Source organism: Adhaeribacter sp. (genome assembly GCF_057359045.1).
Genome location: NZ_JBMQUD010000157.1, coordinates 1 through 42,093, shown reverse-complemented (window position 1 = coordinate 42,093; position 42,093 = coordinate 1). Strand labels below are relative to the sequence as shown.

Here is a 42,093-nt window from a genome sequence, read left to right as displayed (position 1 = left end):
TCAGGATGAAGACCGTTTCATAATTTTTTAATTCCATTAGGTTGTCGAATAATTATTTTTTAAATGAGGGGGCAAATATAAGAATAATTATTTGTAACACAAAAAGATAAAAATATAAGCCGTTGCATCTTAACCAGATAAGCACTTAACAGCCTTAATAATTAATTAAACCCGAAGTATGTGCAAAATTTAAACCAGAAAAACTGATAAATATCATGCAGATATAAATAACGCTATACATATATAATATAAAAGGCCTGCGTTTGCCTAAAGATTTTTACCATTTTCTAGGTTTACCTATATAACTATTAATTTAAAAACATTCTAAATAAAGCTTTTTTAGCACCTTTCTCTATGAAAATCAGTAGGTTAAAAGCAAATCCCTTGCTAATGCCTTTAGTACTCCAAAATTATGAGATATTATGTTTGAATAATAAGAATCGCATAGTAGATTTGTGCCCGAAATGTAGTTTCACCTTACTAAAAAAAGCGATCTAAACAATGATTAGCTGTAAATCCAACAAAATAAACCCAATAATTCTAGCGCTACTTCTATCTATTTTAACCATTTTTTCTTCTTATGCCCAAGGCGAACAGGCTTCTGTTAGTAAAGACGGTGTAACGGCAGGAGGTGAGGCAGGTGGAGATGATGCTCAAGTACAAGCCGGGGCTGCATTATTTAAGAATAATTGTGCCTCTTGTCATGCTATCAACGAAAAGGTAGTTGGCCCGGCGTTAAAAGATACCCACAAAAAGCATAAAATGCCCTGGCTCATTAACTGGATTAGAAATTCCAGTAAAATGGTGCAGAGCGGCGATGAATATGCTGTAAAGATCTTTAACGAGTACGACAAGCAGCAAATGCCTAGCTTTGCTTTATCGGACGAAGAAATTACTTCTATTGTTAAATATATAGAGGTAGAAAGCGCTAATGCAACTTCGGCGCCAACCGGAGGCCCGGCCAATAACCAGGCAGCTGCCGCTGCAACCGATGGCCCGGGTGGGGCAAGCATTGGAGCAGATGCTGGTAAATACCTGAATATTGTGCTGATTGCCTTAATCGTGGTGCTGATTGTAATGGTTATTACGCTCCTGATTATTGCTAACCTGATGAAAGATTACCTGAAAGGTAAAAAAGATTTGGATGGCAACGATTTGGAAATAGTAGATCAGCGGTTCGATTTTTCTAAAGTATATAAATCAAGAGCGGTTCAGGTAATTGTAGGATTAATATTTGCCGTAGTAATACTCGATACTGTAATTGAAGAAACCTTTGCGGTAGGTTTACAGCAAGGTTACCAGCCTCGCCAGCCTATTGCCTTCTCGCATAAACTGCACGCCGGTGAGCACCAGATTAATTGTAATTACTGCCACACCAGTGTTTACAAAAGCAAAAATGCCAATATTCCTTCGGCTAATATTTGTATGAACTGCCACAGTCAGATACAAAAAGAATCGCCGGAAATCAAAAAGATTTATACTGCCATTGAGAAAAACCGGCCAATAGAATGGGTGCGGGTACACAACCTGCCGGACCTGGCTTACTTTAACCACTCGCAGCACACCAAAGTAGGTGGTATTGAGTGCCAGACCTGCCACGGACCAATTGAAAGCATGGATGTGGTTTACCAATTCTCGCCGCTTACGATGGGCTGGTGTATAAACTGCCACCGCGAGCAACCTTTAAATACCCAGGACAACGCTTATTACGATAAGCTGGTTCAGCTACACGATAAAGCTAATAAGGGAGCAGCCTTTACCGTATCTTCTAATGGTGGAACTGAGTGCTCTAAGTGCCACTACTAATCTTATATTAAAAAGCATCTGAGTTTTCTATCTATAATATGCAAGAAAAAATAAAATACTGGAAAGGGCTGGAAGAGCTCGAAAACACTCCGGAATTTATTAAAAATTCACAAAATGAATTTGCGGAGTTTCTGCCGGTAAAAGATAAAAATGGTTCGGGTACAAATAATTCAGAAGTAGCGCCCCGTCGCGATTTCTTGAAATTATTAGGCTTTGGTATGGCTGCCGCAACCTTGGCATCCTGCGAGGCCCCGGTTCGGAAAGCAATTCCGTACTTAAACAAACCAGAAGAAGTAGACCCAGGTATTCCAAACTGGTATGCTTCTACTTATTTCACGGATGGCGATTATAACAGCGTTTTGGTTAAAACCCGCGAAGGTCGTCCGATTAAAGTAGAAGGTAACCCGCAATCGAGCATTACCCGGGGTGGTTTAAGCCCGCGCGGACAAGCCTCGGTGCTTAGCCTGTACGATACCGTTCGTTTGCAAGGACCGGTGGTTAAGAAAGGCAATACCCACGAAAAAGCCACCTGGGAACAAGTAGATCAGGAAATTGCCAGCCGTTTAGGTCAGGTAACCGGTAAAGTAGTCGTATTATCTACTACAATAATCAGCCCGTCTACCAAACAAGTTATCCGGGAGTTTGGCGCCCGTTTCCCATCGTTCGAACACGTAGTTTACGATCCGTATTCGGCTTCGGCTTTAATTAAAGCCAATGGTGGTGCTATACCGGGTTACGATTTTAGTAAAGCTAAAACCATTGTAAGTTTCGGTGCCGATTTTATTGGCCCATGGCTAAGCCAGGTTGAATTTGCGAAACAATATATTACCAACCGCAAAGTAACCAAAGATAACCCTAATATGTCGCGGCATTACCAATTTGAGTCAACCTTGAGCTTGAGTGGTGCAAACGCCGATGTACGGGTGCCTATTAAACCATCGGAAGAAGGAATTGCCGTAGCAGCGCTGTACAACCAGATAGCCCAGGGTGCCGGTGGCCAGGTAATTAATACTCCTGCATTTGCTCAAACAAAACAAATTGCTGCGGCTGCCCGCGATTTATTAGCTAACCGCGGTGCTGCTTTGGTGGTATCGGGTTCTAATGATTTAGCAGTTCAAACCCTGGTACGGGAAATTAACCGGCTTTTAGGTAGCGAAGGAACTACTATTAACCCCGCTGCCCCTATTTATACCAAACAAGGCGACGACACCCAGATGTTGCGCTTTATAAATGAAATGAATTCCGGCGCTGTTGGGGCGGTAATTCTGTATAATGCCAACCCGGCTTATAACCATCCGCAGGCCGACCAGGTAATTAGTGGTTTAAAGAAAGTAGGTTTAACCGTTTCGTTTGCCGATCGGATAGACGAGACTGCTTCTTATGCTAATTACATCACGCCAGACCATCATTATTTAGAGTCTTGGAATGATTTTGAACCACGTAAGGGTTTCCTGAGTTTATCGCAGCCAACCATTTCGCCTTTATTCAGTACCCGCCAGGCCCAGGATAGTTTACTGGTTTGGACCGGAAATAAAACAAATTACTATGATTATATCCGTCGGAACTGGCGTACAAATTATGCCCAGGGCAACGATTTTGATGCTTTCTGGGATAAAGCCGTTCATGATGGCGTTTTAGAAGGCGTTTCTTCGGCCGGTCAGGCTAATACTGCTGCCGCTGCGGCTCCCATGACCTTAGCTGCGGCTTCGGTAGGAATTAACCAAGTGGCACGCGGTAACCGTGGTCTGGAATTAGTTGTTTACCAGAAAGCGGCTATTGGTACCGGAGAAGCCGCAAATAACCCATGGTTACAAGAGTTATCAGACCCAATTTCAAGAGCTACCTGGGATAATTATTTAACTATGCCGCGCTCATTGGCCAAAGAAATGGGGGTAGAGCAGAATGATGTAATCCGGGTAACTACCGTCAACGGAAAAACTGTAGAATTACCAGCTTTGATTCAGCCAGGTCAGGCACAAAATACCGTAGGTATTGCTATCGGATACGGTCGTACGCAAGCTGGTTTGGTAGCCAACCAGGTGGGGGTAAATGCTTACCCGCTGGCTACGGTAAATGCTAATGGCATTGTTTACCTGAATAATGTTAAACTGGAAAAAACCGGTTCTGAAAAATTAATCGCGCAAACCCAGACCCACCACACCATTATGGATCGTTTGGTGGTACAGGAGGCGTCTTTAGCTGATTACCAGAAAAACCCGAAAGAAGTAACTGAGTATATAAAAATTGCTACACCCGATGGTCCGCAGACACCGTCTAAAGTGTCGTTGTGGTACGATTATGAATACCAAAATCACCATTGGGGAATGGTTATTGACCTGAACTCTTGTATAGGTTGTGGTTCTTGCGTAGTGGGTTGTGCTTCTGAAAATAATACTCCAATTGTAGGTAAACAAGAAGTATTAAACCGCCGCGAAATGTTCTGGATGCGGATAGACCGCTACTATAGCAGCGATACCCACAAAGATACTTCAGACCTGGGTACCATTGCCACTTACCAGGCCATGGAAGAGCCTTCTGATAATCCGCAGGTTATTTTCCAACCAATGCTTTGCCAGCACTGTAACCACGCACCTTGCGAAACAGTTTGTCCGGTTTTAGCAACAACCCACAGCAGCGAAGGTTTAAACCAAATGACTTACAACCGTTGCGTAGGTACCCGTTATTGCGCAAACAACTGTCCATATAAAGTTCGTCGGTTTAACTGGTTCGCTTACAACGATAACGAGAAATTTGCAGTACAAAACTTCCAGCAGAATACTGATTTAGGCCGGATGGTATTGAACCCAGATGTAACGGTAAGAGCACGGGGCGTTATTGAGAAATGCTCTTTCTGCGTACAACGGATTCAATTGGGTAAACTGGAAGCAAAAAAAGAAAAGCGTCGTCCGAAAGACGGTGAAATTGTAACAGCGTGTGCCCAGTCTTGCCCGACGAATGCCATTATTTTCGGGGATATGAAAGATCCAAACAGCCAGGTGTCTCAAATATTGCGTCGTGAAGATGGGGAAAGAGCATTCCACGTACTGGAAGAACTTAATACCCAACCCAATGTCACTTATCTGACCAAAATCAGAAACAATAACGTAACAACGACAAACGCTTAGCGGCTGAATTAAAAAATAAAAAATCGAGAATAACTTATGCAACATGTATCTCCGGTAAGGGAACCGTTAGTAACAGGAGGGAAGACCTACCATGACATCACAGAAGATGTGAGCAGACAGGTAGAAGCTAAACCCAATATTCGGTGGGCGATCGCTCTGGCGGTAGCTTTGTTCTTCCTGGGTATTTTTATATATTCTGTATACCGGACCTTGTGGTTTGGTATCGGCGAATGGGGATTAAATAAAACCGTAAACTGGGCCTGGGATATCACCAACTTTGTGTGGTGGGTAGGTATTGGTCACGCGGGTACCCTTATTTCGGCCATTCTTTTATTGTTCCGGCAAAAATGGAGAAGTTCTATTAACCGGGCAGCCGAAGCGATGACCATTTTTGCGGTAATATGTGCGGCTATGTTCCCGGTATTGCACATGGGCCGGCCCTGGATGGCTTACTGGGTATTACCTTTACCGAATACATTTGGTTCGCTGTGGGTAAACTTTAACTCCCCGCTGTTATGGGACGTATTCGCGATTAGTACTTATTTTTCAGTTTCACTTGTTTTCTGGTACTTAGGTCTGATACCAGATTTTGCTACTATCCGCGACCGGGCGACTGGCCCTATTGCCCGCCGGGCTTACGCTTTGTTAAGCTTTGGCTGGACAGGCTCGGCGAAACACTGGTCACGTTACGAAACCGTTTCGCTTATTCTGGCCGGCGTTTCTACACCGCTTGTACTTTCGGTACACACCATTGTATCCATGGACTTTGCTACATCGGTAATTCCGGGTTGGCATACCACTATATTCCCGCCTTACTTTGTGGCAGGTGCGATTTTCTCCGGATTTGCAATGGTATTAACCCTCATGATTATCACCCGTGATGTATTCTTCCTGAAGGATTATATTACTTTGGAGCACATTGAGTCGATGAACAAGGTAATTATTCTGACCGGTTCTATTGTGGGTGTGGCTTATATTACTGAGTTCTTTATTGCCTGGTACTCTGGGGTTGAATACGAACAATATGCATTTATTAACCGGGCTACGGGACCTTACTGGTGGGCTTACTGGTCTATGATGACCTGTAACGTAATTACCCCGCAGCTGTTCTGGTTCCGCAAAATCAGAAGAAGTATTGTGGCTACGTTCATTATTTCCATTTTCGTAAATATTGGTATGTGGTTCGAGCGCTTTGTGATTATTGTTACCTCGCTGCACCGCGACTTTTTACCATCTAGCTGGGCTATGTTCTCGCCTACCATTATTGACGTAGGTATTTATGTTGGTACATTAGGCTTGTTCTTTACCTTGTTCCTGTTGTTTGCCAAATATTTCCCTGTAGTGAATATGTTTGAAGTTAAAACCATTTTAAAATCATCTTCTGGGGTAGATCATTCGCACACTCCTAAAACAATGCACGCACATTCACCTAATAACCAAGCGCACCATGACAAATAAGAAATATATCCTAGGCGTTTATGATGATGAAGATATATTACTAAACGCCATTGAAAACATAAGAGCGGCTGGAACTAAAATTTATACCGTTTTTTCGCCGTATCCGGTACATGGTATTGATGATGCGCTGGGCATTGAACGCTCTAAGTTACCAATTGCTGCCTTTTTGTATGGTTTAACCGGTCTGTCTTTTGCCTTGTGGATGCAGATTTACATGCTAGGCTTCGATTGGCCTATGATTATCGGCGGTAAACCTCACATTGCTTTACCTGCTTTTATTCCAGTAAGCTTTGAGCTAACAGTATTGTTTACCGCCCACGGCATGGTAATTACCTTTTTAATTATTTCGGGTTTGTACCCCCGGTTAAAAGTACCGGTAATGGATGTGCGCTCTACGGATGATAAGTTTATTATGGCCATTGAGGTAAAAGAAGGAGTAACCGACATAAATAAATTAAACACCTTGCTTCGTGATAATGGCGCCATTGAGGTAAATGAAAAGGAGGTAGCTAAATAATGAACACGATAAAAAAAATAGGAACAGCTGCTTCAGTATTTACCTTTTCAGCAGCATTGTTTTTCTCTTGTACGCCAGGACCAAACGATACAGGTACGCAGTATGCGCCGCAGATGTACGATGATGTAGCCTACGAAGCGCTGAAACAGGTAGATAAAAATAAATTAAATCCGGGTGGTCTGAACATGCGTACGCCGGCTCAGAATACCATTGCCCGCGGCAAATTGGGTTATTACAATCATATACCCAAAGATAGTGTAGAAATTGCTGCCGCCAGGCTGAAAAATCCGATAGCAGGTACTGCAGCCAATATTGAAGACGGAAAAGTACTATATGCCCGTTTTTGTACGCCTTGCCACGGTGCTGAAGGACAAGGAGATGGGTTGGTAGGCCAGAAATTTAAAGGTGTAGCTAACTTAAACCAAGACAGGTTAAAGGCTGTGCCGCTGGGCCATATTTACCACGTAATTGCCAATGGTCGAGGCCGTATGATGCCGCATGGTACACAAATAAATCCGGAAGAACGCTGGAAAATAGCTATGTATGTTCGGGCTGAACTACAAGGTTTACAAGACCAGGTTTTAACCGAGACATTGAACGTAGATGCCCAAAACGCATCCACCGATAATAATACAAACGAAGTAACCGGTACAACTAATCCATCGGGAGGGGCTACGGAAAATGCCGGAGCAACAAAAGATATAAATAAGGCTCAAGAATAACTTTTACACATAATGATAGAAGAAAGACTAAGTATCTCAAAAAGAACAAGTAACCGGTTCTTGTTTTTGATAGGATTAGGCCTGGTATTATTGATAGTGGGAATATTTATTACCATGAACAGTAGCGGGGGCCATGGGGGCGGACATGGAGAAGAACACGAAGCGGCTGCTGCCGGCGGGCACCATGCCATAACCTGGGTTAACCGGTTGTTTTCTAATCTTTGGCTTAACAATGTATTTTTTTCCGGAATCGCGGTAATTGGGTTATTCTTTGCAGCCGTACAGTACGTGGCTTATGCCGGCTGGTCCGTGCCTATTAAACGTATCCTGGAGTCTTTAACGGTCTATATTCCGGTTGGTGGTATTATTATGCTCGTGATTTTTTTATTGGGTAAACACCAAATATTTCACTGGACCGACGAGACGCTGTATATAAAAGACAATGCTAATTACGACCCCATCATTGCCGGGAAAGAAGGCTTCCTGAACCAACCGTTTTACTTAATCAGAATGGTTATATTCTTTGCGGCCTGGACTTTCTTTGCCTGGTGGTTACGCAAGCAATCATTAGAAGAAGATTTAAACGGCGGCCTCGAATATTATCACAAGAGTATCCGTATTTCGGCCATGTTCCTGGTAGTATTTGGGGTTACTTCTTCCATCGCGGCCTGGGACTGGGTGATGACCATCGATTCGCACTGGTTTAGTACCTTATTTGCCTGGTATGTATTTGCCAGCTGGTTTGTATCTGGTTTAGCAGCTACTACCTTAACAGCTATTTTCCTGAAACAAGCAGGTTATCTGAAAATGTTAAATGCTAACCATTTGCACGATTTAGGTAAATTTATATTCGGGTTTAGCATATTCTGGACTTACCTGTGGTTCTCGCAGTTTATGCTTTACTGGTATGCCAACTTACCCGAAGAAGTTGTTTATTTCCAGGAGCGTTTACATGGTTACAATAATCATTATACCTGGATTGTTTTTGCAAACCTGTTATTAAATTTTGCTTTCCCGTTCTTGGTATTAATGACAAGAGATGCCAAGCGCCAGATGATCATGCTCAAAATTGTTTGTATAGTAGTTCTGTTCGGTCACTGGATGGATTTCTATATGATGATTATGCCTGGAACACTGCGCGGTGAGAGTGGATTTGGCTTAATAGAATTAGGAACGCTTCTGGTATTCTTAGGCCTTTTCTTAACTTTGTTCACCAGAAGATTAACCAGTACCCCTTTAGTGCCGGTAAATCATCCGTTCTTGGAAGAAGCAATTCATCATCATGTGTAACCTGAACATTTAATAAAATATAATGATTACTCTCGCAATACTTTTTGCATTAGCGCTTTTCGGTGTAATACTATACTTACTATTCCGGATTCAGACTTTAAGTTCTATTTTTCGGGGTACGCATAATAAAAGAGTGAGTACCAGCAACCGTGTTAATGCCATATTATTTCTGGTATTTTTAGTTGTAGGCGGTATCGCATTTTTCTGGTCTTTCCAGGATTCTATGAAAGACTTTATGATCCCTGTTGCGTCGGTGCACGCAGTTTGGATCGAGAAAATGTTCTGGACCACGATGGCTATTCTGGGAATAGTGTTTGTACTAACCCATATTTTATTATTCTATTATTCTTATCGTTACCAGTACCAAGACGATAAAAGAGCTTACTACTATCCGCATAACAACAAATTAGAAGTTATCTGGACCATTATACCGGCAGTGGTAATGGCTTTGCTGGTATTTTCGGGCTGGAAAGCCTGGACCAAAATTACCAATCCGGCGCCTGCTGATGCCGTAGTGGTTGAAATTGTAGGTAAACAATTTAACTGGTTGGTTCGGTACCCTGGTAAAGATAACGTTTTGGGGGTGGCCAAGCATACCTTAATTGATGCAACTAACGAATTGGGGATAGACTTATCGGATCCAAATGCCAAAGATGACATCTTTATGTCGAGTGGCGATATTCACATCCCGAAAGGTAAGCCGGTTTTATTCCGGATTCGTTCCCGCGATGTTACCCACGACGTATATCAGCCTAATTTCCGGATACAGATGCACGCCGTACCGGGTATGCCAACGCGGTTCTGGTTTGTTCCAACCAAAACTAACGCTGAAATGGCTGAAGAAACTGGTAAAGCCGATTTTAAATACGAAATTGTATGTAATCAGATTTGTGGCCGGGGTCACTTTGCCATGCGGGCAACTCTAGTAGTTGATGAACCCGAGGATTACGAAGCCTGGTTGGCTGAGCAAAAATCCTTTGCCGAACAAAACCCGGATTTATTAGCGAAATTCCAGGAGAATAAACCTCAGCCAATTGTAAAGGCTAAAGAAGAGGTTAAACCAGTTGAAGAAAAAGCAGCGTTATAATATTATTTAATAGAAGTGTATGGCAAGTACTGATTTAACTTTACATAAAGATGTACATCACGCGCATGATGCGCACGATGAGCATGATCACCACGATCAGCATTTTATTTTTAAATATATCTTCAGCCAGGACCATAAGGTAATTGCCAAGCAATTTCTGATTACCGGTATAATCTGGGCCTTTATCGGAGGCGCATTATCCAGTATTTTCCGGATTCAGTTAGGTTGGCCACAAGCTACTATGGAGTGGTTAGAACCCGTTTTAGGTAAATGGGTTGAAGGCGGTAAACTGAATCCCGAATTTTATTTAGGTTTGGTTACAATGCACGGAACCATCATGGTGTTCTTTGTGCTTACCGCCGGTTTGAGCGGTACCTTTAGTAACTTCCTGATTCCGCTCCAGATTGGGGCCAGAGATATGGCCTCCGGTTTTATGAACATGCTTTCTTACTGGTTCTTCTTTTTATCCAGTGTGGTTATGTTTATATCTCTGTTCCTCGAAACAGGACCAGCATCGGCCGGTTGGACCATTTATCCGCCGTTAAGTGCCTTGCCGCAGGCCATACCTGGTTCTGGTAGCGGTATGACCATGTGGTTAGTTTCCATGACCTTGTTTATTGTTTCGCAATTATTAGGTGGGGTAAACTACATTACCACGGTTATAAACCTGCGTACCCAAGGTATGTCTATGACAAAACTGCCCTTAACCATTTGGGCGTTTTTCCTGACGGCTATTCTGGGCGTATTGTCTTTCCCGGTATTATTATCGGCCGCTTTATTACTTGTGTTCGACCGTAGTTTTGGTACCAGTTTCTACCTTTCTGAAATTTATGTTGCCGGTGAAGCGCTGTCTAATGTAGGTGGTAGCCCAATTTTGTTCCAGCACTTATTCTGGTTCTTAGGTCACCCGGAAGTATACATTGTAATTTTACCTGGTTTTGGTATTGTATCTGAAGTTATAGCAACCAACGCCCGTAAGCCTATTTTCGGATACCGGGCCATGATTGGTTCTATGTTGGGTATTTCCTTGCTCTCCTTTATTGTATGGGCTCACCACATGTTCGTCTCGGGTATGAATCCGTTCCTAGGGTCGGTGTTTATGTTCCTGACCCTGATTATTGCGGTACCGTCGGCGGTGAAGGTATTTAACTGGATAGCTACTTTATGGCGCGGTAATATTGTGTTTACCGTTCCTATGCTGTTCTCCATTGGTTTTGTTTCGCTCTTTATATCAGGTGGATTAACCGGTATTATTCTGGGTAACTCGGCTTTGGATATCCAGGTACACAATACTTACTTTGTGGTAGCTCACTTCCACTTGGTAATGGGGTCATCAGCTTTCTTTGGTATGTTTGCCGGCGTTTACCATTGGTTCCCTAAAATGTTTGGCCGGATGATGGACGACAAACTGGGATACATTCACTTCTGGTTAACCTTTATTGGTGTGTATATGGTGTTTATGCCCATGCACTACGTAGGTATAGCCGGTTTCCCACGTCGTTATTATTCCTGGACTAGCTTCGATTTATTCCAAAGCTTTGCCAATATTAACATGTATATAAGTTTAGCCGCTATTATTGCTTGGTTAGCTCAGTTTATCTTTGCTTTCAACTTTATATACAGCATGTTCCGGGGGCGCAGAGCTACTGCCAACCCTTGGCGCTCTAATACTTTAGAGTGGACTACACCAGTATTACCGGGTCACGGAAACTGGCCAGGTGCTATTCCGGCGGTTTATCGCTGGCCGTATGATTACAGTAAGCCAGGCGCTGAAGAAGATTTTATTCCACAACATGTTCCTTTCTCGCAAACGCAATCGTCTAATCTGCCTTACGAGAAGGACCAGGCTTAACTTAAATGAATGACAAATAAATCTTTTAGTTCTAAAAGGTTTAGAAATATAGGAGTTCTTACCATTGCTTCTGTATATTTTTTAATCTTGGTAGGAGGAATCGTCCGTAGTACCGGGTCAGGAATGGGTTGTCCCGACTGGCCTAAATGCTTCGGTAGTTGGGTTCCTCCTACTGATGTTAATCAATTACCCGATAATTACCTGGAAGTTTACCGGGATAAAAGAATTCAAAAAAATCAAAGGTTGGCCGTGTACCTGAGCGGTATGGGATTTAACCAGGTTGCTGAACAATTACTGCAGCATCCAATGGCTTACCTGGAGACTGACTTTAATGTTCAGAAAACCTGGATTGAATATGTTAACAGGCTGGTAGGGGTAATCATTGGATTTTTGATTATTCTGACGTTGCTCTTTTCTTTTCCTTATTTTAAAAAGGACCGGGCAATTGTCTATTTATCTGTTCTTTCTTTTCTGTTGGTAATATTTCAGGGCTGGTTAGGCTCATTGGTGGTATCAACCAATTTATTGCCCGTAATGGTTACCATCCATATGGCGTTAGCCTTGGTAATGGTTGGGGTACTAATTTATGCTATTGCTCGTTCACAGTATACAGTTCTGCAAGAGCGCATATTTCCTAAAACCAGACTTATCTACTTTTTACTGGGGTTAGTGGTTGTTTTTACCTTTCTGCAAACGCTTTTAGGTACCCAGGTAAGAGAAATGATTGACCAGATTGCCTTTGACTTTAACTACCAGAACCGGCAAAACTGGATTAGCCAATTAGATGTGTCATTCTATATTCACCGCTCTTTTTCCAGCGTGGTCATGTTGGTTAATCTGTATTTAGTTTACCTGATGTTTAAATTAAAAGACGGATTGGTGAACCGCTTACTCATATTGCTGGTTGCATTAATGGTGTTGGAAATCGTTTTTGGAGTAGTAATGGCCGAATGGAGTATTCCGGCATTTTTACAACCTTTGCACCTAGTAACGGCCACCCTTATTTTTGGGGTTCAGTTCTTTTTATTTATAATTTACTATTACGCCACCCGCTATAAGCGGGTGGCAAAACTTGTTGCCTGATATGATTGCAGAAGAGATAAAAAGCGAATTGCCGTTGGCATTCGATTGGCGGGTAAGAGTAAAGCAATATCTTCAGTTGCTTAAATTTAGGTTATCTTTTACGGTAGCTGCCTCCAGTGCCTTTGGGTATATGTTGGGCAACCGCAATTTCGAATGGTTTGAGCCCTTAGTAGTAATGCTGGGTGGTTTAATGGTAACAGGTTCAGCTAATATTATAAATCAAATTCTGGAAAAGGATTTAGATAAATTAATGAAGCGAACTGCAAAACGCCCCTTAGCCCAAAGTAAAGTTTCTGTTTCGGCGGCAGCGGTTTATGCTGTAATATTGGGTTTAGCCGGTTTATTGTTGCTGGGTTTAAATTTTAATATGCTGGCAGCGGCGCTATCTTTGATCTCCTTGATCATTTACGGATTTATTTATACGCCGTTAAAGCGTATTTCGCCAATCTGTGTATTAGTTGGGGCTATACCCGGTGGTTTACCGCCAATGATTGGCTATATTGCCGCTACCGGAGCATTTGGTTGGGAGGCTGGTATTCTATTCGGGATACAATTTATCTGGCAATTTCCGCATTTCTGGGCTATTGCCTGGGTACTCGATGATGATTATAAAAAAGCGGGTTTCCGGATGCTACCTATGGAAGGCGGTAAGAATTTGAAAACCGCCGTCCAGATAATGATGTATACTTTATTGTTAATTCCATTAGGTATGATGCCTTTACAGTTTGGAATGGCTGGTCAAACATCGGCAATTATAGCTGTAATATGCGGCGTGCTGTTTTTAATGCAAACTTTTTACCTAATGCAGACTTGTTCCAAGAAAGCAGCCATGAATATTATGTTTGGTTCTTTCTTGTATTTACCTATTGTTCAAATTGCTTTTGTGTTAGATAAAGTTTAAAATATGGCGGGTGCAATTATTCAAAAGCAAACTTCATCGGGTGTTCATCCGGTTAAGTTTGCCCTCTGGCTCATTATTATAAGTATTATAATGATGTTTGCCGCTTTTACCAGTGCCTATATTGTCCGGAAAGAAGAAGGTAATTGGTTAGAGTTTGATTTACCACAAAATTTAATCATCAATACAGCCTTTCTGGTTATAAGTAGTGTATTTATGCAACTAGCTTATAATGCGGCCCGGAAAGATAATCTGGCCCAAGTAAAAATGTTTTTATTGGCTACATTGGGTTTTGGCATTGCTTTTTTAGTAGGGCAGTGGCAAGCCTGGGGAGAGTTGGTTAACAATAAAGTGTTTTTTGGTGGCTCAGATGCAAACCCTTCCGGTTCTTTTCTGTATGTATTAACGGGCGTACACGGTTTTCACTTGGTAACCGGTTTAATTTATTTGTTAATTGTTTTAATTTCGAGTCTGAAATTTAAAGTGCATTCGCGTAATTTGCTGCGCATTGAATTGTGCACCATTTATTGGCATTTTTTAGGCGGCCTTTGGGTTTATTTATTCATTTTCTTAACCTTGAACCATTAATTCTATTACCATAACAAACTATGTCAACTACAACTACCTTGGAGCAGCCAAGAACCGGAACCTGGGATGGTGGCAATGAGCCAATGAAGGCATCGTATGGAAAACTCATGATGTGGTTTTTCCTGCTGTCGGATACCTTTACTTTTGGAGCCTTTTTAACAACTTACGGCCTTATCCGTCATCGGCACCATGCCTATACCGGCGCCGCCGAAGATTTTACCTTTTCTACGGCTTACTGGCCAATACCAGAAAAGGTATTTAATGCCTTTCCGGGTTTCCACGGGGTAGATTTGCCGCTTGCATTTGTGGCTTTAATGACCATGATTCTGATCTTATCTTCAGTTACCATGGTGTTAGCCGTAGAAGCTGGTCACCGGATGGATAAGAATGATGTACAGAAATGGTTACTCTGGACAATTTTGTTTGGTAGTACCTTTGTTGGCTGTCAGGCTTGGGAATGGTCTCACTTTATTACCGGTACTGATACCGGCATGTTATTAGCCGATGGAAGCCGCTTCTTTGGTGCTAACTTAATCATGAATGAGTATGGCCCTGTTTTATTTGCCGACTTATTCTTCTTTATTACCGGTTTCCATGGTACGCACGTATTTAGTGGTATTGTGCTTTTAATTATTCTATTTATTAATACTGTAAATGGTACTTACCAAAAAAGAGGCCACTACGAAATGGTAGAAAAAGTAGGATTGTACTGGCACTTTGTAGACTTAGTTTGGGTATTTGTATTTACCTTCTTTTACCTGGTTTAATTTATTGCATATAAATAATAGCAAGAAAGAATTAGTTACGGATTATGTACTTTATTCATACCAGAACTGATTCTTTCTTTTAAATCTATATAAATAGCATAACTAATAAATATTATGGCAGCTCATTCGCATCACGCCCACGATGAACATCATACCGGGGAAATTGCAAAACCTCAAACCAAAGGTATCTGGCGGGTATTTGTAATCCTATGCGTTTTAACAGCAATAGAATTTGCTTTTGCATTTTTTATGCACGCGGGTACTTTACGGAATATCATTTTCATAATCCTTACCATATTCAAAGCTTTTTTTATCGTAGCCGAGTTTATGCACTTAAAGCACGAGACCAAAGGTTTAATCTGGACTATTTTGGTGCCTACTGCTTTGTTAATCTGGTTAATTATCGCCTTAATTACCGAGGGTAATTATATTGGTGATACCATTTTTAGTTATTTTAAATAAAGATGTCACCTAAAAAGGTACTGTTACTGGGTATTCTTATTTTATTACCCGTACTGGCCTATTTGTTTTTAAAGGTTTTTGGTACCAACCATTATGCCTTACCGCGTTATTTACCCGAAATAACCGACACCGGCGATCCGGTAATCCGGAACGGCGATACGGTATTCCATAAAATTCCGGATTTTAGATTAACTTCTCAGTCCGGAAAATTGGTTTCTCAGGCAGATTTTACGGGTAAGGTTTACGTGGCCAATTTCTTTTTTGCTTCTTGTACTGATGTTTGCAAAAAAATGAGTTCCAATTTATTGCAGGTACAAGAAGCGTTTAAAGCAGAACCCAAGGTAAAAATAGTTTCTTATACCGTTGATCCAATGCGCGATTCGGTAGCCGTATTAGAGGCTTATGCCAATACGTACGGAGCTAATCCGGAACAATGGTACTTTTTAACCGGGCCTAAAGAACAGATTTATCAGTTGGCGCAGGAAGGGTACAAAGTGCCGGCTATGCCAGCCCCTTCTATTATACCCGATTTTATTCATAGTGAAAAATTACTGCTGGTAGACCAGGCAAAACATGTCCGGGGCATTTACGATGGTACAAGCCCCGAAGATGTAGACCGTTTAATAACGGAAATTAAGGTGTTACTGCAGGAAGAAAATACAAATGCAAACCAATAGTTTAAAAGCAAACGATACACGTTATTTAATATTAATTGCGGTATTGTCGGTGGCCGTGCCGTTACTGGTAGCGTTGTTGCTGTTTGTACCGCAAACTGGTAAATTAGGCGATGTAGATGTTACCTTTTTGCCTAAATTACACGCCTTATTAAATTCGCTTACGGCAATAGCTTTGGTGGTTGGGTATAACTTTATTAAAAAAGGCAATATTCGTTTTCATCGCTTTGCCATGACTACAGCTTTTGTATTGTCTTCTTTTTTCCTGATTTCTTATGTAATTTACCATTACCAGGCGGCTCCCACCAGTTTCGGCGGCAAAGGTTTAATAAAAAATATTTACTATTTTATTTTAATTACCCACATCATTCTGGCGGCCATCATCGTTCCTTTTGTACTACTGTCCGTATATTTTGCTATAAGCAACCAGTTTGTACGCCACCGTAAAATTTCCCGTTGGACCTTTCCGTTGTGGTTATATGTGGCGGTTACGGGTGTGGTAGTTTATTTTATGATTGCCCCATATTATTAACCAGAATTTGAAAGAGGAGAAGGAGTTGCTATATGAAAAAGCTTAAATATTTTTTAGCGCTGATTGCCTTAACTTTGGTGTTAAGTTTTGCTGCTAATCCGGTACAAGCTCAATGCGCCATGTGCCGGGCTTCGGTAGAATCGGCATCAGGAAATAACGGCGACGAAAAATTGGCCAATTTAGGAAAAGGCCTGAATAAAGGTATTCTTTACTTAATGGCTATTCCTTATATATTAGCTGGTACAGTTGGCTTTCTCTGGTACCGGAGCAATCGGCAAAAATAATGGCGGGTAGCTCTACCTTAAAAGCCATGTTGAAAGCCAAGTGCCCCCGGTGCCACCGCGGCAATATGTTTACACACTCCGGGTTTAATCTGCGCAAGTTTGATGATATGCCGGAATATTGCCCGGTTTGTAAATTCCGCTTTGAGATTGAACTGGGTTTTTACTGGGGCGCCATGTATATTAGCTATGCTTTTGCGGTAGGTATTGTAGTAATATTAGGCGTAGCATTATTTTTTCTAGCCAATGATCCACCCTTAGAAGTTTATGCCGTTTCGGTAACAGCGGTAATTTTACTTACGGCACCTTTTATGTTCCGGTACGCCCGGGTAGTAATGCTGTATTTTTTTGGTAGTGTGCACTACGACCCCGCTTACGACAAACCCGTAAATTAACCTATTGCCAAAAAACAATTTTGCACGGTTTTTGTCTATTTTCGTGTAAAATACCAATCCTTTGAAATTCAGGAATACCTCTTATAAATATTTGCTGATTGCCTTATTCTGTTTTGCCGGGGCAGCGGTGCTTAATATTTACGTTAATTTTATCCATCCGGGCCAGAGTAATAAAAAAGTAGCAGAAATTTCGGAACAAATTCAGGCAGCTGTCCGGAAAGCTTACCGCGATGTAAACCGGGTTAAACCTTATTTAGCCAACGACACCGTTAACTTTCATGATCTGCTCAACGACCAAACGTACTTTCCTACTTTTATTTTCCGGAACGGACAAATTGTATTCTGGACCGACCACACGGTAGTTACCGATTTTAGCCCCAACTTTTTAAACCATAGCCTGCGGATTATTGAAAATAAATTTGGTAAATTTTTAGTGGTAGATAATTTTTATAACCACTACCAAATACAAGTTTATATACCACTCGAGCGGGTTTATGGCATCAACAACAAATATTTAAGTTCTGGCCTGAATCCGGATATATTTAAAGGCCAGGAAATAAAAATTGTTTTTGAGCCGGAAAGTACTTTGCCTCAAATTACTTACCAAGGCAAATACCTTTTTTCCGTTCAAACAGAAGAAGACAACACCATTACATTCAGCCATTCGGCCATGGCGTTAATTTTGGTTGGTCTTATTTCTTTAATCTGGGGGCTAATCGGGAATAGTGCTTTGCAGCTACGGCAGGGTCACGGATTAAGATCAGTTATTTTCCTGTTTTTGCCCTTACTCATCATCCGGGTTTTACTTCTTTACTTTAACCTGCCTTATTCTGTTTGGGAGTTTGAAGCATTTAATCCGCGGCTTTTCGCCGCTTCTTTCTGGTCACCGTCTATCGGCGATTTGCTGCTGAACGCTTTGTTGCTGCTAATTTTCACTTTCCATCTTAAACGATTGTTCCGGCGCGAGCGGCCAAAAGCATTTATTGAGGGTTTGGCAGTGCGGGCACCCTGGGTAAGTAAGCTGGTTTGTGTAGGTTTATTTTACGTTTTGCTGTTGTGGCTTTTTCAAATTTATTATACCGGCTTTAGTAACTCCTTATTGGTAATGGATATTACCCAGAGCCTGCAATTTTCGGTATACAAAGGTATTTTTTACTTTACGTTTGTTATCCATACGGTGGTGTTTCTGGTGTTTGCGTATTTGCTGATGCACTTCTTCTGTATATTAGAACCAACCCGGCGCCGTACACCCCGCATCATTGGGTTAAGTTTGTTGGGGGCCATTATTACTTTGGTGGGCAGTTTAACCGGCCAGGTGCTGGTAGTTTTATTTGGCCTTACGTTAATATTTTTCCTAACCGTACTTTTTATTCCTTTCCGGAAGAATATTTCTTCTAATCCTTTCCAAAATTATTTATTTATATTCTGGATAATAGCGATAAGTGCTTTGGCCGGCAGTTTAGCCATGTACCAGGATTATCACCAGCAGTTATTGGGCTACAAGCAAAAATTTGCGGCTAATCTGGTACTGGAGCGCGATATCGAAGGCGAATATTTGCTCGAAGATATTACCCGGAAAATTCAACGGGATCGCCTCATTAAAAAATCAATTACCAGTCCGTTTTCAAATAAAGAACTTATTCAGCAAAAAATATTAAAATATTACCTGCGCGATTATTTTGATAAATACGAGAGTAGCGTTAAAATATTTAATGCTTTTGGTTTGGCGGCCGATGTAGTCGGGAACCAATATTCTTTAAGCGAATACCGGCAAAGTTATTTGGCCAAGGCCACTGAAACCGAACACCCAGGTTTGTATCTGATTAAAGATAATGCCCAGCCTTACTCGCGGCGGTATATAAAATTAATTCCTTTGGTAGGCTACGATGGCAGCAAAGCTACCATTGCGCTGGAACTGGACTTAACCAAACTAATGCCCAACAGCGTGGTGCCCGAATTATTGGTTGACCAGCGTAATTACCAACCCTTATCGAGCCGGTCATTTAGTTATGCCATTTACCAGGGCAATGCCCTGCAATACAACGAAGGCCCGTATGAGTACATTCATGCTTTTAACCTTTTAAATAACCCAGACCTTTATACCAGCGGTGTGCGGTTGCTGGGTTTCCATCATTGGGCTTACCGGAGCGGCGAAAAGCGCATTGTGATTTCTACGGAGCAATATACCGTATACGATGTTATTTCTAATTTCTCTTTTCTATTCCTGATTCATACGGGTGGGTTCCTGGTGTATATTCTGGTTTTTCTGATGGCCGGCGGCGGCTTAGAAAAAGCCCTGAATACCAACTTTAGTACTAAAATTCAGTTGTTTTTAAATTTTGGTATTTTAATTCCGTTGCTGGTGGTAAGTGTGGCTACGGCCAGTTTGGTTACGGCCTCTTACAAACGCGATTTGCAGGATACCTACGAGAAACGAGGACGGCTGGTGCAAGAAAATATTCTTAACTCCTGGTCCTGGGCTACCCACGAAAGTAACCGCGATGCCCTGCGAGAAGAAGTAAACAGTATTGCCGATTTATCGGAAGCCGACATAAACGTGTATAACGCACAGGGGCGAATAATTACCTCCAGCCAGCCGCTTATTTTCGAGAAAGGCTTGATTTCGCGGTTAATGAACCCCGAAGCCTTTGCCGATATAAAAGAGAACCAGGCCCAACGAATATTGCTGAAGGAACAAATGGGAAGTATTACGTACAACGCGCTGTATTTACCGTTGCCATCGGTACACCAAAATGGCGCTATAAACGGGTTTATTGGCATTCCGTTTTTTGATTCGGAAAAAGAACTCGATTCTAAACTTATTCAGTTGCTTACCACCATCATGAATATTTTTGTGCTGATGTTTTTGGCCTTTATGCTCATAACCAATTGGGCGGCCCGCGCACTAACCGTACCCTTAAAATTGGTTACCCAAAAACTAAAGCAAACTACCCTTACAGGGCAAAACGAAGAATTGGTGTACGAATCGGCCGATGAAATTGGGATTTTGGTAAGTGAGTATAACCAAATGCTGCGGAAGCTCGACGACAATAAAAAAGAGTTGGCCATGCGCGAAAAAGAAGCCGCCTGGCGCGAGATGGCCCGGCAGGTGGCCCACGAAATAAAAAATCCGCTTACCCCCATGAAGCTTTCTTTGCAGTATCTGCAAAAAGCTATTTCGGAAAAGCGCGATAACCTGGAGGTGCTGATTAATAAAATTTCGGGTACGCTTATAACGCAGATAGAAATATTAAGCGACATTGCTACGTCTTTCTCTAATTTTACCAGCTTGCCGGATATAAAGCCGGAGCGCATTGATTTAGTTTCTATCGTAAAACAATGTTTAGATTTGCATAGCAACCCCGGCGAGGTAAGTATTGAAAGAAATTTTGAAGCTGGCACTTTTACCGTAATGGCCGATGAGAATATTTTAATGCGAACTTTTAATAATCTAATAATAAACGCTTTGCAGGCCATACCCGCAGGGAGGCATCCGGAAATTTTAGTATCTTTAGAAAAAGAAAAAGAAAACGCTTTAATCCGCTTCCGCGACAATGGTTCTGGTATTCCGGCCGAAGTGCAGCACAAGATTTTTGTGCCTAATTTCAGTACTAAATTTACCGGATCGGGCATTGGGTTGGCAGTAGCAAAAAAAGGAATTGAATCTGCCGGCGGCCGTATCTGGTTCGAAACGCAGGAAGGGGAGGGCACAACCTTTTATATTACATTACCATTAGTACAGGAATGAGGTATCGGCTGGTTATAAGTTTTCTGGTATGCTTGTTAAGTTTGCCGGCCTTATCCCAAACCTCCAGTAAACGTTGCCAGTGGCTAAAACTTACCTCCAATGCGGTAGTACTGGATTCTTTGACCATTGTGCCGGGTTCCATTACATTTAGCAAATCCAATTATCCGCAACTGGGTTTTACCTATAATCCCGGTACCGGGCAGTTTGCCTTTACCAACTTACCCGCCCCAACGCCATTACCAACCGTACTGCCTGATACGGTAAATAGTAACAGCCAACAATCAGATTCAATAAAGGTAGAGGTAACCATAACCACGCCGCCCAAACCCGATTCGGTGCTGGTTTGTTACCGGGTTTTGCCATTAAACCTGGCGCTGGCCCGCTACCGCCGTAAACTAACCGCTGCCGATTCGCTGCGTTTGCCGGGTGGTTATTATACCGAGAGCCTCGGACAGAAAGAAGAAATATTTAGTACGCCGGGCCTGAATAAAACCGGCACCGTAACCCGCGGTATTTCGTTTGGCAACCAGCAAAATGTGTTTGTAAACTCGGCCCTTAACCTGCAACTCGAAGGTAAATTATCCGACGAAATTACCATGATTGCGGCCATTACCGACCAAAATATTCCTTTTCAGCCCGAAGGCAATACCCAGCAATTACAAGCTTTTGACCGGGTTTTTATAACGCTGCAACATCGGTTATGGAATATTACCGGCGGCGATGTGGTTTTAAAAAACAAACCCTCTTACTTTTTAAGGTTTTATAAAAATGTGCAGGGCGGTGCGCTGGAGGTAAACCGCAAGCAAGGCACTAAAAATGCTTCCAGTACTACCGTGGCGGCTTCGGTAGCCAAAGGTAAATTTGCTTCTATTGCGCTTACTCCCCAGGAAGGCGTACAAGGGCCATACCGCATACCCGGCCCCAACAACGAAAAATATATTATTATTCTGGCTAACTCCGAGCGGGTATTTTTAGACGGGCAACTGCTTACCCGCGGCTTCGATTTTGATTATGTAATAGATTACAACCAGGCCGAAATTACGTTTACTACCCGGCGCCTCATTACCCGCTATTCCCGCATCCGTATTGATTTTGAATATTCCGAGCGAAATTATAACCGTTCGGTTTACCACGCCAGCCACTACCAGGACTTAAACAAACTACACCTTAACTTTAATATTTACAACGAATCGGATAACCAGAATAATTTACTGTTGCTGAGCTTATCCGATCAGGAAAAATTATTATTGCAGTCGGTGGGCGACAGCTTAAACCAGGCGGTAACCTCCGGCGCCCAATTAGCTACCTACGACGAAAAACTGATATTGTACAAAGACTCCACCATAACGGTAAACGGCAGCTTGGTAAATATTTACGTGTATACCCAGCAACCCGATTTGGAACGCTACTACACCGTTCGGTTTACCGATGTGGGCCTAAACCAGGGCGATTATGTGCAACTAAGTACTACCGTAAATGGGCGCACGTACCGGTATGTGCCGCCGGTAAACGGGCAGCGGCAAGGGCGCTACCAACCCGTAAGAATATTGCCCACACCCCGCAAAAAACAAGTGGCCACCCTGGGCGGTAATTACGAACTCGACAAGGAAACAAATATATTTTTTGAAACCGCCGTTAGTGAGCACGACCTGAATAAATTTTCGGCGAAAGATAGCAAAGACGATAATGGCCAGGCCATGCGCGTGGGTTACCAGGTTACCGATAAAGCTTTGCCCTTTTTACGGAATTATAAACTGCGGAGCACCCTTACCTACGAATTTACCGATGCCAACTTTGAGCCGATTGACCGTTTTAGAGATGTAGAGTTTAACCGCGACTGGAGTTTACCTTTAACAACGGCTACCCGGGTAAATGATAATATTCTTAATTTTTCGGTGGCCGCCCAGAAAGATGTTAATAATTTACTTGGTTACCGCCTGAGCCGCCGTTACCGGCAGTCGGAAGTAGACGGTATCCAACATAACCTGGATGTGGCGCACCAGTTAAAAGGTGTAAACTTGCGCGGCAGCTTATTTCTGTTAGATGCTACGGCCTTGGCGGGTAATTCAGATTGGTACCGGGGCAATGTAGATGTTAATTACCCGCTCCGGAAAGTGGTGCCGGGCTATACCTACAGCTTCGATAAAAACCGGGTTTTTTCTTTAAATCAGCCCGATTCCATTACCCGGTCGGCGATGTATTTTGATGAGCATACCTTTTACCTGCGTAGCCACGATACAGCCGCTACCAAATTTAGTTTAGATTACACGTATCGCCAGGATAGGCTACCCCTGGGCGGCGAACTGCGGCAACCCAACCTGGCCCAGAATTACCGGGCCATGCTGCAAACCAAAATAGGTACTACCCAAGATTTAAATGTACAGCTCACGTACCGGCAGGTTAATAACCGAGATAGTTTAAACGAATCGGCTATTTTATCTACAGTAAATTGGTTGGGCGATTTCCTGGACCGGCATTTGCGCTCTGAACTATCTTACACCGTAGCAACCGGGCAGGAAGCACGGCGGCAATACGAGTTTGTGGCGGTAGCGCCGGGGCAGGGTACGCATTATTTAATTCAGGGGGGTAACCCGCAAAACCTGAACGATTATTTTGAGGCACAGGTATCAGATGCCAGCTTTCGTACCCATATTAAAGTTTTTTTACCCTCCGATCAGTATGTAAAAGCGTATACTAACCAGTTTAATTACCGGCTCAATAGTGCTATGCCCCGCAACTGGCGCGGCAAAACCGGATTGCTAAACCTGGCTTCCCGTATTTCGGCGGTTACTTACCTCAACATAAACAAAAAAACCACCGATGAGCAGGTGTGGCAACGGTTTAATCCGTTTAGCTTAAACATTGAAGACAGTTTACTTATTTCGCTGGCCAACACGTTTCGGCATACGTTTTTTTACAATCGCAGCGATCCTACTTTTGGTATGGAATATACCATTCAGCAAAATCAGCAAAAAGTACTGCTTACCAACGGTACTGATGTCCGGAATATTAGTACCCAAACCATTATTACCCGCTACAACTTAAACCGGGCCGTTAGTACCAAATTAAACCTGAGCCAGTTTATCCGCGAAAACCAATCTAATTATTTAAGCACGAAAAATTTTCGGATTGTAGGTTACGATTTGTCGCCGGAATTATCGTACCAGCCCACCAATGCCACCCGTTTTACCAGTACTTATTTATATACGCGTAAACAAAATTTACTTAGTTCTTCTGAATTACGGGAGAAAGGCATTTTTCATGAACTAGGCTTGGAATCCCGCATCAGTCAGGTGAATAAACGCACCATAACGGGCACCTTGCGTTACATAAACGTAAGCTATACCGGCGACGAAAATACCGCCATTGGTTACGAAATGCTTAATGCCTTGCGGCCAGGCAATAACCTGACCTGGAATTTTATTATGCAGCAACGGCTAACCAATGGCTTAAATATTTCGGTAAATTACGATGGCCGCAAGCCCAATGGCTTAGATGTTATTCACATGGGCCGGATGCAGGTATCGGTATTATTTTAAAATATGCCGGGCGGCGGGCAAGGCCAGTTGCGCCCAGGCCTGGTGCATTTTTCCCGAATAATGCAGGCCGTCGGGAGCCAGATAACTTAAGTCTTGCGTGTGCTGGCGGGTAAGCGGGGTAATATCGATAAAAGCTATACCAGCCTTTTGAGCTTCTGCGCGGGCAATGGCATTAAAGGTGTCTATTTGGGAAGCAATTTGGGCTTGGTTCCGGTCATGGGCAAATGGTGTAACGCCCCAATCCGGAATAGATAATATTAACACCCGCTGAGGCTCGTTTTGCCCGAAACGGATGGCCATTTGCAATAACTCATTAAACTCCTGACGGTAAATTTCCGGGCTTTGGCCGCGGTACTGGTTGTTAACGCCAATCAGCAGCGATACCAAGTGGTAATTAGAATGAGGCTTAGCCGCTTTTATCGCAGTTATTAATTCGGCGGTAGTCCAACCGGTTTGAGCAATGGTAACCGGATTGCTGATGGATACACCTTCGACCCGCAGCATTTGGGCCAGATAAACACCCCAACGCTGGTCTTCCGGTACCCCTTCCCCAATGGTGTAAGAATCGCCGAGCGCCAAATAAGAATGGGTTGTATTTTCGGGTAAAGGCATACTGTTTTTACAGGCCGTTAATAAAAATAAAGTTAAAAATAACAGGTAAAGTAAGTACCTTAACATAAAACGTATACTTAAAATCAGGCATTGGTATACGCTTACGTGGCGGTAAATAATTGCAGGGAAGCAGGTATATTTTAGATTAATTAAATCAACGGGAAAATATTCAAATCTTTTCTTTTTACATTTCAGGTAAAATATTCCTACTAATGCATTTGATTTCTGTTAGTTTAGCCAGACCTTTAAAATTCTTAAGCTACCCGGAAGCTTACTTTCGGCACGTGTGGGTACAAGCTAAGGTCGAAGATTAGAAAAAATATACCCCCGCGCTTTATTTATCTTACTTCCAGGAACAGCATACCCCCAGCAATATTTTATGCTGCCTTTTTGGGTAAGCTATCTTTACTTCTAATAATATTTACCCGGCATTAAATATTCCTGCACATACTCCCGGATACCTTCTTCTAAAGAATAAAAAGGTTGGGTATAGCCAATGCGGCGCAGTTTATCCATGGTAGCTTGGGTAAAATATTGGTACGTGTCCCGAATATCGGCGGGTGTGTCTTTAAAATCGATATTTATTTCCTGGCCCATAGCAGTAAAGGTATTAAAGGCTAAATCCAGGAAAGTGCGGGCCTGACCCGAGCCTACGTTGTAAATGCCGCTGTTCTGGCGGTGGTGCATTAAAAAATATAGAATATCTACTACGTCTTTTACGTAAATAAAATCCCGCTTTTGTTCACCGTCGGCAAAATCAGGGTTATGTGATCTAAATAATTCCAGCCGACCCCGGTCCGAGATTTGTTTGTAGGCGTGGTAAACCACCGAGGCCATCCGGCCTTTGTGGTATTCGTTGGGGCCATATACATTAAAGAATTTTAAACCCGCCCAGAAAAAAGGTTTCGCGGTTTGGGCCAAAGCCCATTTATCAAAATCATTTTTAGAATCGCCGTAAGGATTAAGCGGCCGGAGCAATTCAATAATATTTTCATCGTCGTCGTAGCCTAATTTACCGGCACCGTAAGTAGCCGCCGACGAGGCATAGACTAGCGGAATCTGGTACTCGCAACAGGCCAGCCATACTTTTTTAGAATATTCTAAGTTAAGCAGGTTTAAAACATCGCGGTTGGTTTCGGTCGTATCGGTGCGGGCACCCAAATGAAAAATAAACTCTACTTCTTCGTAGTTCTGGTCTAACCACGCCGGAAACTCCATACGGTCTACAAAAAGCTTTACTTTTTTACCTTGCAGGTTAGCCTCTTTTTTGGCGACCGAAAAATTATCTACTACCACAAGGTCGTTAAAATTATCGGCATTTAAGCGGGTAACAAGGCAAGAACCAATAAAGCCAGCGGCACCGGTTACTACTATCATAGTTTATGTTATAAGGGTATCTGAATAATTGCGCTAAATTTACAAAAAAAACCGTACAGCCATTTTTTTGGCCGGTATTGCAAGCTTTTTTAATTTGTTTAAATGTTTTTATTTTCTTTATACGCCCGGGGCCGCTTTTTATTTTTACTATTTACGCTGGGTTTGCTTTTTGGGCAACTGGCCTGCCAAAGCCGCAAAGCCCCTGAGACTGCTGTTGCAACCATTACCGTTACCGACGACTTAGGCCGAAAAATTATTATACCGGGTAAGCCCCAGCGCATAATGGCATTGGCGCCTTCGGCTACCGAAATGCTATACGCCGTTGCCGACGAAAAAACCATTATTGGCCGTACGCAAAACTGCGATTATCCGGTATGGGTAAAAACAAAACCAGAGGTAAATAATTACCCCATGGACTACGAGCAATTAATTTTACTTAAACCCGATTTAATATTTACGGTAGAAGGTATTACCTCGGCAGAAGTTGCCGCCAAACTACAAGAATTAAATATTCCGGTGTATTACCAATCATTTACTACCGTTACCGATGTTTTTAGGGGCTTAGAAGATTTAGGCCGGATTTTACACCGTGAAGAAAAGGCCCGGCAAGTGGTAGATTCTTTAAAAGCAGAATTAGCTGCCATTGAAGTAAAACCGGCCGCTGTTAAACCCAAAGTGCTGGCCATAACCTGGCAAGATCCAATTTTTGTTTATGGGCAAAATACCCTTTTTACCGATAAACTTCGTTACCTGGGTGCGCAGAATGCCGTTACCGAAGTATTTGCCCAGCCGTACCCCGCTTTAACCCGCGAATATATCTTGGCCCTAAACCCCGACGTACTTATTGGCGGAGACCTGGCCGAAATGGAGAATACTTTTTTTAGTAAATACCCGGAGTTAAAAAAAATAAAAGCGTATCAACAGAAAAAAATATTTGCGGCTACCGATAATTTAATGTCGCGGCCCGGCCCGCGGGTGGTGGCGTCTATCCGGGAACTGAAATCTTTTCTGCCTTGAAGTCTTTGAAGCTCTTATTTATTTTAATGGCGGCGGTGCTGCTGGTATTGGCCGTAGCCGTGGCGGGCCTTAGCATTGGTAGCTTTAAAGCTTCTTTTATGCAAATTACCGAAGCACTCTGGCACTATGATGCAGCAAACCAAACCCACTTTGTTATTCTGCAATTGCGTTTGCCCCGGTTGTTATTGGCCTTGCTGGTAGGCGGTTCGCTGGCTTTTTCGGGTTATATTATGCAGGCCATGGTAAACAATGCCCTGGCCGACCCTTATATTTTAGGTACGGCTTCGGGCGCTTCGCTGGGGGCTTCGTTAAGTATAACCGGTTTTATTGCCACCACCTGGGGCAGTTTTTATTTGCCACCGGTTTTTGCCTTAGTGGGGGCTTTTGTAGTTACTTTACTTGTAATATTATTGGGGTACCGCAAAAGGCAAATTATTCCGTCACAATTATTATTGGCCGGTATAGCTGTAAGCTCTTTCCTGACGGCTCTGGTTAGTTTATTTACTTTTTTATCGGGTTCCGAAGGGGCTTTGCGCTCTATTTTGTTCTGGTCGATGGGCGACTTTGGCCGGGCCAACTGGAATTTGCTGCCTTACCCGGCAGTGGCTTTGCTGCTAGCTTTGGGGACTTTCTTTTTTATGCAGAAAGAATTGAATATTTTGCTGCTGGGTGCCGAACGGGCTGAAACCCTGGGAGTGCCGGTGGTGCGTACCCGGTGGCTGATGTTATTGGTCGTGTCGGTTCTAACTGGTTTTAGCGTGGCGCTGGCGGGTTCGGTTGGTTTTGTGGGCTTAATTGTGCCGCACGTAACCCGTAGCTTGCTGGGTTTAACGCATAAATTTAATTTATTGCTGTGCACTTTGCTGGGCGGAACCTTTATGATGAGCTGCGATATTTTGTCGCGGTTAATATATCCGCCGGCCGGTTTACCAATTGGTATTATTACTTCGTTCTTTGGTGTGCCTTTCTTCGTATATTTGCTCCTGAAAAAGAGCTATAAATTTAATTAATGGTTTACTTAAGCAGATTAGAGCATTTTAATGCAGCGCATAAGCTGTATAACCCCAACTGGTCGGAAGAGAAGAACAAAGAGGTGTTTGGGCCATGTTCTAACGCCAACTGGCACGGACATAATTACGACTTAATTGTAACCGTAAAAGGCCAGCCCGATCCGGAAACCGGTTTTGTAATCGACCTGAAAAAATTAAGTGTGCTTATCCGGCAACATATAATAGAAGTGGTAGATCATAAAAACCTGAATATGGATGTACCTTTTATGCAGGGAAAATTAGCCAGTACCGAAAACCTGGTAATTGCCTTTTGGCAAATTCTGGCGCCGCTTATTCCGGGTATGTCTTCGGCACAACTGTATTGCCTGAAACTGTACGAAACACCCCGGAACTTTGTAGAATATTACGGGGAGTAGTTTTAAATTGCTGGTAATTGGTTGCTAACTGTTAAAAATATCTCTACAGAATACAAACAACCAATCAGCAGCAACAAACAATCTCTAATTCATAATTTCTAATTTCTAATTTCTAAAGATTGAAATATTACCTCATTGCCGGCGAGCGATCCGGCGATATGCATGCCGCCAGCCTGATGCAGGAGCTAAAAGCAAACGACTCAGCGGCTTCTTTCCGGTGCTGGGGCGGCGATTTAATGCAAGCAGCCGGCGGCGATTTGGTAAGGCATTACAAAGAGCTGGCTTTTATGGGTTTTGTAGAAGCGGCGGCCAATACCTTTAAAATTATCCAGTTCTTACGCGAGTGCAAAGCTGATATTTTAAAATATCAGCCCGATGTGATAATATTGGTTGACTATGCTGGCTTTAACTTACGCATTGCCAAATTTGCAAAAGAACAAGGCATTAAAGTTTTCTATTACATCTCGCCTAAAATTTGGGCCTGGAACCAGGGCCGTGGTTATACCATTAAAAAACTGGTAGACCGCATGTTTGTAATTATGCCTTTTGAAGAGGCTTTTTACCAGAAATTCGAATACAAAGTAGATTATATTGGCAACCCCATTGCCGATATGGTCCGCAACCACCAGGCCAGCCCCGACTTCAGACAACGCAACCAACTTAATTCTAAACCCATAATTGCGGTACTGCCGGGTAGTCGGAAACAGGAAATTGAAAGTATCTTGTATATTATGCTGAGTGTGTTGCCGGCTTTCCGGGATTACCAGTTTGTAGTAGCGGCGGTTTCCAATTTAAACCAAAACTATTACGAGAATTTTAACCGCGATGCTAATATTAAAATTATATACGACCAAACCTACGACTTGCTGGCCAATGCCGAGGCGGCGTTGGTAACATCTGGTACTGCTACCCTGGAAACAGCTTTATTTAACGTGCCGCAAATAGTTTGTTATACTACCAGCTTAATTTCTTACTGGATTGGCCGGGCTGTAATAAAAGTACCTTATATATCGCTGGTAAATTTAATTGCCGAAAAACCCGTTGTAAAAGAGTTAATTCAGAGTGACCTTACCGGACGCAATATTATCTCGGAGCTGAAAAAAATATTGACAGATCAGGCCTATATTCAGGAACAAAAGGCCGGTTACCAACAAATTCGGGAAAAGCTGGGCGAAGCCAACGCTGCCAGTAAAGCCGCCGCACTAATGGTTGATTATCTTAAAACAGATAAAGCAGACGTTTAATAAAATAAATATTACTCTCTTAAAACAGCGGCGGCTCTGGAAATCCAGAGCCGCCGCTGTTTTGTAAACTATTCTTATTAAATTTTAAATATATACTCTATTCTTCATTTTGATTGCCCAAAGCAAAGCCTTTATAAACGAACATCAAATAGCGAATAAAGACCTAAGCCACCCGCAATTTTTTCAGCGATGATTTTTCGAACTGGGTGCGGGCATAATCCAGGTCAATAACCAATTCGGTAATGGTGCTTTGGGATGGCAGCTCAAACATGGCTTCGTTCATAATGCTCTCGCAAATAGAGCGTAAACCCCGGGCCCCTAACTTGTATTCGGCGGCTTTATCTACAATATAATCCAGGGCTTCGTCATCAAAAGCAATGGTTATATTTTCCATTTGGAAGAGGCGCTGATATTGTTTCAGAATAGAATTTTTTGGTTCCGTTAAAATTAAACGCAGCGTGCTCTTATCTAAGGGGTTCAGGTGGGTTAATACCGGTAAACGACCAATTAATTCCGGAATCAGACCATAAGATTTCAAATCCTGGGCCGTAATATATCTTAGGTAATTATCTTGCTCGGCAATAGCATCCAGCGACGATTTGGCAAAGCCAATGGGTTTGGCGTTTAAGCGGCTTTTAATAATCCGTTCGATACCCACAAAGGCGCCGCCGCAAATAAATAAAATATTCTCGGTGTTCACCGAAATCATCTTTTGTTCAGGGTGCTTGCGGCCGCCTTGCGGTGGCACGTTTACCGAAGTTCCTTCTAATAATTTAAGCATGGCTTGTTGCACGCCCTCACCGCTCACGTCGCGGGTAATAGAAGGATTATCGCTTTTACGGGCAATTTTATCAATCTCGTCGATGTACACAATACCGCGCTCGGCGGCTTCTACGTTGTAATCGGCAGCTTGTAACAAACGGGTTAAAATACTCTCCACATCTTCGCCTACGTAACCGGCTTCGGTTAGTACGGTGGCATCGGCAATACAAAACGGTACCTGCAAAATACCCGCCAGCATCCGGGCCAGGAAAGTTTTGCCCGTACCGGTTTCGCCTACCATAATAATGTTCGATTTCTCAATTACCACATCATCCGATTTGGGTTGTTGCATCAATCGCTTGTAGTGGTTATACACCGCCACACACATTACCCGTTTGGCTTCATCCTGGCCCACCACAAACTGGTCCAGGTATTCTTTCATGTCGCGGGGTTTAATTAAATTAAACTTAGGCGTTTTACCATTGGCGCGAATCTTATTTTCTTCATTCAGGATTTGTTGAGCCTGACCGATGCATCGCTCACAGATATGGGCATTAATGCCCGAAATCATAACGGATACTTCTTTTTTTGTTTTGCCACAGAAGGAGCAGGTAATTTCGGCCATAGGGTATTTTATATAAAAATTATACTATAAATAGAGCTTTCTAAGTTTAACTACTGCAAATGTACAAAATTGTAAGATTACGTGGTACATACCTAAATAAAATGCTTCTTTACTAACTACCTGAAAACCAGTAAAGATATCCACAAAATAAAAAATGTTATATTTTATATGTGCTTGAAATTCAGTATTTTTGCTTGTTAACTATTGTGGATAAGTTGTGGATAAATTTTATGTAATTTTTTTAGTTACTGCGTTAAATTTACCGTAGTATGGAACTTCCCTGCCTGGTAACTGTGTTTTGGATACGTTTAAAGTTTTAAAAAATTGAATTTTTCCGGTATTACCCGTCAGCATATTTTACAGGCCATTCGTGAAATTGATGTGCACCGCCCCGGGCTACGCGCCTCTACTATTTACGAAGTGGTATACCAGGGCAAACGGTACCCGCCGCTGGAACTTATGCGCCTGGCCCACAAGCTGGCACATGGTACCGCCGAATGGGCCGTAGCGGCTGGAGTAGCTACCAACAACTACCTGGAAAAACTAGGCTTTTCAGTAATTCAGAAGCGCTCGGGGGTACAAAACCCCCCCGCCGACGAAGCTTTACTGGTATTGGCCGAACCACAAACCCTGGCCTTACCTGAGCAGCCGGCAATGACCAAAACACCCGTTGTATTGCGGGAGCCAACGCCCGTTTACCAAAAGCCTAAACCCAATGCTGAGAAATATTCAAGGAAGCAAGCCCTGGCCGAGTTGTTCCTAGCAGAAGCCCAATTGGACAAAATACGGATAGCCCTTAGTCAAAAAAAGAACCTGATTTTAAGCGGGCCACCCGGTACCGGCAAAACTTTCCTGGCCAAACGCCTGGCTTATTTACAAACTGGCTTTGCTGGCGGCGAAAATATTCGAACGGTACAATTTCATGCCAGCTACGCGTATGAAGATTTTATTATGGGGTACCGGCCCGATGCTAACGGTAAATTTATGCTGCGGCCAGGGGTGTTTTATGAATTTTGTCAGCGGGCTTTAGCTAACCCCGACGTACCTTATGTTTTTATAATTGAAGAAATTAACCGTGGCAACCTAGGCAATATTTTTGGCGAACTTTTGCTGCTGCTGGAAGCCGATAAACGTGGGCTAGCGCATGCGGTTGCTTTACCCTTTGAACAAAATAAAAGCCATACGCAGTTTTACGTGCCGGAAAACCTGTTTTTAATTGCCACCATGAATACAGCCGACCGCACGTTGGCTCCGTTAGATTTTGCTTTGCGCCGCCGGTTTGCTTTCCAGAAAATGCAGCCGGTATTTAGCCTGCTATTCCGGCGCTATCTAGAATACCGCAACACCCCCGACGATCTAATTGATGCCATCACTAACCGGCTGACTCACTTAAACCAAATGATTGCGGCTGATAACCAGTTAGGCGAGGGCTATTTAATTGGGCATAGTTACTTTTGTAATCCGCCCAGAAATGGGGGCAATGTGGCCTGGTACGAAGCCGTAGTTGAGAATGAATTGGCGCCGTTGCTAGAAGAATATTGGTTCGATAACCCTACTCAGGCCCAAACTGCTATCCGATTGTTGCTGGATAATTAATGTATGGCTATTCCCATCCAGAATATTTATTACCTGCTTTGCTACGCCTGGCAGTTGTGGGACGAAAATGAAGAACCAGTTGTAACGGCTACAGTATCTGGTGATAAGGTGTTGCCGCTTTTAACGGCCATGCTCCTGAAAAATACTCACCGGCTTTTGCGGCAGGGCTTGGCCCAACAATATTTGCGTACAACAACTACCCTAAATACTTTGAAAGGCCGGGTAAACCTAACGCATTCGTATAAAGCAGATTTATTGCGGCAAGGCAAAGCACAATGTACTTTTGATGAACTTAGCCCGGATATTTTACCTAATCAGATTATAAAAGCCATTCTGGAAAAGTTGTTGGCTACACCAGATTTGCCGGCTAAATTGATTGTAAGCGTTCGGCAACATTACCGGCAATTAGACCAGGTAACTGCCGCAAAACTTTCTGATAGCCTTTTTGCGCAAATTCTGGCGCCGGTTAGAAATAAATATTACCGGCGCGCCTTGCTGTTGTGCCAATTGCTTTACCAAAATCTTTTGCCGGAACCAGGCGGAGATACTTTTACTTTTAATAATATATTAGCCGATGAGCGGCAGATGGGGCGGTTGTTTGAGCTTTTTGTCCGTAATTTTTTGCAGCAGGAGCAGAACACATTTCAGGTAAAATCCGAAAGAATTTTCTGGCAAACCGAGGTTGATTCAGTAGCGGCTGCGGCGTATTTACCGCAAATGGTAACCGATATTTCGCTATACGCAGCTAATCGGCAATTAATAATTGATACTAAATTTTATAAGCAGGCGCTGGTGCAACACTACAATAAGCAAAAGATTATTTCGGGCCATTTATATCAGTTATTTGCTTATTTAAAAAATCATCCGTTTACGCTAGCCGGCAAGGCTGTAGAAGGTATTTTGCTGTACCCGGTAACTACCCAGGAATTGGATTTAAATTACCAGCTACACGGCCACCGGGTAAGTATTAAAACCCTGAACCTGGCGCAACCCTGGTTAAATATTAAGCAAGCTTTATTAAATTTAATTGCTTAAAAAAATAAAGCCCAACTAATAATAGTCGGGCTTTATCATTAAAAAGAAATATTTTATTAGCTCACGCTCCGGGTTAAAACTTCATCAATTAAGCCGTATTCTTTGGCTTCGTCGGCTTTCATCCAGTAGTCACGATCGGAGTTGTCGTGTACTTCCTGGTAAGTTTTGCCGCTGTGCGAAGCAATGATTTCGTAAAGTTCTTTTTTCAGTTTCAGAATTTCACGGGCGGTAATTTCAATATCCGAAGCCTGACCTTGTGCACCACCCATTGGTTGGTGAATCATGATGCGGGAGTGCGGCAACGCCGAACGTTTGGCTTTAGCGCCACCGCATAATAATACGGCACCCATAGATGCAGCTAAACCGGTACAAATGGTTGCTACATCGGGTTTTACGTACTGCATGGTGTCGTAAATACCTAAACCGGCATATACCGAGCCGCCAGGGCTGTTTATGTATAATAATATATCTTTTTTCGCATCCGACGACTCCAAAAAGAGCAACTGCGCAGTAATAATATTGGCAATAAAATCATCTACCTGGGTGCCCAGGAAAATAATGCGGTCCATGATCAGGCGCGAGAAAACATCAATTTCCCGGAAGTTAGTTGGCCGCTCTTCAATTACGGAGCGCGTCATGCTTTCTATCCGGTGCATATTGGTAGAGGCTTCTACGTGGCTTAAATATTGATCAACGCCCAGACCACTTAATCCTTGGCCTTTCACGGCAAATTTTCTAAATTCTTCTTTATTGTACATCCGATATCAGTGTTTATAGATGAATAAATACGTGTAGTAAGAGCAATGTTACATAAATCGTGCGAAAATAAAAAAAGTCCTTGGTTAAAGGACTTTTTTCGGAAACGGCGCAGGAAAGTTGTTATTCTCCGGCAATATCTCTAAATTCTTCGGCCGATACTGACTTTTCGACTACTGTAATTTTATCTTTGATAAAATCCAGTACGCGATCTGCCAAAATGGCCTCGTACTCATTTACGTAATTTTTACCGTTATTTTGTTTCAGGAAGCTGTCTACGTATCCGCTAATGGCTTCTTCCATTTCTTCGGTAGCGGTAGCCATGCCAAACTGGGCCAGCATTTTTTTCTTTGCCGAATCTACAACGTCTTCGTTGCTGATTTTAATATCGTTTTCTTCTACAACTTTGTTCCGGATCATCGACCATTTTAACTCGTCTTTGTAACGGTCTAAGTTCTGGTCAATCTGTTCGGCGGTTAGTTTACCTTCGTTGGCTACTAATAACCATTTTTTAAAGAATTCATCCGAAATCTGAATATCGGTATTGGCAACCAGCTTTTCTACAATATTGTTGCGCAGTAATTTTTCGGCTTCGGTGTTGTAGTTCTCGTTAAGGGTTTCTTTCACCTTGGCGTCAAACTCCTCGCGGGTACTTACAGCATCTTTACCAAATATTTTGTCAAAAAAGTCCTGGTTAAACTCGGCTGGCGTGGTACGGTTAATTTTCTCAACGGTAAACTGGAAATTGCCGGTCAATTCGGTAGCTTTTTGCTTGGTTACACCGGTAACGTGCGAAACAGCGGCGGTATCGTTGGCAAATATTTCCTGTAAATCAAACGTAAGCACATCGCCGGGCTTAACACCTATAAACTGCTCTTGCTTGGCTTTTACTTTATTAACGGGCAGCAGGGTAGTCGTAGAGAAATCGCCGTCTAATTGCTTTAACTCACCCGATAAATAATCATTTTCTTCCGAAGTTTCGGGGTTAGCGGTTTCGCCGTACTGGCGTTGCATGTGCTCGTAAACCTGGTCCAGCGTTTCGGCGTCAGCATCTACTTTGTAGCCATCTACGGTAATATCGGCCAGGTTTAAGTTAAAATCAGGTAAAATGCCCAGTTCAAAATCAAAAGCAAATTCTTTTTGGTTATCCCAATCAATGGTTTGCTGCTGGCTTTGGTCCGGCAAGGGCTCGCCCAAAATTTTAATATCGTTTTCTTTGATATAGTCATTAACCGACTTGGAAAGCAGGCTATTGATTTCTTCTACCAGAATGCCTTTGCCGTACATTTTCCGGATCATGCCGGGGGGCACTTTGCCCGGACGGAAGCCCTTGATTTGCGCTTTGCGGCTGTATTCTTTAATTTTTTCGTCAACCTTAGGCGCATAATCTGCTTCTTCTAACACTACGTGCAGGTTGGCTTTGGTGGCATCGGTTTGGTTTAATGTAATATTCAAGGCCTTAAATATTTAAGTTTAGTTTTAAAAAATAAACCCTCAACACGGGCGATGTTGAGGGTTTGCGTGCGGATGGAGGGACTCGAACCCCCATGCCGTGAAGCGCCAGATCCTAAGTCTGGTGCGTCTACCAATTTCGCCACATCCGCAGGCTTATTTTGAAATGGTGGGGCAAAGGTAAAACTTTCTGGGGTAATTGCAAATAAGGTTCCTAAATATTTTTAATTTGTTAGAGTAGAATTCTATACTTTTTAGAATAAATGCGGCCGTTATTTTGTTTAGGAATAAGAGTAGACGCTCTAATTAATTGTTTATCTCCTAGGCTTAACTAATTTTGAAGTATATTTTAGAAAGAGAAAAGCAGGAGCAGGTACTTTATATAATTACGGTTATGCGCGCTAACGATACCATTATAGACCCCGAAGTAGAACGGAAAGAAATTCTGCAGCATTACCGGCGTTTGTTGCGGCACGCCAAGCCCTTTTTAAAAGGGAATGATGCCAAGATTATAAAAAAAGCTTTTAATACCTCACTGGAGGCGCATAAAAATATGCGTCGTAAATCGGGTGAGCCTTATATTTTACACCCGCTGGCCGTAGCCCAGATTGCCGTAGAAGAAATTGGGTTGGGTACTACTTCTATTGTAGCGGCTTTGCTGCACGATGTAGTAGAAGACACTGAAATTGAACTAAGCGAAATTGAGCGTGATTTTGGCAAAAACGTAGCCCGCATTATTGAGGGTTTAACTAAAATTTCCGGCGTTTTTGATTATGGCACCTCACAGCAGGCCGAAAACTTCCGGAAAATGCTGTTAACTTTATCCGACGACGTGCGGGTAATTTTAATTAAGCTGGCCGACCGTCTGCACAACATGCGTACGCTACAAAGTATGCCCCGCGACAAGCAGTTAAAAATTGCTTCCGAAACCATGTATTTGTATGCGCCATTGGCGCACCGGTTGGGTTTATACGCCATAAAATCGGAGTTAGAAGACTTATATTTAAAATATACCGATTCCGATACTTACAAAGATATTTCGAATAAAATCCGGCAAACAAAAAATGCCCGGAATAAATTTATTAAAGATTTTGTATCGCCCTTGGAAGAAGAGTTAAAGCGGCAAGGCTTTAAATTTGAGATTAAAGGGCGGCCTAAATCTATTTATTCTATCCTTAAAAAAATAAAGAAACAAAACATTACCTTCGATGAGGTGTACGATTTGTTTGCCATTCGGATAATTCTGGATGTGCCACACGAAATAGAAAAAGCTGCCTGTTGGTCGGTTTATTCGATTGTAACGGATTTTTACCAGCCTAACCCCGACCGTTTGCGCGACTGGATAAGTACGCCCCGCGCCAACGGTTACGAATCTTTGCACACTACGGTAATGAGTAAAACCGGTTCTTGGGTAGAAGTGCAAATCCGAACAAAGCGCATGGACGATATTGCCGAAAAAGGTTACGCGGCGCACTGGAAATACAAAGACGGCAGCCAATCTAACGAATCGGGGTTAGATGTTTGGATTAACAAAGTACGCGATATGCTGGACACCAATGACTCCAATGCCCTGGAGTTTATGGATGAGTTCCGGAAAAACTTGTTTGTAGAAGAGGTGTTCGCGTTTACGCCCAAAGGCGATCTTAAAATTTTACCTGATAAAGCTACTGCCCTCGATTTTGCCTTTGAGATTCATACCCAAATTGGCATGCATTGTATTGGGGCTAAAGTAAACCAAAAGCTGGTGCCGCTTAGTTATAAACTGCACAACGGCGACCAGGTTGAAATACTCACCTCAAAAAAGCAAAAGCCTTCGGAAGAATGGCTTACCTTTGCTACTACTTCGCGGGCACGTTCTAAAATAAAAGAATTTTTGCGCGAGAACCGGAAACAGAAAGCTGAAGCCGGTAAAGAAATAGTAGAAAAACGGCTGGCGCAGCTAAATCTGGAATGTACCCCAGTTAACCTGAACCGGTTACTTAATTATTTTAATGTGCCGCATGCGCAGGAGTTCTATTACCGCATTGCCATTGGCAAAGTAGATGTTAAAGAAATAAACGAGCATATTTTCGATCCGGAATCGGACCGGAACCGCATGGGCCCCGAGCAAGCGCCTAACTTTGATAAAGAGGTGCAAAAAATTAGGGGTATTAGTTCAGATATGTTGGTGATCGGCGAGAAAACCTCTAAAATAAATTACAAGATTGCCACCTGCTGCAATCCTATTCCGGGCGACGATGTGTTTGGGTTTGAAACCGAAAAAGAAGGGATTCGGATCCACCGGACGTCCTGCCCCAAAGCGGTAGAACTCATGTCGAACTACGGCAACCGGATTGTAAAAGCCAAATGGACCGACCAATACGAACTGGCCTTTCTGGCGGGTATCCGGATTAAAGGTACCGACCGGGTAGGTATGGTAAACGATTTAACCAAAATTATTTCCAATAGCTTAAAGGTAAATATGCGGGCTATTACCCTCGACTCCCAGGATGGGGTTTTCGACGGTAAAATAATGGTTTTCGTAAACGATACCAGTCATCTGGAAAAATTAATCCAACGGCTGCAAAAAGTTAAAGGCGTTTTGCAGGTAGAAAGATTTGATTCATAGTTTAATCATTAGCTATTAGCTTTTAGTTATTTATGTATAGTTGATATTGCAATCAACAATTAACAACCAATCCTTAATAATAGTGTTAGACGAAAAGAAATTTGCGGAAGTAAGAAAAATATTTACCGCCTACTTAGAAAGCAAAGGCCTCCGGAAAACCCCGGAGCGCTACGCTATTCTGGAAGAAATATATTCCCGCTCGGGTCATTTTGATGTAGAGTCGCTTTACATTAGCATGAAAAATAAAAATTACCAGGTAAGCCGGGCCACCGTGTACAACACCCTGGATTTATTAGTAGAAAACGATTTAGTAAGCAAGCACCAGTTTGGCCGCAACCTGGCGCAGTACGAAAAATCGTACGGGTACCGGCAGCACGACCACGTAATTTGCACCGAATGCCATAAAGTAGTAGAGTTTTGCGATCCCCGTATTCACAACATTCAAACAATGGTGGGCGAACTACTAAATTTTCATATCTTGCACCACTCTTTAAACCTATATGGTATATGCGGCGATTGCCGGTCTAAAAACAGTGCAGCTTCTTTATGAAATTGAACCATTCTTTAGTTGATAAAATATTATTTGCCCGCCTGCAAGGCGATTTAATTGGCAGTCCGGATTCGCAACAGCTGGTAGAAGTAGTAAACCAAAGCCTGAATGAATCGATTGTTTTATGCGCCATTGATTTATCTAAAGTGCGCTTTATTAACAGTAGCGGCATTGGCGTGCTGGTGTCATTGCTTACCAAATTCCGGAACCGGGGTGGCGAAATGATTTTAATTAATCCGTCTGAACATATTCGCAAATTGCTCATCATTACCAAGCTAAACGCTATTTTTACTGTAGCCGATGATGATGCCCAGGCCGCTAACCTTTTAAAAGAATCAAAATAATATAATGGCAGTAGATATTTTAGTTGGCCTTCAGTGGGGAGATGAAGGCAAAGGAAAAATTGTGGACGTACTTGCCCCCACGTACGATATAGTAGCCCGTTTTCAGGGCGGTCCTAATGCCGGGCACACCTTGGAGTTTGGTGGTACCAAGCACGTATTGCACCAGATACCTTCCGGTATATTTCATGAGCACATTATTAATATAATTGGCAATGGGGTAGTGCTGGACCCGGTAATTTTCCGGACCGAAATGCAAAAACTCACCGACCGGGGAATTGATGGTTCCAAAAATTTATATATTTCCCGCAAGGCCCAGTTAATATTACCTTCCCATAAATTTATTGACAGGGTGCAGGAAGAAGCTTTGGGCGAAAATAAGATTGGCTCTACTTTAAAAGGTATTGGCCCAACTTATCAGGATAAAATTGGCCGGTTTGGGTTACGCGTAGGCGATATTACCGCGCCGGATTTTGAGCATAAATACAATACTGTTATTGAGCGCCACCAGAAAATTGTTGGTTTTTACGGCAAAGAGTTAGAGATATCCGAAGCCGAAAAAGATTTCTTTGCGGCGGTAGACTATTTGCGTACTCTGCGCTTGGTGGATAGTGAGTACATGATTAATGAAGCCATTGCGGCCGGTAAAAAAATATTAGCCGAAGGTGCCCAAGGCTCTTTACTGGATATAGATTTTGGTACCTATCCATTTGTTACATCATCTAACACCTTGGTAGCCGGGGCTTGTACCGGTCTGGGCGTAGCGCCCCGTCATATTGGCGAAGTGTACGGCATATTTAAGGCATATTGCACCCGCGTAGGTAGCGGCCCATTCCCAACTGAACTGCACGACTCGGAAGGCGAGCGCATCCGGAAGGCGGGCCGAGAATTTGGTTCTACCACTGGGCGGCCACGCAGGTGCGGCTGGATTGATTTGCCTACCTTGAAATATTCTATCATGTTAAATGGCGTAACCCAATTAAACATGATGAAAGCAGACGTGTTAGATGATTTTGAAGAGATTAGAGTTTGTACGCACTACCAAACACCATCGGGAGAGAGAATAGATAAGGTGCCGCATAATTTAGTAGATGAGGAGTTAACCCCGGTTTATATAACCTTGCCCGGTTGGAAAACTACCACTACTGATATAAAAGCCTATACCGACTTACCAGCTGAGTTCCGGTCTTACTTACAATTTCTGGAGAAGGCGCTTGCTGTTGAAATAACCATTGTAAGTGTTGGCCCCGATAGGGTAAGTACGCTGCAAAAGAAATAAACAAGAAGAATATTGGAAAAGGAGCAAGGAGACTTGCTCCTTTTTTATGTATAATGATTTAACAGTGTAATTTAATGTTGGTGCAAAACAGCCTTAAACGTATTTGCAGTTGTTGGGTTTAAAAATAATAAACCAGTTTATCAGTTACTTAGAGGAATATTGCAAAAAGAGTTAGGCGGGTATTTGGAAAGAATAAAAAGGTTCGTACCTTTGCAATCCCAAATCGATAGGAATTGGAATAAAGCAGATAAAAGGGCTTTAGAGAAGGTTTTAAGCATAAATTAGAGAAATCAGGAACCATAGTCTGGCTGGCTTTTGTTTAAGGAGGCAAGCTTAAGGTAGAAGGTGCTTTAACAAAACAGTTGCTGGTTTTATCTAACTATAATGCAAAAATAGTTTAAAGAAAAAAGCTTTAAAATATTTGTGGTAAATAGAAAAATTTCTTACCTTTGCACACGCAATAACAACAATAGGTTGTTAAGTAAATTCCTTAAAAAAAACTTTTGAAAATATTTGGGAATATTAAAAAGGTTTATTACTTTTGCACTCCCAAAACGACAGAAGGGAAAAAGAGTAGAGAAGGGGAGGG

34 protein-coding genes and 1 tRNA gene are annotated in these 42,093 nt (G+C 42.6%); 29 read left to right on the top strand and 6 right to left on the bottom strand.

What is annotated here, in order from left to right:
- The first annotated feature begins 501 nt into the window (after positions 1-501).
- From ACO1R6_RS24500 to ACO1R6_RS24410, 19 genes are all read left to right on the top strand, one after another.
- Complete coding sequence (locus tag ACO1R6_RS24500) at positions 502-1,806, top strand: c-type cytochrome (protein ID WP_486268360.1); 1,305 nt, start codon at positions 502-504, stop codon at positions 1,804-1,806.
- A gap of 38 nt (positions 1,807-1,844) precedes the next feature.
- A complete protein-coding gene (locus tag ACO1R6_RS24495) occupies positions 1,845-4,931 on the top strand; it encodes a TAT-variant-translocated molybdopterin oxidoreductase (protein WP_486268358.1) in 3,087 nt (1,028 codons plus the stop codon).
- A 36-nt stretch (positions 4,932-4,967) separates the two neighbouring features.
- Positions 4,968-6,389, top strand: coding sequence for an NrfD/PsrC family molybdoenzyme membrane anchor subunit (gene nrfD, locus ACO1R6_RS24490; protein WP_486268356.1), 1,422 nt, complete (start codon positions 4,968-4,970; stop codon positions 6,387-6,389).
- The gene (locus tag ACO1R6_RS24485; protein ID WP_486268354.1) at positions 6,379-6,906 is read left to right on the top strand and encodes a DUF3341 domain-containing protein; all 528 of its coding nucleotides are present in this window, start codon (positions 6,379-6,381) and stop codon (positions 6,904-6,906) included. Before nrfD ends, ACO1R6_RS24485 begins: the two co-directional genes overlap by 11 nt.
- Positions 6,906-7,628, top strand: a complete 723-nt coding sequence (locus tag ACO1R6_RS24480) for a c-type cytochrome (protein ID WP_486268353.1) — start codon at positions 6,906-6,908, stop codon at positions 7,626-7,628. Before ACO1R6_RS24485 ends, ACO1R6_RS24480 begins: the two co-directional genes overlap by 1 nt.
- Before the next feature lie 12 nt (positions 7,629-7,640).
- On the top strand, positions 7,641-8,918 hold the full coding sequence (locus ACO1R6_RS24475) for a quinol:cytochrome C oxidoreductase (RefSeq protein ID WP_486268351.1): 1,278 nt from the start codon (positions 7,641-7,643) through the stop codon (positions 8,916-8,918).
- A 22-nt stretch (positions 8,919-8,940) separates the two neighbouring features.
- The gene (locus ACO1R6_RS24470) at positions 8,941-10,005 is read left to right on the top strand and encodes a cytochrome c oxidase subunit II (protein ID WP_486268350.1); all 1,065 of its coding nucleotides are present in this window, start codon (positions 8,941-8,943) and stop codon (positions 10,003-10,005) included.
- 19 nt (positions 10,006-10,024) lie between these two features.
- Positions 10,025-11,857 (top strand): cytochrome c oxidase subunit I, encoded by a 1,833-nt coding sequence (locus tag ACO1R6_RS24465; RefSeq protein ID WP_486268348.1) that lies wholly within the window; start codon positions 10,025-10,027, stop codon positions 11,855-11,857.
- A gap of 9 nt (positions 11,858-11,866) precedes the next feature.
- Positions 11,867-12,940: a COX15/CtaA family protein gene (locus ACO1R6_RS24460; RefSeq protein WP_486268346.1), complete on the top strand. Its 1,074-nt coding sequence runs from the start codon at positions 11,867-11,869 to the stop codon at positions 12,938-12,940.
- A 1-nt stretch (position 12,941) separates the two neighbouring features.
- Complete coding sequence (gene cyoE, locus ACO1R6_RS24455) at positions 12,942-13,841, top strand: heme o synthase (RefSeq protein WP_486268344.1); 900 nt, start codon at positions 12,942-12,944, stop codon at positions 13,839-13,841.
- Positions 13,842-13,844: 3 nt separating this feature from the next.
- Positions 13,845-14,426: a cytochrome c oxidase subunit 3 gene (locus ACO1R6_RS24450; protein WP_486268342.1), complete on the top strand. Its 582-nt coding sequence runs from the start codon at positions 13,845-13,847 to the stop codon at positions 14,424-14,426.
- Positions 14,427-14,446: 20 nt separating this feature from the next.
- Positions 14,447-15,193: a cytochrome c oxidase subunit 3 gene (locus ACO1R6_RS24445; protein ID WP_486268340.1), complete on the top strand. Its 747-nt coding sequence runs from the start codon at positions 14,447-14,449 to the stop codon at positions 15,191-15,193.
- 114 nt (positions 15,194-15,307) lie between these two features.
- Positions 15,308-15,655, top strand: coding sequence for a cytochrome C oxidase subunit IV family protein (locus ACO1R6_RS24440; protein ID WP_486268338.1), 348 nt, complete (start codon positions 15,308-15,310; stop codon positions 15,653-15,655).
- 2 nt (positions 15,656-15,657) lie between these two features.
- Positions 15,658-16,332 carry an SCO family protein gene (locus tag ACO1R6_RS24435; RefSeq protein WP_486268336.1) on the top strand — a complete coding sequence of 225 codons (675 nt, stop codon included), beginning with the start codon at positions 15,658-15,660 and terminating at the stop codon, positions 16,330-16,332.
- Entirely contained in the window at positions 16,319-16,861 is a 543-nt protein-coding gene (locus tag ACO1R6_RS24430) for a DUF420 domain-containing protein (protein WP_486268335.1), read from the top strand. Before ACO1R6_RS24435 ends, ACO1R6_RS24430 begins: the two co-directional genes overlap by 14 nt.
- Positions 16,862-16,893: 32 nt before the next feature.
- Positions 16,894-17,145 (top strand): hypothetical protein, encoded by a 252-nt coding sequence (locus tag ACO1R6_RS24425; RefSeq protein WP_486268333.1) that lies wholly within the window; start codon positions 16,894-16,896, stop codon positions 17,143-17,145.
- Positions 17,145-17,537: a DUF983 domain-containing protein gene (locus ACO1R6_RS24420; protein WP_486268331.1), complete on the top strand. Its 393-nt coding sequence runs from the start codon at positions 17,145-17,147 to the stop codon at positions 17,535-17,537. The genes ACO1R6_RS24425 and ACO1R6_RS24420 overlap by 1 nt, the downstream gene beginning before the upstream one ends.
- A 61-nt stretch (positions 17,538-17,598) precedes the next feature.
- Positions 17,599-21,285 (top strand): sensor histidine kinase, encoded by a 3,687-nt coding sequence (locus ACO1R6_RS24415; protein ID WP_486268329.1) that lies wholly within the window; start codon positions 17,599-17,601, stop codon positions 21,283-21,285.
- A 41-nt stretch (positions 21,286-21,326) separates the two neighbouring features.
- Positions 21,327-24,824 (top strand): hypothetical protein, encoded by a 3,498-nt coding sequence (locus ACO1R6_RS24410; RefSeq protein WP_486268327.1) that lies wholly within the window; start codon positions 21,327-21,329, stop codon positions 24,822-24,824.
- Here ACO1R6_RS24410 and ACO1R6_RS24405 read toward each other — a convergent pair.
- Entirely contained in the window at positions 24,816-25,436 is a 621-nt protein-coding gene (locus ACO1R6_RS24405) for an SGNH/GDSL hydrolase family protein (protein WP_486268325.1), read from the bottom strand. The genes ACO1R6_RS24410 and ACO1R6_RS24405 overlap by 9 nt on opposite strands.
- A gap of 411 nt (positions 25,437-25,847) precedes the next feature.
- Positions 25,848-26,813, bottom strand: a complete 966-nt coding sequence (rfaD, locus tag ACO1R6_RS24400; protein WP_486268323.1) for an ADP-glyceromanno-heptose 6-epimerase — start codon at positions 26,811-26,813, stop codon at positions 25,848-25,850.
- 102 nt (positions 26,814-26,915) lie between these two features.
- On the opposite strand from rfaD, the gene ACO1R6_RS24395 reads away from it, so the two are divergent.
- From ACO1R6_RS24395 to lpxB, 4 genes are all read left to right on the top strand, one after another.
- Complete coding sequence (locus ACO1R6_RS24395; RefSeq protein ID WP_486268321.1) at positions 26,916-27,830, top strand: ABC transporter substrate-binding protein; 915 nt, start codon at positions 26,916-26,918, stop codon at positions 27,828-27,830.
- A 5-nt stretch (positions 27,831-27,835) separates the two neighbouring features.
- A complete protein-coding gene (locus tag ACO1R6_RS24390) occupies positions 27,836-28,840 on the top strand; it encodes a FecCD family ABC transporter permease (RefSeq protein WP_486268319.1) in 1,005 nt (334 codons plus the stop codon).
- A complete protein-coding gene (locus tag ACO1R6_RS24385; protein ID WP_486268317.1) occupies positions 28,840-29,256 on the top strand; it encodes a 6-pyruvoyl trahydropterin synthase family protein in 417 nt (138 codons plus the stop codon). Before ACO1R6_RS24390 ends, ACO1R6_RS24385 begins: the two co-directional genes overlap by 1 nt.
- Before the next feature lie 119 nt (positions 29,257-29,375).
- The gene (gene lpxB / locus ACO1R6_RS24380) at positions 29,376-30,500 is read left to right on the top strand and encodes a lipid-A-disaccharide synthase (protein WP_486268315.1); all 1,125 of its coding nucleotides are present in this window, start codon (positions 29,376-29,378) and stop codon (positions 30,498-30,500) included.
- A 163-nt stretch (positions 30,501-30,663) separates the two neighbouring features.
- Here the strand turns inward: lpxB and clpX are convergent, their stop codons facing one another.
- Positions 30,664-31,887 carry an ATP-dependent Clp protease ATP-binding subunit ClpX gene (clpX, locus tag ACO1R6_RS24375; protein ID WP_486268313.1) on the bottom strand — a complete coding sequence of 408 codons (1,224 nt, stop codon included), beginning with the start codon at positions 31,885-31,887 and terminating at the stop codon, positions 30,664-30,666.
- A 324-nt stretch (positions 31,888-32,211) separates the two neighbouring features.
- On the opposite strand from clpX, the gene ACO1R6_RS24370 reads away from it, so the two are divergent.
- Both ACO1R6_RS24370 and ACO1R6_RS24365 read left to right on the top strand, forming a co-directional pair.
- Entirely contained in the window at positions 32,212-33,483 is a 1,272-nt protein-coding gene (locus ACO1R6_RS24370; RefSeq protein ID WP_486268311.1) for an AAA family ATPase, read from the top strand.
- Between the two features lie 3 nt (positions 33,484-33,486).
- Positions 33,487-34,518, top strand: coding sequence for a 5-methylcytosine restriction system specificity protein McrC (locus ACO1R6_RS24365; RefSeq protein WP_486268309.1), 1,032 nt, complete (start codon positions 33,487-33,489; stop codon positions 34,516-34,518).
- Positions 34,519-34,574: 56 nt separating this feature from the next.
- Here ACO1R6_RS24365 and ACO1R6_RS24360 read toward each other — a convergent pair whose 3' ends face one another.
- The 3 genes from ACO1R6_RS24360 to ACO1R6_RS24350 all read right to left on the bottom strand — a co-directional run bounded on the left by ACO1R6_RS24360 (position 34,575) and on the right by ACO1R6_RS24350 (position 36,878).
- Positions 34,575-35,276: a ClpP family protease gene (locus ACO1R6_RS24360; RefSeq protein WP_486268307.1), complete on the bottom strand. Its 702-nt coding sequence runs from the start codon at positions 35,274-35,276 to the stop codon at positions 34,575-34,577.
- A gap of 121 nt (positions 35,277-35,397) precedes the next feature.
- Complete coding sequence (gene tig, locus ACO1R6_RS24355; RefSeq protein WP_486268305.1) at positions 35,398-36,729, bottom strand: trigger factor; 1,332 nt, start codon at positions 36,727-36,729, stop codon at positions 35,398-35,400.
- A gap of 67 nt (positions 36,730-36,796) precedes the next feature.
- Positions 36,797-36,878 (bottom strand) — tRNA-Leu (locus ACO1R6_RS24350).
- A 242-nt stretch (positions 36,879-37,120) separates the two neighbouring features.
- Between ACO1R6_RS24350 and ACO1R6_RS24345 the strand changes: the two genes are divergently transcribed.
- From ACO1R6_RS24345 to ACO1R6_RS24330, 4 genes are all read left to right on the top strand, one after another.
- The gene (locus ACO1R6_RS24345) at positions 37,121-39,334 is read left to right on the top strand and encodes a RelA/SpoT family protein (RefSeq protein ID WP_486268364.1); all 2,214 of its coding nucleotides are present in this window, start codon (positions 37,121-37,123) and stop codon (positions 39,332-39,334) included.
- A gap of 79 nt (positions 39,335-39,413) precedes the next feature.
- Positions 39,414-39,884 carry a Fur family transcriptional regulator gene (locus tag ACO1R6_RS24340; protein WP_486268362.1) on the top strand — a complete coding sequence of 157 codons (471 nt, stop codon included), beginning with the start codon at positions 39,414-39,416 and terminating at the stop codon, positions 39,882-39,884.
- Positions 39,881-40,228, top strand: a complete 348-nt coding sequence (locus tag ACO1R6_RS24335; protein ID WP_486268303.1) for an STAS domain-containing protein — start codon at positions 39,881-39,883, stop codon at positions 40,226-40,228. Before ACO1R6_RS24340 ends, ACO1R6_RS24335 begins: the two co-directional genes overlap by 4 nt.
- A gap of 4 nt (positions 40,229-40,232) precedes the next feature.
- Positions 40,233-41,504, top strand: coding sequence for an adenylosuccinate synthase (locus ACO1R6_RS24330; protein WP_486268301.1), 1,272 nt, complete (start codon positions 40,233-40,235; stop codon positions 41,502-41,504).
- The last annotated feature ends 589 nt before the right edge of the window (positions 41,505-42,093 follow it).

Bases quoted from the DNA above. Each gene is read 5' to 3' on its own strand.
- ACO1R6_RS24500 (WP_486268360.1), top strand. From the start codon at position 502: ATGATTAGCTGTAAATCCAACAAAATAAACCCAATAATTCTAGCGCTA.
- ACO1R6_RS24495 (WP_486268358.1), top strand. From the start codon at position 1,845: ATGCAAGAAAAAATAAAATACTGGAAAGGGCTGGAAGAGCTCGAAAAC.
- nrfD (WP_486268356.1), top strand. From the start codon at position 4,968: ATGCAACATGTATCTCCGGTAAGGGAACCGTTAGTAACAGGAGGGAAG.
- ACO1R6_RS24485 (WP_486268354.1), top strand. From the start codon at position 6,379: ATGACAAATAAGAAATATATCCTAGGCGTTTATGATGATGAAGATATA.
- ACO1R6_RS24480 (WP_486268353.1), top strand. From the start codon at position 6,906: ATGAACACGATAAAAAAAATAGGAACAGCTGCTTCAGTATTTACCTTT.
- ACO1R6_RS24475 (WP_486268351.1), top strand. From the start codon at position 7,641: ATGATAGAAGAAAGACTAAGTATCTCAAAAAGAACAAGTAACCGGTTC.
- ACO1R6_RS24470 (WP_486268350.1), top strand. From the start codon at position 8,941: ATGATTACTCTCGCAATACTTTTTGCATTAGCGCTTTTCGGTGTAATA.
- ACO1R6_RS24465 (WP_486268348.1), top strand. From the start codon at position 10,025: ATGGCAAGTACTGATTTAACTTTACATAAAGATGTACATCACGCGCAT.
- ACO1R6_RS24460 (WP_486268346.1), top strand. From the start codon at position 11,867: ATGACAAATAAATCTTTTAGTTCTAAAAGGTTTAGAAATATAGGAGTT.
- cyoE (WP_486268344.1), top strand. From the start codon at position 12,942: ATGATTGCAGAAGAGATAAAAAGCGAATTGCCGTTGGCATTCGATTGG.
- ACO1R6_RS24450 (WP_486268342.1), top strand. From the start codon at position 13,845: ATGGCGGGTGCAATTATTCAAAAGCAAACTTCATCGGGTGTTCATCCG.
- ACO1R6_RS24445 (WP_486268340.1), top strand. From the start codon at position 14,447: ATGTCAACTACAACTACCTTGGAGCAGCCAAGAACCGGAACCTGGGAT.
- ACO1R6_RS24440 (WP_486268338.1), top strand. From the start codon at position 15,308: ATGGCAGCTCATTCGCATCACGCCCACGATGAACATCATACCGGGGAA.
- ACO1R6_RS24435 (WP_486268336.1), top strand. From the start codon at position 15,658: ATGTCACCTAAAAAGGTACTGTTACTGGGTATTCTTATTTTATTACCC.
- ACO1R6_RS24430 (WP_486268335.1), top strand. From the start codon at position 16,319: ATGCAAACCAATAGTTTAAAAGCAAACGATACACGTTATTTAATATTA.
- ACO1R6_RS24425 (WP_486268333.1), top strand. From the start codon at position 16,894: ATGAAAAAGCTTAAATATTTTTTAGCGCTGATTGCCTTAACTTTGGTG.
- ACO1R6_RS24420 (WP_486268331.1), top strand. From the start codon at position 17,145: ATGGCGGGTAGCTCTACCTTAAAAGCCATGTTGAAAGCCAAGTGCCCC.
- ACO1R6_RS24405 (WP_486268325.1), bottom strand. From the start codon at position 25,436: ATGCCTTTACCCGAAAATACAACCCATTCTTATTTGGCGCTCGGCGAT.
- rfaD (WP_486268323.1), bottom strand. From the start codon at position 26,813: ATGATAGTAGTAACCGGTGCCGCTGGCTTTATTGGTTCTTGCCTTGTT.
- ACO1R6_RS24395 (WP_486268321.1), top strand. From the start codon at position 26,916: ATGTTTTTATTTTCTTTATACGCCCGGGGCCGCTTTTTATTTTTACTA.
- ACO1R6_RS24385 (WP_486268317.1), top strand. From the start codon at position 28,840: ATGGTTTACTTAAGCAGATTAGAGCATTTTAATGCAGCGCATAAGCTG.
- clpX (WP_486268313.1), bottom strand. From the start codon at position 31,887: ATGGCCGAAATTACCTGCTCCTTCTGTGGCAAAACAAAAAAAGAAGTA.
- ACO1R6_RS24365 (WP_486268309.1), top strand. From the start codon at position 33,487: ATGGCTATTCCCATCCAGAATATTTATTACCTGCTTTGCTACGCCTGG.
- ACO1R6_RS24360 (WP_486268307.1), bottom strand. From the start codon at position 35,276: ATGTACAATAAAGAAGAATTTAGAAAATTTGCCGTGAAAGGCCAAGGA.
- ACO1R6_RS24345 (WP_486268364.1), top strand. From the start codon at position 37,121: ATGCGCGCTAACGATACCATTATAGACCCCGAAGTAGAACGGAAAGAA.
- ACO1R6_RS24335 (WP_486268303.1), top strand. From the start codon at position 39,881: ATGAAATTGAACCATTCTTTAGTTGATAAAATATTATTTGCCCGCCTG.
- ACO1R6_RS24330 (WP_486268301.1), top strand. From the start codon at position 40,233: ATGGCAGTAGATATTTTAGTTGGCCTTCAGTGGGGAGATGAAGGCAAA.